Source organism: Streptomyces sp. NPDC005962, assembly GCF_040629205.1.
Classification (GTDB): Bacteria; Actinomycetota; Actinomycetes; order Streptomycetales; family Streptomycetaceae; genus Streptomyces.
Genome location: NZ_JBEXVE010000022.1, coordinates 112794 through 157174, shown reverse-complemented (window position 1 = coordinate 157174; position 44381 = coordinate 112794). Strand labels below are relative to the sequence as shown.

At 72.2% G+C, this 44381-nt stretch carries 35 protein-coding genes and 1 pseudogene (1 of these 36 only partly in view); 12 read left to right on the top strand and 24 right to left on the bottom strand.

Annotation, left to right across the window (positions count from 1 at the left end; translation table 11 throughout):
* The 7 genes and pseudogenes from ABZ370_RS30445 to ABZ370_RS30415 all read right to left on the bottom strand — a co-directional run.
* A pseudogene (locus ABZ370_RS30445) lies at nucleotides 1-151 on the bottom strand (ABC transporter ATP-binding protein); the annotation flags it as partial.
* Nucleotides 144-1079, bottom strand: a complete 936-nt coding sequence (locus ABZ370_RS30440; protein WP_358626944.1) for an ABC transporter permease — start codon at nucleotides 1077-1079, stop codon at nucleotides 144-146. The gene ABZ370_RS30440 and the pseudogene ABZ370_RS30445, both read right to left, overlap by 8 nt.
* A 79-nt stretch (nucleotides 1080-1158) precedes the next feature.
* Nucleotides 1159-2031 carry a glycosyltransferase gene (locus ABZ370_RS30435; protein ID WP_358626958.1) on the bottom strand — a complete coding sequence of 291 codons (873 nt, stop codon included), beginning with the start codon at nucleotides 2029-2031 and terminating at the stop codon, nucleotides 1159-1161.
* An 11-nt stretch (nucleotides 2032-2042) separates the two neighbouring features.
* Entirely contained in the window at nucleotides 2043-2834 is a 792-nt protein-coding gene (locus ABZ370_RS30430; protein WP_358626942.1) for a CDP-alcohol phosphatidyltransferase family protein, read from the bottom strand.
* Nucleotides 2800-3873 carry an iron-containing alcohol dehydrogenase family protein gene (locus ABZ370_RS30425; protein ID WP_358626940.1) on the bottom strand — a complete coding sequence of 358 codons (1074 nt, stop codon included), beginning with the start codon at nucleotides 3871-3873 and terminating at the stop codon, nucleotides 2800-2802. Before ABZ370_RS30425 ends, ABZ370_RS30430 begins: the two co-directional genes overlap by 35 nt.
* On the bottom strand, nucleotides 3861-4598 hold the full coding sequence (locus ABZ370_RS30420) for a phosphocholine cytidylyltransferase family protein (RefSeq protein ID WP_358626938.1): 738 nt from the start codon (nucleotides 4596-4598) through the stop codon (nucleotides 3861-3863). Before ABZ370_RS30420 ends, ABZ370_RS30425 begins: the two co-directional genes overlap by 13 nt.
* Nucleotides 4595-6562: a DUF5941 domain-containing protein gene (locus ABZ370_RS30415; protein WP_358626956.1), complete on the bottom strand. Its 1968-nt coding sequence runs from the start codon at nucleotides 6560-6562 to the stop codon at nucleotides 4595-4597. Before ABZ370_RS30415 ends, ABZ370_RS30420 begins: the two co-directional genes overlap by 4 nt.
* A gap of 271 nt (nucleotides 6563-6833) precedes the next feature.
* Between ABZ370_RS30415 and galE the strand changes: the two genes are divergently transcribed.
* The 3 genes from galE (at nucleotide 6834) to idi (ending at nucleotide 9519) form a co-directional block, all read left to right on the top strand.
* Nucleotides 6834-7820 (top strand): UDP-glucose 4-epimerase GalE, encoded by a 987-nt coding sequence (gene galE, locus ABZ370_RS30410; protein WP_358626936.1) that lies wholly within the window; start codon nucleotides 6834-6836, stop codon nucleotides 7818-7820.
* Between the two features lie 120 nt (nucleotides 7821-7940).
* Nucleotides 7941-8852, top strand: a complete 912-nt coding sequence (locus ABZ370_RS30405; protein WP_358626934.1) for a cation diffusion facilitator family transporter — start codon at nucleotides 7941-7943, stop codon at nucleotides 8850-8852.
* A gap of 55 nt (nucleotides 8853-8907) precedes the next feature.
* The gene (gene idi, locus ABZ370_RS30400; protein ID WP_358626932.1) at nucleotides 8908-9519 is read left to right on the top strand and encodes an isopentenyl-diphosphate Delta-isomerase; all 612 of its coding nucleotides are present in this window, start codon (nucleotides 8908-8910) and stop codon (nucleotides 9517-9519) included.
* Here idi and ABZ370_RS30395 read toward each other — a convergent pair.
* Nucleotides 9452-10096 carry an ATP-binding protein gene (locus ABZ370_RS30395; RefSeq protein WP_358626930.1) on the bottom strand — a complete coding sequence of 215 codons (645 nt, stop codon included), beginning with the start codon at nucleotides 10094-10096 and terminating at the stop codon, nucleotides 9452-9454. The genes idi and ABZ370_RS30395 overlap by 68 nt on opposite strands.
* Before the next feature lie 209 nt (nucleotides 10097-10305).
* Here ABZ370_RS30395 and ABZ370_RS30390 point away from each other — a divergent pair, with 209 nt between their 5' ends.
* From ABZ370_RS30390 to ABZ370_RS30375, 4 genes are all read left to right on the top strand, one after another.
* Nucleotides 10306-11064, top strand: coding sequence for an enoyl-CoA hydratase/isomerase family protein (locus tag ABZ370_RS30390; protein WP_358626928.1), 759 nt, complete (start codon nucleotides 10306-10308; stop codon nucleotides 11062-11064).
* A gap of 80 nt (nucleotides 11065-11144) precedes the next feature.
* Nucleotides 11145-12008 (top strand): hypothetical protein, encoded by an 864-nt coding sequence (locus ABZ370_RS30385; protein ID WP_358626926.1) that lies wholly within the window; start codon nucleotides 11145-11147, stop codon nucleotides 12006-12008.
* A gap of 200 nt (nucleotides 12009-12208) precedes the next feature.
* Entirely contained in the window at nucleotides 12209-12352 is a 144-nt protein-coding gene (locus ABZ370_RS30380) for an LPFR motif small protein (protein ID WP_358626924.1), read from the top strand.
* 128 nt (nucleotides 12353-12480) lie between these two features.
* Nucleotides 12481-14877: a Tex family protein gene (locus ABZ370_RS30375; RefSeq protein ID WP_358626922.1), complete on the top strand. Its 2397-nt coding sequence runs from the start codon at nucleotides 12481-12483 to the stop codon at nucleotides 14875-14877.
* A gap of 148 nt (nucleotides 14878-15025) precedes the next feature.
* Here ABZ370_RS30375 and ABZ370_RS30370 read toward each other — a convergent pair whose 3' ends face one another.
* The 5 genes from ABZ370_RS30370 to ABZ370_RS30350 all read right to left on the bottom strand — a co-directional run bounded on the left by ABZ370_RS30370 (nucleotide 15026) and on the right by ABZ370_RS30350 (nucleotide 23286).
* On the bottom strand, nucleotides 15026-16663 hold the full coding sequence (locus ABZ370_RS30370) for an ABC-F family ATP-binding cassette domain-containing protein (protein ID WP_358626920.1): 1638 nt from the start codon (nucleotides 16661-16663) through the stop codon (nucleotides 15026-15028).
* Between the two features lie 127 nt (nucleotides 16664-16790).
* Nucleotides 16791-17822, bottom strand: coding sequence for an oxidoreductase (locus ABZ370_RS30365; protein ID WP_358626918.1), 1032 nt, complete (start codon nucleotides 17820-17822; stop codon nucleotides 16791-16793).
* Nucleotides 17823-18032: 210 nt separating this feature from the next.
* Entirely contained in the window at nucleotides 18033-19790 is a 1758-nt protein-coding gene (locus ABZ370_RS30360; RefSeq protein WP_358626916.1) for a BCCT family transporter, read from the bottom strand.
* A 115-nt stretch (nucleotides 19791-19905) separates the two neighbouring features.
* Nucleotides 19906-21237, bottom strand: a complete 1332-nt coding sequence (locus tag ABZ370_RS30355; RefSeq protein WP_358626914.1) for a M14 family metallocarboxypeptidase — start codon at nucleotides 21235-21237, stop codon at nucleotides 19906-19908.
* 84 nt (nucleotides 21238-21321) lie between these two features.
* Nucleotides 21322-23286, bottom strand: coding sequence for a Xaa-Pro dipeptidyl-peptidase (locus ABZ370_RS30350; protein WP_358626912.1), 1965 nt, complete (start codon nucleotides 23284-23286; stop codon nucleotides 21322-21324).
* 189 nt (nucleotides 23287-23475) lie between these two features.
* Here ABZ370_RS30350 and ABZ370_RS30345 point away from each other — a divergent pair, with 189 nt between their 5' ends.
* Entirely contained in the window at nucleotides 23476-24963 is a 1488-nt protein-coding gene (locus ABZ370_RS30345; RefSeq protein WP_358626910.1) for a M1 family metallopeptidase, read from the top strand.
* 63 nt (nucleotides 24964-25026) lie between these two features.
* Here ABZ370_RS30345 and ABZ370_RS30340 read toward each other — a convergent pair whose 3' ends face one another.
* Nucleotides 25027-28788, bottom strand: coding sequence for a glycoside hydrolase family 2 TIM barrel-domain containing protein (locus ABZ370_RS30340; protein WP_358626908.1), 3762 nt, complete (start codon nucleotides 28786-28788; stop codon nucleotides 25027-25029).
* 201 nt (nucleotides 28789-28989) lie between these two features.
* Here ABZ370_RS30340 and ABZ370_RS30335 point away from each other — a divergent pair, with 201 nt between their 5' ends.
* Nucleotides 28990-29742: a MerR family transcriptional regulator gene (locus tag ABZ370_RS30335; RefSeq protein ID WP_358626906.1), complete on the top strand. Its 753-nt coding sequence runs from the start codon at nucleotides 28990-28992 to the stop codon at nucleotides 29740-29742.
* A 30-nt stretch (nucleotides 29743-29772) separates the two neighbouring features.
* On the opposite strand, the gene ABZ370_RS30330 is transcribed toward ABZ370_RS30335, so the two are convergent.
* The 6 genes from ABZ370_RS30330 to ABZ370_RS30305 all read right to left on the bottom strand — a co-directional run bounded on the left by ABZ370_RS30330 (nucleotide 29773) and on the right by ABZ370_RS30305 (nucleotide 37947).
* Entirely contained in the window at nucleotides 29773-30654 is an 882-nt protein-coding gene (locus ABZ370_RS30330; RefSeq protein ID WP_358626904.1) for an alpha/beta fold hydrolase, read from the bottom strand.
* 110 nt (nucleotides 30655-30764) lie between these two features.
* On the bottom strand, nucleotides 30765-32951 hold the full coding sequence (locus ABZ370_RS30325; RefSeq protein ID WP_358626902.1) for a 3-hydroxyacyl-CoA dehydrogenase NAD-binding domain-containing protein: 2187 nt from the start codon (nucleotides 32949-32951) through the stop codon (nucleotides 30765-30767).
* An 88-nt stretch (nucleotides 32952-33039) separates the two neighbouring features.
* Complete coding sequence (locus tag ABZ370_RS30320) at nucleotides 33040-34254, bottom strand: acetyl-CoA C-acetyltransferase (RefSeq protein ID WP_358626900.1); 1215 nt, start codon at nucleotides 34252-34254, stop codon at nucleotides 33040-33042.
* Between the two features lie 34 nt (nucleotides 34255-34288).
* On the bottom strand, nucleotides 34289-35461 hold the full coding sequence (locus ABZ370_RS30315) for a CaiB/BaiF CoA-transferase family protein (RefSeq protein WP_358626898.1): 1173 nt from the start codon (nucleotides 35459-35461) through the stop codon (nucleotides 34289-34291).
* A 99-nt stretch (nucleotides 35462-35560) separates the two neighbouring features.
* The gene (locus tag ABZ370_RS30310) at nucleotides 35561-37012 is read right to left on the bottom strand and encodes a sialate:H+ symport family MFS transporter (RefSeq protein WP_358626896.1); all 1452 of its coding nucleotides are present in this window, start codon (nucleotides 37010-37012) and stop codon (nucleotides 35561-35563) included.
* Nucleotides 37009-37947 (bottom strand): dihydrodipicolinate synthase family protein, encoded by a 939-nt coding sequence (locus tag ABZ370_RS30305; protein ID WP_358626894.1) that lies wholly within the window; start codon nucleotides 37945-37947, stop codon nucleotides 37009-37011. The genes ABZ370_RS30310 and ABZ370_RS30305 overlap by 4 nt, the downstream gene beginning before the upstream one ends.
* Before the next feature lie 171 nt (nucleotides 37948-38118).
* Between ABZ370_RS30305 and ABZ370_RS30300 the strand changes: the two genes are divergently transcribed.
* Nucleotides 38119-38619: a DUF1203 domain-containing protein gene (locus tag ABZ370_RS30300; RefSeq protein WP_358626892.1), complete on the top strand. Its 501-nt coding sequence runs from the start codon at nucleotides 38119-38121 to the stop codon at nucleotides 38617-38619.
* Nucleotides 38620-38635: 16 nt separating this feature from the next.
* Here ABZ370_RS30300 and ABZ370_RS30295 read toward each other — a convergent pair whose 3' ends face one another.
* From ABZ370_RS30295 to ABZ370_RS30285, 3 genes are all read right to left on the bottom strand, one after another.
* Complete coding sequence (locus ABZ370_RS30295; RefSeq protein WP_358626891.1) at nucleotides 38636-39355, bottom strand: endonuclease V; 720 nt, start codon at nucleotides 39353-39355, stop codon at nucleotides 38636-38638.
* 11 nt (nucleotides 39356-39366) lie between these two features.
* Nucleotides 39367-40503 carry an oxidoreductase gene (locus ABZ370_RS30290; RefSeq protein WP_358626954.1) on the bottom strand — a complete coding sequence of 379 codons (1137 nt, stop codon included), beginning with the start codon at nucleotides 40501-40503 and terminating at the stop codon, nucleotides 39367-39369.
* A gap of 145 nt (nucleotides 40504-40648) precedes the next feature.
* The gene (locus tag ABZ370_RS30285) at nucleotides 40649-42160 is read right to left on the bottom strand and encodes a sigma factor (RefSeq protein ID WP_358626889.1); all 1512 of its coding nucleotides are present in this window, start codon (nucleotides 42158-42160) and stop codon (nucleotides 40649-40651) included.
* Between the two features lie 241 nt (nucleotides 42161-42401).
* Between ABZ370_RS30285 and ABZ370_RS30280 the strand changes: the two genes are divergently transcribed.
* Nucleotides 42402-42818 carry an SsgA family sporulation/cell division regulator gene (locus tag ABZ370_RS30280; protein WP_358626887.1) on the top strand — a complete coding sequence of 139 codons (417 nt, stop codon included), beginning with the start codon at nucleotides 42402-42404 and terminating at the stop codon, nucleotides 42816-42818.
* A 183-nt stretch (nucleotides 42819-43001) separates the two neighbouring features.
* Here ABZ370_RS30280 and ABZ370_RS30275 read toward each other — a convergent pair whose 3' ends face one another.
* Nucleotides 43002-43637: a hypothetical protein gene (locus ABZ370_RS30275; RefSeq protein WP_358626885.1), complete on the bottom strand. Its 636-nt coding sequence runs from the start codon at nucleotides 43635-43637 to the stop codon at nucleotides 43002-43004.
* 219 nt (nucleotides 43638-43856) lie between these two features.
* Between ABZ370_RS30275 and ABZ370_RS30270 the strand changes: the two genes are divergently transcribed.
* Nucleotides 43857-44381, top strand: the 5' end (the start) of a protein-coding gene (locus ABZ370_RS30270) for a helix-turn-helix transcriptional regulator (protein WP_358626883.1). The gene runs 840 nt beyond the window's last position; only the first 525 of its 1365 coding nucleotides appear in the window; the start codon lies at nucleotides 43857-43859; the stop codon falls past the right edge of the window.

The window sequence follows — 44381 nt, the reverse complement described above, 5'->3', positions numbered from 1 at the left end:
TCAGGGCGGCCGTGGCACTGCCACGGCCCTTCGGTCCACCGTTGACCCGGTACACGATATGGACATCGTCGGCGATGACGGTGGGCACCCGCGCCTCGGCGGGCACGGACGGCACAGCGGGCTCGATGGGTTCAAGTGTCTGTTCAGCCACGGCCGTACTGCTCCTCCGCCTTCCAGAAATACACGAAGCCCGCCACGCCGGCCACGACCGCCCAGCCGAGCGCGAAGGCCCAGACGTGGTCCGGCAGGTTCGACGCGCCGTATCCGTCGATCAGCGCATACCGGATGAGGTCCATGTAGACGGCCGCCGGGTTCCACTGCAGCACGTCCGTGACCCAGCCGGGCACGTTCTTCTCCGCCAGCATGTTCGGAATGCTGAACATGACCCCGGACGCGTACATCCACGTCCGCAGGACGAACGGCATCAGCTGCGCGAGGTCCGGCGTCTTGGCGCCCAGCCGGGCGACGATGAGCGCGAGGCCGGTGTTGAACACGAACTGCAGCGCCAGCGCCGGGATCACCAGCAGCCACGACAGACCGGGGTAGCTGCCGAAGGAGACCATGATGATGACGAGCACGATCATCGAGAACAGCAGCTGCTGGAGCTGCTGGAGCGAGAACGAGATCGGCAGCGAGGCGCGCGGGAAGTGCAGCGCTCTGACCAGGCCCAGGTTCCCGGAGATCGCCCGCACCCCGGCCATGGCGGAGTTCTGGGTGAAGGTGAAGACGAAGACACCCGTCACCAGGAACGGAATGAAGACCTCACGCGACATCCCGCGGCTGGTGCTCAGCAGCAGCCCGAAGATCAGGTAGTACACCAGCGCGTTGAGGAGCGGTGTCGCCACCTGCCACAGCTGCCCCAGCTTGGCCTGGCTGTACTGCGCGGTCAGCTTGGCCTGGGAGAAGGCCAGGATGAAGTGGCGCCGGCCCCACATCTGGCGGATGTACGCCCCGAGGCCCACCCGGGCGCCGCTCACCGAGAGGCCGTACTTCTTCGCCAGCTCGGCCGGGGACAGTCCGTCGTCGGGTGAGGGCGGGGCACTCACGGCGACCGCACTGTCGTGCGTAGTCTCGCTCACAGTTGACACTTTCGTCTTCAGGGTGCGCTGAGCGGGGCCGCGCCCCGGTCGCGCTCGATGCGTATCTGATACGAGCTTGTCAGATGACAGGAGGCCGGCCCAGTCGGGTCAGGCGCCATACCGTACGCCACTTCATGGGCCGCCGTAGACCGCAAGGAGTCTTCCAGCCTTCGCGGAACCCGCCCAACCAGGCACGAAGCGCGGTCCTGGAAGGACGCCTGGCCAGCGTGAGCAGCAGCCAGACACCCAGATAGACGGGTACGAGCAGGGCCGGAAGGTTTCGCCTGGCCAGCCAGACCCGGTTCCGCGCGACCATGCGGTGGTAGACCGCGTGCCGGCTGGGCGCGGTGGTCGGGTGGTACAGCACCATGTCCGACCGGTAGTCGATCATCCATCCCGCATCCAGCGCCCGCCAGGCCAGATCGGTCTCCTCATGGGCGTAGAAGAAGTCGTCCGGCAACCCTCCGACCTGCTCGAAGACCGCGGTGCGGACCGCGTTGGCACCGCCGAGGAAGGTGGTGACCCGCGAGGACCGCATCGGGTCGGCGGCGCGCAGCCGGGGTACGTGGCGGCGCTGGGTGACGCCCGTATCGGGGTCGGCGATACGGAAGGAGATGATGCCCAGCTCCGGGTCGGCGGCGAACGCCTCGCGGCACAGCTCGGCCGTGTCGGTGCCCGGCAGCAGCCCGTCGTCGTCCAGGAACAGCAGGACGTCGACGTCGCGGCCGCCCGGTCCGAACGCCTCGATGCCGACATTGCGCCCCGCCGGGATGCCCACGTTCTCGGGCAGCTCGACGGTCCGTACGTCCTCGGGGAGCGCCGGAAGGGGTGAGCCGTTGCCCACGACGACCACCTCGACGCGGTCGCCGTCCTGCTTGGCGACCGAGTCGAGCAGCGCGCGCAGCTCCTCGGGGCGGTTGCCCATGGTGAGGACAACCGCTCCGACCTTCATCGTGCCGCCCGTCACTTGAGCCTGCTCGACGCGAGGATGGACACCAGGTGAAGCAGGGTTTGCAGGAGAGCGATACCGGCGAGCACGGCGACACCCAGCCGGGTGAAGAAGAGGTCGCCGCGCACCTGGTCCACGACCGCCAGGGCCAGGATGAGCAGCGACGCCTCGATCCCGAGGATCAGCCGGTGGAACTGCAGCGCCGCGGCCGCCTTGCGGGCCAGCGCCATACCGGACGAGCGCGGCTCGGAGGCCGCCTCCTTGACCGGGGGAAGACCGCCCTGGTGCCGGGCGACCCCGACGAGGTCGGTCTCGGCCTTGATCAGGATGGCACCGAGGGCTGCGAGGGTGCCGAGGAACGCCCACAGCCAGTCGATCCGCCCGGAGCCCCACAGATCGGCGGCGCGCAGGCCGAAGCCGACGAGCACCGCGGCGTCGCACAGGTAGGCGCCGACCCGGTCCAGATAGACACCGCCCAGCGAGAACTGCTTCTTCCAGCGCGCTATCTCGCCGTCGACGCAGTCCAGCAGCAGGTAGAGCTGGACCATCAGCACCCCGAGCACGGCGCCCGCGATCCCCGGCACCAGCAGGGCCGGAGCGGCGAGGACGCCGAAGACGGTCATCAGATACGTCAGCTGGTTGGGCGTGACCCGCGTGTTCACCAGGTGCCGGTCGCAGCGCAGCGAGATCTCTCGCATGTACAGGCGCCCGGCCCAGTGCTCACCGCTCCGCCGGTCCTTCACCCCCGCGGGGTGAACGACCGGACGGAGTTCAGCCACTGATGGCTTGACTGACTGCTTTGGCATAGTCGGCGTAAGCGTCCCTGATCGCGTCGGATGAGAGGTCGAGGTGCTCGAGGATCGTGTAGCGCCCGGGGCGGGTCTTCGGCGCGAACTCCACGACCTGGACGAACTCGTCCACGGTGAAGCCGATCTCCTCGGGCAGCACCGGAAGACCGTGCCGGTGCAGCACTTCGGCCATGAACGCCGACTGCTCGTGCTCCCCGCGCAGGTACATCGCGAACGCCCCGCCGAGCCCGCACTGCTCGCCGTGGCTCGCCGCGCGCTTGGGGAACATGAGGTCGAAGGCGTGGTTGATCTCGTGGCAGGCGCCGGACGCCGGGCGGGAGTCGCCCGCGACCGACATCGAGATGCCGGTGAGGACCAGGCCCTCGGCCAGCACCTGGAGGAAGCTGTCGTCGCCGACGCCTCCGGGGTGGCGCAGCACGGCCTCGCCCGCCTGGCGTGCCATGGCGGCGGCGAGTCCGTCGATCTGCTCGCCGGTCTCGCGGTGGGACAGCTCCCAGTCCCGGACCGCGGAGATGTTGGAGAGCGCGTCGCCGATGCCGGAGCGGACGAACCGGACCGGAGCCTCGCGGATCACATCGAGGTCGATGACCACGGCGATCGGGTTCGGCACGCCGTACGAGCCGCGGCCCGCGTCGTTGTCGAGGGTCGCGACCGGTGAGCACAGACCGTCGTGCGAGAGGTTCGTGGCGACGGCGACCAGCGGGAGGCCGATGCGCGCCGCGGCGAACTTCGCACAGTCGATGATCTTGCCGCCGCCGAGCCCCACGACCGCGTCGTAGTGCCCGGACTTCATCCGGTCGGCGAGCTTGATCGCGTCATCGAGGGTGCCGCCGCCCACCTCGTACCAGCTCGCGCCCGGCAGCGCCGGGGCCAGCCGCTCGCGCAGCACGGCCCCGGAGCCGCCGCTGATCGCGACGGCGAGCTTGCCGGAGGAGGAGATCCGCTGGTCGGCCAGGACGTCCGCCAGGTCGTCCAGGGCGCCCGCGCGGATGTCGACGACGAGCGGCGAGGGGATGAGCCTCGTCAGTACTGGCACGCGATGTCACGGCCCTTCGCCAGGTCGTCATGGTTGTCGATCTCGACCCACTTGATGTCACCGATCGGGGCCACGTCGATCTTGAAGCCGCGGTTGACCAGCTCCTGGTAGCCGTCCTCGTAGTAGAGGTCGGGGTCGCGCTCGAAGGTGGTCTTCAGCGCGTCGGCGAGGTCGGCCGCGGCGTCGCCCTCGATGAGGGTGACGCCGATGTACTCACCGGTGGCCTCGGCCGGGTCCATCAGCTTGGTGATCTTCTGGACGCCCTTGGCCGGGTCGGCGACGACCTTCATCTCCTCGTCGGCGAGCTGCTTCACCGTGTCGAGGGCGAGGATGATCTTCTGGCCGTTGCCCTGCGCGGCGAGCAGGGTCTTCTCGACGGAGACCGGGTGCACGGTGTCGCCGTTGGCGAGGATCACGGTGTGCTTGATCGCGTCACGGGCGCACCACAGGGAGTAGGCGTTGTTCCACTCCTCGGCCTTGTCGTTGTCGATCAGGGTGAGCTTGAGGCCGTACTTCTGCTCCAGGGCCTCCTTGCGCTCGTACACGGCCTCCTTGCGGTAGCCGACCACGATCGCGACCTCGGTCAGGCCGATCTCCGCGAAGTTGCCGAGGGTCAGGTCGAGGACGGTGGTCTCACCGTCGACCGGCACCAGGGCCTTGGGGAGGGTGTCGGTGTAGGGGCGAAGACGCCGTCCGGCGCCGGCCGCCAGCACGAGGCCGATCATGCGGGTTCTCCTGTTTCGTCGTGGACAGCGGGTGCTCCGGAGGACACCCAGAAGCGGATGCTCTCGATGAGCACCGTCAGCGCGATGACCACGGCGAGCGCGGTCAGCGCGATGGTGAAACCTTGGTTCGGGCCGCCCTGGCCCCGGCCGAGCGACAGCGCGGCGATGGCCGTGACCACCACGATCCGCCCCTCGTGCCCGCCGATCGCCCGCACCAGCCAGTGCGGGGGCGCCCCGGTGCCGCCGCGGATGCGGTACACCGTGTCGTAGTGATGGTAGGCGACGGCCGCCACCAGCCCGAAAGCAGCGGGCAACGCTCCGTTCACCTGCGACCGCGCCGCGAGGATGAGGACGGTCCCGTACTCCGCGGCCCGGAAGAGGGGCGGCACCAGCCAGTCGAGCGGGCCCTTCAGCTGTGCGGCGACCGCGCAGCCCGCGAGGACGGCGTACAGCGCGGCGGCCGCGACGGCGAGCCATGACCCGGCGGGCGGCGCGGCGGCACCGGCGACCAGGAGCGCGGTGCCGAGGGCGGCCGTGACGGGGGCCAGATACGCCGACGGTTTGTGGGCGGCCGCCTTGGCGACCAGCTCGGCGAGCGGGCCCGAGTCGGCGAGGTCGGCGAGGGCCTGCGCGGCCCGGTCGGTGCGCCGCGCCTTGCGGGTGAGCGAGCGCAGCACCCGGCCCGCGGTGGTGTAGCAGGCGGCCAGCGCACAGCCGACGATCAGGACGTAGAAGGTGACGCGGGGCGTGGTGAGCGCGGTCAGCACGGCGATCATCGCCCAGCGCTCACCGATCGGCAGCACGATCATGCGCCGCACCCAGACCGTCCAGCCGACGCTGTTGAGGCGGTCGGAGAGGGCGGCGGTGGGGCTGCTGTTGCCGGTGGCGTCGTGGTTGGCCTCGTTGAACGAGAAGTCCACGACGTGACGGCAGCTCTGGAGCACCATCGCGCCCAGCGCGAGCGCCCACACGTCATCACCGCCGCCACCACCGGCGTTGGCCGCGCCGAGGGCGAGGCCCGCGTAGTACGCGTACTCCTTGGCCCGGTCGAACGTCGCGTCCAGCCAGGCGCCGAGGGTGGAGTACTGCAGCGAGTAGCGGGCCAGCTGGCCGTCGGTGCAGTCGAGGACGAACGAGGCGATCAGCAGCAGCCCGGCCGCGACGAACCCGGGCCGGGTGCCGGTGGCGGCGCAGCCTGCCGCGATGAGGGCGGTGAGCAGGGAGGCGGTGGTGACCTGATTGGGCGTCAGTCCGCGGCGGGCGCACCAGCGGGCGATGTAGCGGGAGTAGGGGCTGATGCAGAAGGTCGTGAAGAAGCCGTCCCGCCCCTTCACGGCGGAGCGCAGCCGCACCTTCTCCTCGTCCACGGCGGCGGTCTCGGCCAGCGCCGCCGCCCGCCGCTCCGCGTCCGCGGGCACGGTGGCGATCAGCACGCCCAGCTCGGGCCGGTGCGGGGGGACGCCTTCGGCGTCGAGGGCGGCGGCGATGTCGTCCACGAGGGAGGGCGTACGGGCTTCCGCCACATCCGCCGCGTCCGCCGCGCCCGTCACCTCCTCGGCGCTGCCGACCGTCGCCACCGCTCCGGCGTCCGCGCTCGGCCCGGCGTCCCCGCCGGTCGCTGCGGCGCCCGCGGGCACCTGGGCGCGCTCGGCGGCGCCGGGGGCCGCCGCGGCGGCCGTCACCGCGCGGGCCAGGGCCGCCCGTGCCTCGGGCTGCGCCGTCAGCGCGCCGGACACGGCGGCCGCGGGGAAGCGGGGGTCGGTCAGCGCCAGGCGGAGGGCGTGGGTGTGGCCGACGAAACGGGGATCGACGAGGGCCACCCGCTCACGCGGGGAGACGGCGGCCAGCTCCGACGCCACCCCGGCCGCGTCGATCGCCGTGCGCACGTCGAAACCCAGCGACCGCAGGTCGTCCTGGAGAGACGAGCCGGCGACCGGGGTACCGGTGAGGATCGCGGTCGACAGACGAACTCACTCCTTGGCAGCTGACATGGTGGCCGCGCCGCTCTGGCACAGGCCTGGAGCCCTTGCAAACAGCGGGCATCGCGCATCCCGGTCCCGGATGGGGCGGGCGGCATGTCGGCAGAGGCTATCGGATGGATGGAAGCAGCCGTTCACCGCGCATTCACCACACGATCGGGGGAACGACCGCTTCCGCGCGCCGCCGATCATCATGGTGGATGGCGTGTCCCCTCGACAAACGGGCGCCGCCCTGACCTGTGGATAGGGTGCCGTCATGACGTGGCTGATCACAGGTGGTGCCGGATATATCGGGTCGCATGTCGTGCGGGCGATGACCCGGGCAGGCGAGCGGGTGGCCGTACTCGACGACCTCTCCAGCGGAATCCCCGCGCGGCTGCCCGAGGACGTTCCGCTCATGCGCGGCTCCACGCTGGACCGCGAGCTGCTGGACCGTACGTTCGCCGAGCTGGACATCACCGGTGTGGTGCATCTGGCGGCGAAGAAGCAGGTCGGGGAGTCCGTCGAGCAGCCGCTGCGGTACTACCGGGAGAATGTGCACGGCCTCACGGTGCTGCTGGAGGCCGTGGCCGCCGCCGGGATCGACAGCTTCCTCTTCTCCTCCTCCGCCGCCGTCTACGGCATGCCGGATGTGGAACTGGTCACCGAGGACACCCCGTGCGTGCCGATAAACCCGTACGGAGAGACCAAGCTCGCCGGAGAGTGGCTGGTCAGGGCCGCGGGAGCGGCGCATTCGATCTCGACGGCCTGTCTGCGCTACTTCAATGTGGCGGGTGCCACGCGTCCCGAGCTGGCCGACACCGGGGTGTTCAACATCATCCCGATGATGTTCGAGCGGATCACACATGGGGAGGCCCCGAGGATCTTCGGTGACGACTATCCGACCCCGGACGGCACCTGCATCCGCGACTACATCCACGTGGAGGACCTGGCCTCCGCCCATCTCGCCGTGGCCCGGCGGCTGGCCGCGCGGCCGGGCGCGGGCGATCTGACGGTGAACATCGGCACCGGTCAGGGCGTCTCGGTGCGCGAGATGGCCGACCTGATCGCCGAGGTCACCGGCCGCCCCGAGGCCGTCCCCGCCGTCGGGCCCCGCCGCGCGGGCGACCCGGCCCGGGTCGTCGGATCGACCGAGGTGATCACCAAGGAGCTGGGCTGGAGCGCCCGGCACGGGGTGCGCGCGATGGTGGAGTCGGCCTGGGAGGGCTGGTGCCACCACCACCCCGAGGCGCGCCGCGAGTAGGCCGCGGGTAGGCCGCGGGTAGAAGGCTGCGGCCGGTCGGCGGTACGGCCCGCCCGGGGTGCGGTCCCCGCGTAGTTCACTGGGGACGGGGACCGCGCCGGGCAGGAGGGCCGTACCGACATGGGCGCAGGTCATGACCACCGCACCGCGGGCGCCGGGCATCGGTGGCGGCTGCGGATCGCGCTCGTCATCACCGTCACCGTGATGGTCGTGGAGATCGTCGGCGGACTGCTCGCCGATTCGCTCGCGCTGCTGGCGGACGCCGGGCACATGGCGACGGACGCGCTCGGGCTGGCCATGTCGCTGCTGGCGATCCACTTCGCGGGGCGCCCGCCCAGCCCGCGGCGTACCTATGGATACGCGCGCGCCGAGATCCTGGCGGCGCTGGCGAACTGTCTGCTGCTGTTCGGGGTCGGCGGCTACATCCTCTGTGAGGCGGTGCTGCGCTTCCTCCACCCCGCCGCCACCCAGGGCCGCCTGGTGATCGTCTTCGGGGCGGTCGGGCTGGCCGCGAACCTGGTGTCGCTGGCCCTGCTGCGGGGCGGGCAGCGGGAGAGCCTGAACGTGCGGGGCGCGTTCCTGGAGGTGCTGGCGGACGCCCTGGGGTCGGTCGCGGTGCTGGTGTCGGCCGGGATCATCCTGGTCACGGGGTGGCAGGCGGCCGATCCGATCGCCTCGCTCGGGATCGCGCTCATGATCGTGCCGCGTACGTACACCCTGCTGCGGGAGACGCTGAACGTCCTCCTGGAGGCGGCACCGCGGGATGTCGACATGGACGCGGTACGCGCCCATATCCTCGCACTGCCCGGTGTGGAGGGATTGCACGATCTTCACGTATGGACGATCACCTCCGGGATGCCGGTGCTCTCCGCGCATGTGGTGGTCGGGCGGCCGGTGCTCGACGCGGTGGGCCATGAGCGGCTGCTGCACGATCTCCAGGGGTGTCTGGGGGAGCATTTCGACGTCCCACACTGCACGTTTCAGCTGGAACCGGGTGGACATGCTGATCACGAAGCCCGGCTGTGCCAGTGACACGTGCATGGGTGCGGCAGACTTGGGGGCCAAAGTCGCAACTATGAGGACGGTCATGCCGATCACACCCGCCAGCGGCCCTTCCGCCGAGACCGCCGCGTCCCCCGCGCCGGACGGCTCGACGGAGTCGATCATGCTCGAACTGGTCGATGAGGACGGCACCACGATCGGCACCGCTGAGAAGCTGGCGGCGCATCTGGCGCCCGGGCAACTGCACCGGGCGTTCTCCGTCTTCCTCTTCGACGAGCAGGGGCGGCTGCTGCTCCAGCGCCGCGCCCTGGGCAAGTACCACTCCCCCGGCGTGTGGTCGAACACCTGCTGCGGCCACCCGTACCCCGGTGAGCCGCCCTTCGTGGCCGCGGCCCGCCGGACCGGCGAGGAACTGGGCGTCGCGCCCGCGCTGCTCGGTGAGGCGGGCACAGTCCGCTACAACCACCCGGACCCGGCCTCGGGTCTGGTCGAGCAGGAGTACAACCACCTGTTCGTCGGGCTGCTGAAGGAGACGCCGCGGCCCGATCCGCAGGAGATCGGCGAGACCGCCTTCGTCACCCCGGACCAGCTGGCGAAGCTGCACGCGGAGGGCCCGTTCTCGGCCTGGTTCATGACCGTGCTGGACGCGGCCCGCCCGGCGATCCGGGAGCTGACCGGGGCGGCCGCAGGCTGGTGAGCGGGGCCCCGGGGGCGGGGCCGGGCGCGGGACCGGGGCCCGGGGCTGCGGCCAGTGGCAGAGCCGCCCAGACCGCCTTGCCGCCGCTCGCCGTGTGATCGACGTCGTACTTCCCGCCGGACTCCTCCGCGATCGCCCGCACCAGCAGCAGTCCGCGGCCACCGGTCCGCCCCTGATCCGCCTCCAGCTCCAGGGGCCGGGGCCGGTACGGATGGTTGTCCTCGACGGCGACCCGCACCCAGCCCCGGCCGATCGACACCTCGACGGCGATCTGCGGGGTGAGCAGCGCCGCGTGCCGCACCGCGTTGGTGACCAGCTCGGAGACGATCAGCAGTAGATTCGGCACCAGATCGCCCTGCCCGGACACCCCCTGATGGGCCAGCAGATCGCGCACCGCGTGCCGGGCCTGCGGTACGGACGTCTCAAGGGCCGGAGCGGTGAACCGCCACACCCCCTCGCCGACGCCCGGTCCAGCACCCGCCCCCTGCCCAGCACCGACCCCCTGCCCAGCACCGGCCGCCGGTCCGCGCGGCGGGGCGTGCCCCGATTCGGAGGGGACTCTCCCGACGATCTCCATGCCCGACACCCACCCATCGCCACGGCTCGACCTCTCACGTCGAGTGTTGGGAAAGGTCTGGTACGGACCGGCGGAGTGGCCACAACTTCACACTTATCGACCGCTTTTGTTCGTTGGCGTATGCCAGGGTCACTCGCTCGACTGTTCCTGCCCGTCTGAATTCCGACCCTGGTACCTATGACTTGACCTCAGGCCATACGATCCGCCGCATGGAGCCCTGCCTGCGGCACGACGTCACGGACGGCATAGCGACCGTCGTCATCCGCAATCCCGCCAAGCGCAACGCGATGACCCCCGCCATGTGGCGCGCGCTGCCCCCGCTGCTCGACCGGCTCGCCGCCGACCCCGCCGTACGGGCGCTCGTGCTCACCGGCCACGGGGACACCTTCTGCGCGGGCGCCGACATCGGCTCGCTGAGCGCGACGTACGAGGAGACGACGGGCCTCGCGCTGCCCGCCGAGGAGGCCCTCGCGGCCTTCCCCAAACCGACGTTGGCCTCGGTGCGCGGCTACTGCGTGGGCGGCGGCTGCCAGTTGGCGGCCGCCTGCGATCTGCGGTTCGCGGACGAGGACGCGCTCTTCGGGATCACCCCGGCCAAGCTCGGCATCGTCTACTCGCCCGGCTCCACCCGGCGGCTGGTGGAGCTGATCGGACCGGCCTCCGCCAAGTATCTGCTGTTCTCGGGCGAGCTGATCGACACCGCGCGGGCGCTGCGCACCGGGCTGGTCGACGAGGTGCTGCCGGACGGCGGGCTGGACAAGCGGGTCGCGGAGTTCACGCGGGTGCTGGTGTCCCGGTCGCAGCTCACCCAGGCGGCGGCCAAGGAGTTCGCCGCCGGGCCCGCCGGGGCGGACCGCGTCGCGTACTGGCAGGAGCAGGCGCGGGCGGGTGAGGAGGCCGGGGAGGGCATCGCCGCCTTCCTGGAGCGCCGGGCGCCGCGCTTCGGATGGACCCCGCCGGTCTCCTGAGCCGACGGCGCCGGCCACCGCGCCCGCGCCTTCCCGGGTCCGGCTGTCAGCTTTACCTACCAGCCGGTAGCGTGCGGCCCATGACCACACTTCCCGAGCGCGCCGCACGGCGCTGCCACTCCGTCGTCAATCCGCTGCACTCCTCCGTCTACTTCGCCCCGGACTTCGCCAACGAGCTGGCCGGACTGGGTCTGGAGGAGCGCGGCGCCGTCTACTTCGTGGGCCGCGCCGCGGCGTTCGGCCGGGTGGGCGCGGGGACCGTCACCGCGACGTTCTACAACTTCAAGCACGACCTGGTGGCCCGCCACATCCCGCGCGCCTGGGACGTGGTCTCCCCCGAGGACGCCCTGGCGGCCCGGCTGCGGGCGGCCGACTCCGTACTGCGGCGGCTGCTCGGCGACGACGCGGTGGCCTCGAAGGAGATGGCCGAGGCGGCCGAGCTGGCGCTGCGCGCCACCGAGGCGTGTTCCCGCTCCGCGCGCCCCCTGTACGCCGCGCACGCCGACCTCCCCGTGCCCGAGGCCCCGCACCTGGCGCTGTGGCACGCCGCCACGCTGCTGCGCGAGCACCGCGGCGACGCCCATCTGCTGACCCTCGTCGCCGCCGGGCTCGACGGGGTGGAGGCCATGGTCAGCCACGCGGCGACCGGCAAGGGCATGTCCCCGAAGTGGCTCCTGGCCACCCGTGGCTGGACGGCCGAGGAGCTGGCCGCCGGACGGGACCGGCTGCGGACCCGCGGGCTGCTGGACGAGGCGGGCGAGCTGACGCGGGCGGGCACCGAGCAGCGCGAGTCCCTGGAGGACGAGACGGACCGCCTGGACGCCGCCCCGTACGAGCACCTGGGCGCGGCGGGGGTGGCCCGGCTGACCGAACTGGCCGGGGCGTTCACCGCCCAGGCCATGGCGGCGGGCGCCTTCCCGGCGGACCTCCTGGGCAAGGGCTGACGCTCGGCCCGGGGCCGGGAGCGGGGCCGGGGCGGGTTTGCTCGGAGCGAGGCGGGATACCCGATTGATGAGTGATCGGCCGCCCTTTCTCCGGGCGCCCAACCGCGCGCCGCGCACGCCGGCGAGTGCCCGTGCTCCGCGTATGTGCGGCGCCCGGCGGCGGCTGCCGAACCGCTCCCGACCCGAATGGGAGGTCTGAAATGTTGCGCGCTGTCGCTGATGTGCTCCGCGCCATCGGTTCCGCGATCGCCACGGTGGTCACGCTTCCGTTCCGTGCCGTGGCCCGGCTGTTCGGCGGGGCCGCCGACACGGCGGGCGGCGCACGCCGCCGCAGGCACACCTGAGCCCCGTACGCCCCTTCCGGGCCGCCCGGCGGGCCGTCCGACACCGCCGAACACGTCGTCCGTGACCGCTTCGTCAGTGCCACCTGCCACAATGCAGATGCAGTGCAGACCGAAAGCGGAGCGTGATCGTGACGACGTCCATCGAAGGCAGGATCGCCGAAGAACTCGGCGTACGGGAACGGCAGGTCAGGGCCGCCGTCGAGCTGCTCGACGGCGGCTCTACCGTGCCGTTCATCGCGCGCTACCGCAAGGAAGCGACGGAAATGCTCGACGACGCGCAGCTGCGCTCCCTGGAGGAGCGGCTGCGCTATCTGCGCGAGCTGGAGGAGCGGCGCACCGCGATCCTCGAATCGGTGAGGTCGCAGGGGAAGCTGGACGAGGCGCTGGAGGCGCAGATCCTCGCCGCCGACTCCAAGGCCCGGCTGGAGGACATCTACCTCCCCTACAAGCCGAAGCGCCGTACGAAGGCCCAGATCGCCCGCGAGGCCGGTCTCGAACCGCTCGCCGAAGGGCTGCTCGGCGACCCGGCTGTGGAGCCGGCGGCGGCGGCCGCCGCGTTCGTGGACGCCGAGAAGGGCGTCGCGGACCCGGCCGCCGCGCTGGAGGGCGCGCGGGCGATCCTCACCGAGCGGTTCGGGGAGGACGCCGACCTCATCGGTGAGCTGCGCGAGCGCATGTGGTCGCGCGGCCGGGCCGCCACGAAGGTGCGGGACGGCAAGGAGGAGGCGGGCGCCAAGTTCGCCGACTACTTCGACTTCGCCGAGCCCTTCACCGAGCTGCCCTCGCACCGGGTGCTGGCGATGTTCCGCGGTGAGAAGGAAGAGGTCCTGGACCTCACCCTGGAGCCGGAGGAGCCGTCCGCGGACCCCGGCCCCACCTCGTACGAGCGGTCCATCGCGCACCGCTTCGACATCGCCGACCGCGGCCGCCCGGGCGACAAGTGGCTGGCCGACACCGTGCGGTGGGCCTGGCGCACCCGGGTCCTGGTCCACCTCGGCATCGATCTGCGGCTGCGGCTGCGGCAGGCCGCCGAGGACGAGGCGGTGCGGGTCTTCGCCGCCAACCTGCGCGATCTGCTGCTCGCCGCCCCGGCGGGCACGCGCGCCACGATGGGTCTCGACCCCGGCTTCCGTACCGGCGTGAAGGTGGCCGTCGTCGACGCGACCGGCAAGGTGGCCGCGACCGACACGATCTATCCGCACGTTCCGCGCAACCAGTGGGACGTGTCGCTGGACCGGCTCGCCAAGCTGGCCCGCGAGCACGACGTCGACCTGATCGCCATCGGCAACGGCACGGCGTCCCGGGAGACCGACAAGCTCGCGGGCGACCTGTGCGGCAAGCACCCGGAGCTGAAGCTGACCAAGGTGATGGTCTCCGAGGCGGGCGCCTCGGTGTACTCCGCCTCCGCCTTCGCCTCCCAGGAGCTGCCCGACCTCGACGTCTCGCTGCGCGGTGCGGTGTCGATCGCGCGGCGGCTCCAGGACCCGCTGGCCGAGCTGGTCAAGATCGACCCGAAGTCGATCGGGGTCGGTCAGTACCAGCACGATCTGTCCGAGGTGAAGCTGTCGCGCTCGCTCGACGCGGTCGTCGAGGACTGTGTGAACGGTGTCGGGGTGGACGTCAACACCGCCTCCGCGCCGCTCCTCAGCCGGGTCTCGGGCATCGGAGCCGGGCTCGCGGAGAACATCGTCGCCCACCGCGACACCAACGGGCCCTTCCGCAGCCGCAAGACCCTCAAGGACGTGGCCCGGCTCGGCCCCAAGGCGTACGAGCAGTGCGCGGGCTTCCTCCGCATCCTCGGCGGCGACGACCCGCTGGACGGCTCCAGCGTGCACCCCGAGGCGTACCCGGTGGTGCGCCGGATGGTCGCCTCCGCGGGCGGTGACGTGGCCACGCTCATGGGCAACACGGCCACGCTGCGCGGCCTGCGGCCGGACGACTTCGTGGACGACGCCTTCGGTCTGCCGACCGTCACCGACATCCTGAAGGAGCTGGAGAAGCCGGGCCGTGACCCGCGTCCCGCCTTCAAGACCGCCACCTTCAAGGACGGCGTCGAGAAGATCGGCGACCTGGCCTCCGGGATGATCCTGGAGGGGGTCGTCACGAACGTGGCCGCGTTCGGGGCGTTCGTGGATGTCGGGGTGCACCAGGACGGGCTGGTGCACGTCTCCGCGATGTCCAAGACGTTCGTCAAGGACCCGCGGGATGTGGTGAAGCCGGGCGACATCGTGCGGGTGAAGGTCCTCGACGTGGACATTCCGCGCAAGCGGATCTCGCTGACGCTGCGGCTGGACGACGAGGCCGCTGCCGGTGGCGGCGGCCGCGCCGAGCAGGGTGGCGGCGCCCGCCGTTCCGCCCCCAAGCAGCGGCAGGGCGGCGGAGGCCGTGGTGGCGGCGGCGCCGGTGGCGGCGGCTCACGGGGCGGCCAGCGTGGGGGCGGCGGGCGTGAGGCCGCGCCCGCCAACGGCGCGATGGCGGACGCGCTGCGGCGGGCCGGGCTGGTGGACCCCAACAAGAAGCGGTAGCCCTCACCGGGCGGGGTGGGTTTTCCCCCACCCCGCCCCTTCCCGAAACCGGGGCTCCGCCCCTGGACCCCGGTCCTCAATCGCCGGACGGGCTGGGGGGTGGGCCACCGCCTGGGCTGAGGGGGCTTCGGGTAGGGGCAGCGCGGGGTCAGGACTCGGTTACTCGGCCCTCGGCTACCTCGAAGCGGCGGGTGGTGTGCACTGCCTCCAGCATGCGGCGGTCGTGGGTCACCAGGAGCAGCGTGCCCTCGTAGGAGGCGAGGGCCGACTCCAGTTGCTCGATCGCGGGCAGGTCCAGGTGGTTGGTGGGCTCGTCCAGCACCAGCAGGTTGACGCCCCGGGCCTGGAGCAGGGCCAGCGCCGCGCGGGTCCGCTCCCCCGGGGACAGAGTGGAGGCCGGGCGCAGCACATGGGCGGCCTTGAGGCCGAACTTGGCCAGCAGCGTCCGTACGTCCGCGGGCACCAGCTCCGGCGCGGCCGCGCCGAAGGCGTCCAGCAGGGCCTCGCTGCCGAAGAACAACGCGCGGGCCTGGTCGACCTCGCCCACCACCACCCCGGGACCGAGGGACGCATAGCCCTCGTCCAGAGGGAGGCGGCCCAGGAGGGCCGCCAGCAAGGTGGACTTGCCGGAGCCGTTCGCACCGGTCACCGCGATCCGGTCGGCCCAGTCGATCTGCAGGTCGACCGGGCCGAAGTGGAAGTCGCCGCGCCGCACCTCGGCCCCGCGCAGGGTCGCCACGACCGCGCCGGAGCGCGGTGCCGCGGCGATCTCCATCCGCAGTTCCCACTCCTTGCGCGGCTCCTCGACCACGTCCATCCGCTCGATCAGCCGATCGGTCTGGCGCGCCTTGGCGGCCTGCTTCTCGGTGGACTCGACGCGGGCGTTCCGGGCGATCTTGTCGCCGTCGGGGGCCTTGCGGCGGGCGTTCTTGACGCCCTTCTCCATCCAGGCCCGCTGGGTACGGGCCCGGGACTCCAGGCCGGACCTGGTGTCCGCGTACTCCTCGTAGCGTTCGCGGGCGTGCCGTCGGGCGGTCTCCCGCTCCTCCAGGTAGGCGGTGTAGCCGCCGCCGAAGAGGTTCACCTGCTGCTGGGCCAGGTCGAGTTCGAGGACCTTGTCGACGGTACGGGCCAGGAACTCGCGGTCGTGGCTGACGAGCACCGTACCGGCGCGCAGCCCGCCGACGAACGTTTCGAGGCGCTGGAGCCCGTCGAGGTCGAGGTCGTTCGTCGGCTCGTCGAGCAGGAAGACGTCATACCGGCTGAGCAGCAGCGAGGCCAGCCCGGCGCGGGCCGCCTGGCCGCCGGAGAGGGCCGTCATGGGGCGGTCGAGCGAGATGTCGAGCCCGAGCGAGGCGGCGACCTCGTCGGCGCGTTCGTCGAGGTCGGCGGCGCCGAGCGAGAGCCAGCGCTCCAGGGCGACGGCGTACGCGTCGTCCGCGCCGGGGGTGCCGTCCGCGAGCGCCTGGGTGGTCGCGTCGAGGTCGGCCTGGGCGACGGCCACCCCGGTACGGCGGGCCAGGAACGCCCGTACGGTCTCCCCCGCCCGCCGCTCGGGCTCCTGCGGGAGGTGGCCCACCGTGGCATGCGGCGGGCTGATGCGGATGGCGCCCTGCTCGGGGTCGGTGAGCCCGGCGAGCAGCCGCAGCAGGGTCGACTTCCCCGCTCCGTTGACCCCGACGAGGCCGATGACCTCGCCCGGGGCGACGACGAGGTCGAGCCCGGAGAAGAGGGGGCGGTCACCGTGTCCGGCGGCCAGGTCCTTGGCGACGAGAGTGGCAGTCATCAGGCAGTAGATCCTAACCGCCGCCCGGGGCAGCGGTCCCGGCACTTCCCCCACCCCGCCCTGCCCCGGAGGCACCGGCGCCCGCACCCACCACCCACCGAAACCGCACCCCCACGGCGGCGCAGCCCTACGGCGTTATCGGGGCCGTCAGGACCGCTTCCGTGGTGCGGGCCTCCAGGTAGGTTTCGCCGCGGACCGCTTTCGGGGGGAGGGCCAGGCGGTGGAGGCCCGGGGGCAGGGGGGCGTCGAAGAGGGCTTGGGTGTGGGGGCGGGAGAGGCGGTCCAGGCGGTGGGCGGCGAGGCGGACCCGGCACTCGGCGGCGACCTCGACGAGCGCTTCGCCGTTCCGCGCGGCGAGGCGGACGAGGCGGCGGTGGTCCTGTGGGGTGCGGTCCAGCGCCTGGGCGACCTGGGCGACCAGCAGGGGGACGATGGGGGCGAGGCCGGTGAGGAAGACGGCGTCGGAGCGGGCCTTCGCGAAGGCGTCCCGTACGGCGTCGCGCTCGTCCTGACGGATCGTCCCGCCGAAGAACACCACACCGTAGCGGCGGAGTTCAGCGACGTGGGCACCCACCGCGTCGAGGGTGATCTCGGCGCCGACGCCGGTGCGCCGCAGCGCGGCGGCGAGCTTGGCGAGGAGGGCCGCGCGGCGGCCGACGAGGAGGACGCGGCGGTGGGCGGCCAGATCGTGGGCGTCGGCGGTGAGCAGCAGCCGTCCCAGTTCGGCGCGGTACTGGTCGCCGTGGAAGCGGTAGGGGCCGATGCCGTGGTAGCCGTCGGCTCCGGGGCCGGGGGGACGGTCGGTCTGCCAGCGGAAGTCCCGCCAGATGATGGCGGGCCCGTCCCGTTCGATGACGGCGGTGACCGCGCCGCAGGCCAGCCCTTCGCATTCGGGGCAGCCGTAGATGACGTACCGTCCGCCGTCGAGCGGCGGACCGGTCTCCAGCAGGAGTCCGCGGACCTGCTCGGCGAAGACGGTGGGGCCGAGGTCGGAGGCGAGCGGGGAGACTGCGTCGAGGTCGGCGAGGCGCGGCAGGAGCGGTCTGCCGTCCACCACGAAGTCCAGGAAATCGCGGTGTATTTGGTACGCGCCGTGGGACAGGACGCCGCCGGCGCGCATGGCCGGGGCCAGCCCGAAGGTCGCGTACTCGGAGGTCATGCCCCAAGTATTCCCAGATCGGGGCAGCATCATCGCGACGCGCCTATAACGGGAGGAAACCGGAGCGCGCAGGGGTGACGGGCCATGACGGCCCGGAGTGCGGGGCAGAGCCCGCCTCTCGCCGGAGCCCGGGCCATGGTGGCGGGGGTCCGGCGAGAAGGCTTCGTCGCACCGGGTGCGGTGTCGACGGGCCCCGTCCGGCGGCTGGCGTCAGCGGGTCTCGCTCGCGGAGACCCGGTCGCCGGCCGTATCGGCGGCCTGGGGTTCGGCCTCGCCCGTCCCGGCGGCGCCGTCGATGTTCTCGGCGGGAGCGGCCGGGCCGATCCGGAGCTCGAAGTCGCCGTCGTACTTCTCGTGTCCGGCGATGACGGCCATCTCGACCGCCTCCTCGCCCTTCTCGCCCCGCACGATCAGCGGGTCGCGGCGCAGGTCCTTCAGCAGGGCCCAACACAGGCCGACCATCACCAGGGTGAAGGGTGCGGCCACCAGGATCGTCAGGTTCTGCAACCCGGTGAGCGCGTCGTCACCGCCGCCGCCGACCAGCAGCATGACGGCCGCGACCGCGCCCGTGGTCACGCCCCAGAAGATGACGACGAACCGGCTCGGCTCGAAGGAGCCCTTCTGCGACAGGGTGCCCATCACGATCGAGGCGGCGTCCGCGCCGGAGACGAAGAAGATACCGACGAGGATCATCACGATGACGCTCATGATGCTCGCCACCGGGTACTGCTCCAGCACGCCGAACAGCTGGCCCTCCGGAGTCGCGTCCTTGCTCAGTTTGCCCGCGGCCTGGAGCTTCATCGACGAGCCGCCGAAGATCGCGAACCAGATCAGGCTGACCGTGCTCGGCACCAGGATCACACCGCCGACGAACTGCCGGATGGTGCGGCCGCGGCTGATCCGCGCGATGAACATGCCGACGAACGGCGTCCAGGAGATCCACCAGGCCCAGTAGAAGACCGTCCAGTCGCTCAACCAGGTCGCGACCGTCTGGCCACCGGTCGCCTCGGTGCGGCCGACCAGCTGCGGCAGGTCACCGATGTAGCTGCCGATGGAGGTCGGGAGCAGATCGAGGATGATGATCGTGGGACCCGCCACGAAGACGAACACGGCCAGGAACAGCGCCAGCACCATGTTGATGTTGGACAGCCACTGGATGCCCTTGGCGACGCCCGAGACGGCGGAGGCGATGAACGCGACCGTCAGCACCGCGATCACGGTGACCAGCAGCCCGGTTCCGACGTCGCTCTTCCAGCCGAGCACCTCGACACCGCTGCCGATCTGCAGCGCGCCGAGCCCCAGGGACGCGGCGGAGCCGAAGAGGGTCGCGAAGATCGCGAGGATGTCGATGACGCGGCCGGCCGCGCCGTTGGCGTGCCTGCTGCCGATCAGCGGGGTGAACACGGCGCTGATGGTCTGTCGGCGGCCGCGCCGGAAGGTGCTGTACGCGATGGCCAGGCCCACGACCGCGTAGATCGCCCACGGATGGAGCGTCCAGTGGAACAAGGTCGTGGACATGGCGATCTGCATCTTCTCGGCCGAAGTCCCGGGGTCCGTCCCGGGCGGCGGGGTGATGAAGTGCGCCAGCGGCTCACTCACCCCGTAGAACATCAGGCCGATGCCCATGCCCGCGCTGAACATCATCGCGACCCATGAGACGGTCTTGAACTCGGGTTCCTCGCCTTCCTCCCCGAGCGTGATCTTGCCGTAGCGGCTCATCGCCAGCCACAGCGCGAAGATCACAAAGCCGGTGGCGGCGAGGATGAACGCCCAGCCACCGTTGTGGATCAGTCCGGACAGCATGCTGTCCGAGACACTCTCCAGAGTGTCGGTGAACAGGGCTCCCCAGATCACGAACGCGAGGGTGAGCCCGGCGGATACGCCGAACACCACGCGGTCGGTCTGGGGAGCCGGAGTCGGGTCGGGACTGCCGGGAAGGTCTGCCGTGACCGGAGGGTCATTTCTCACGTCCCCCGTGTCCTTCTGTGTCTCCGTCACGCATGAACCTTTCACTTGGGTTTAATGAGACGAAGTTGCGGCTACCCAATAGACGGATACGTATGTCAGCGCAACGCCCCCCGTGTCAGCACGTGTTCACGGGCTGACCTGCGGTGAGGTGGTAGGCGGCGCGGTCGTCCAGCAGCAGCGGGACGAGGGCCCGCAGCGGCTGTCGCAGCGGTACGAGGACATCGTGTCCGGCGCCCCGGAGTGCCTTCGTGCGTATCCCGTGAAGGCCCAGCTCATCCCGTACGTCGGCGTACTGCGCGGCGTCCAGCCGGTAGCCGCAGGGCGGGTCCTGAAGGACGGCGCCGTCCTCGGCCGGGTCGTTGTCGGCGCCGCCGAGGTACACCGGCCCCCGGTCCGCGTAGCCGGACAGCCGGGCCGCCGTCGTCGCGGCCTCTATCCGGGCACGCCGGTCGCGCACGAAGTCGAAAGCACCGCCCAGGGCGGCGAGTTGGGAGCCGACCCGGCGCTTGTTGTTGACGGCGGGGTCGGCCTTCTCGGCGTCGGTGAGCGGATCGACGCGGGTCTCGACGAGCTGCCCGACGCTGTTCTTGACCCCGGCGGTGTTCCGCAGGATGCGCTCCTGGCCGTCGCCCGCGATCTGCTTGACCGGCTCGCCGGTCTCCGGGTCGGTCCAGATGCCGTAGACGCCGGTGGAGTAGCCCCCGGCCTCGGCGTGCGGGCGCGCGTACCTCTCCGAGAGGGTGCGCGACTCGCGGTGTACGGGGGCGGCGGTGTTGAGGTTGCGCGGCCACAGGGCCAGCAGGTCCTTCATGTAGTACGGGACGGTGGCGCCGTACTCGTGGAGGTCGTACACGGTGTCCGGCCGCCAGTCGCGGATGACGCGGGTCATGGCGCGGGCCTCGGCGGTGGTGAGCGCGATGTGGTCGCGGTTGATGTCGGTGCCCTGGGAGTTGCCGCGGGTGTCGGCGGCCCGGCCGTCGGGGTTGGCGGTGGGCACGACGAGGACGTTCGTACGCTCCAGGAAGCGGCGGGTCTTCGCGTCCTTGGCGTAGGCGAGGTCGCGGACGGTGGTCAGGCAGGCCTCGCGGCCTGACGGTTCGTCACCGTGCTGGGAGCAGATGAGCAGCAGGGAGTTGCCGCGGGCGGCCCGGGCGGCGTCGGCGGGCGCCGCGGGGGCGCCGATCCGCACCAGGTTGAGGGGGCGTCCCCGCAAGGTGGTGCCGATGGTGTCGACGGCGACGCGCGCACTGGCCCGGTCGACGGCCGCGAGGAAGTCCGCCTCCTCCTCCTGAGTCGTCCAGCGCGCGCCCTGGCTGGTCTCGAAGCCGGTGCGCGGCGGCGCTCCGGGCTCGGCCCGTGCGGGCTCGGCCAGCAGCGATCCGGTGAGCAGCGCGCCGAGCGCGCCGCAGGCGGCGGCGGTGCGGATGAGGGGCGCGGGTGAGAACACGGTGCGGACCTCCGGTGGGGTTACGGGAACGGTGCGGGTGAGGCGCCCGGGTGCGGGCGCCTCACCAGGTGCGTCAGGGACGGATCAACGCAGCGGCAGGGGCGACTCGACGCTCGGGGTGCGGACGCCGCGCAGCCGCTCCGGGGCCGCCCCGGGCGCGGCGCCGTCGGCCCGCAAGGAGCCGGTCAGCGGGAGGCGGGCCGCGGTGCTCTTAAGGTCGAGGGTCAACCGGGGTGTGGTGGTGGGCGGTTCGAGGAGTCCGGCGTCCGTACCGGCGATGATCAGGCCCAGCCGGTGGCCCGCCGGGACGACATGGTCGCTGGCGGCCAGGTCGAGGGTGAGGGTGTACGGCTTGCCGGGGGTCAGCGGGCGGCCCTTGCGGGGGTCGGCGTAGTGGCCGAGGTCGGCCCAGCCGCGGCTGAAGACGGTGTAGTCGACCGCCTTGGTGTCGGCCGCGGTCACCTTGAAGCAGGCGCTGTCGCCCGCCGTGCTGCTCCCCCAGCAGGTGCGGTTCTCCAGGGTGACGATGCCTTCGCCGTTCGCGCCGTAGTCGCGGATGGTGTCGGGGCCGAGGTCGACCAGGGCCGCGGTCAGATGGGCGCTGGTGGTGGAGGGGGTGGCGGTGACCGTGACGGTGCCGGAGCCGGACAGCCGCAGGTCCTTCGTCAGCGGCGGCGTGGTGAAGCCCGCCTTGGCCGGGGTCGGCCGGTCGATGTCGGCGGCCCAGTCGGTCTCGCTCAGCCGGGGGTCGTCGGTGAAGGCCGCGGTGGCGCCGGGCGCGGCGCGCTCGGTGCCGAGGACGCCCACCCCGGGGGTCGTACCGGGGGCAGGGCGCAGGGTGGTCTGGCGGGTGCCGGACGGGGGCCAGACGCGGTCGGTGGACCACTGGTCGGGGGCGCGTTCGACGTCGGCCATGGGCGTGCGCTCGATGCCGTTGTCGAGGCCGAGGAGGTAGTGGTCGAACCAGCGGTGCAGCGTGCTGACCCAAGGGCCGCGCCGGAAGTCGAACGGGTCGACGTGTCCGGTCTGCGACAGCCAGATCTTGCGCTCCACGCCCGCGTCGGCGAGCGCGTTCCACCACTGTCCGAGGTGCTTGGTGCGGACGTTGAGGTCCTGCATGCCGTGGACGGCGAAGACGCTGGCGCGCACCTTGCGGGCGTCGGGCACGTAGTCGCGGGCGCTCCACAGGCCGGTCCAGTCGCCGGTGCGCGGGGCGCCGTCGACGAGACGTTTCTGTACGGCGGCGCAGCGCCCGTGCGCGGCGTCGCTGCCGACGGTGTCGGCCAGCCCGTCGGGGCCGGAGTCGAAGAGGGCCGCGCCCTTGGCGAAGTAGTAGTCGTACCAGGAGGAGATGGCGCCGATGGGCACGATGGTCTTGAGGCCCTTGACGCCGGTGGCGGCGACGCCGTTGGCGATGGTGCCGTCGTAGCTCTTGCCGATCATGCCGGTGCGGCCGTTGCTCCAGGACGCCTTGACGGGCTTGCCGCCCGCCGCCGCGCTGTATCCGGTGGCGCGGCCGTTCAGCCAGTCGACGACGGCCTTGGCGGACTGGATGTCGGAGCGGCCGCCGATGTCGGCACAGCCGTCGGAGCGGTTGGTTCCGACGAGGTCGACGAGGACGGTGGCATAGCCGCGCGGGACGAAGTAGTTGTCGTAGAAGAGCGGGAACAGGACCGGTTTGCCGTCGGCGTCATAGGTCTTGGTCTGACTCTCGTTGCCGCGTCCGCAGCAGGAGTAGTACGGACTTGCGTCCATGATCACGGGGATCTTCCGGCCCTGCCGGGCGGGCTCGCGCGGCCGGACGATGTCGACGGCGACCCGGTCGGTCCTGCCGTCCGCGTCGCCGTCGAGCTTGGTGTCCACCCAGACGGATTCGCGTATGGCGTCGTCGTACGAGTAGACGGGTCTGCTCTCCCGGACCGGGGCCGCGTGGGCCGGTGAGGTGCCGAGGGGAGACAGCGGGAGGAGGGTGGCGGCCACCAGTGCGGTGACCGCCGGAACGAGGTGCCTTACCCAGTGGATGCGGGGTTTCCGCCTACGTAGCAGCACGGGCCGGACGTTAGCGCGAGTGAACTCCTGTGCAGAAGAGGGCGAACGGTGTGGCGCGGTGCGGGGCCCGTGTGGCGGCTGGATGTCGATTGCATGTCAGATAACGGATGGACGGGATGTACGCATGGGGAGTACATAGAGTCGCGAGTGATCGTTCGTGATCGTTCTCCCCTACGAGTTGGAGGACTCGTGCGTCACCACAGACTCATCGTCCCGAGCGCGGCCGCGGCCTGCCTGCTGCTGGCGATCCCGGCGTCGGCGGCCGAACCGGCGCCCGGCGCGCCCGGCATCGGGGACTCCTACTACCCCTCGTACGGCAACGGCGGATACGACGTCTCCCACTACGACCTGCGGCTGAAGTACCAGCCGAAGACGGACCGCCTGGACGGCACGGCGACGATCATCGCCGACGCCAAGCAGGATCTGTCCCGCTTCAACCTCGACTTCGCGCTCGATGTGCGCGAGGTGCTGGTGGGCGGGAAGAAGGCGGCGTTCACGAAGACCGGCGACCACGAGCTGGAGATCACCCCCGCCGCGGCGCTCGACTCCGGCCGCCCCTTCACCGTCGTGGTGCGCTACAGCGGTACCCCGTCGAAGGTGGAGGCGGGCGGCTTCACCAGCTGGCAGCGGACGCCGGACGGCGGGGTCGCGGCCAATGAGCCGGAGTCGGCGTGGTGGTGGTTCCCGAGCAACGACCATCCGCTGGACAAGGCCACCTACGATGTCTCGGTCGCGGTGCCGGACGGTACGCAGGCCATCAGCAACGGCGTCCTGGCGTCGAGCGGTTCGCAGCTGGGCTGGACCCGCTACAACTGGCGCTCGGCCAAGCCCCAGGCCACGTATCTGGCCACGCTCGCGGTCGGCAAGTTCGACATCACGACGGACACCACCGCGAGCGGGCTGCCCGTCGTCAACGCCTACAGCAAGGACCTGGGCGAGAACGCGGGCGCGGCCCGGGCGAGCGTCGAGCGGACGGGCGAGATCGCCGACTGGGAGTCCACGGTCTTCGGCCCGTACCCCTTCGAGGCGGTGGGCGGCTACGTGCCGAACGTGTCCGCCGGATTCGCCCTGGAGACCCAGACCCGGCCCTTCTACGGCCCGAAGAAGTTCGCCAAGGGCGCGAACGTGTCGGTGGTCGTGCACGAGCTGGCGCACCAGTGGTTCGGCGACAGCGTCTCGCTGAAGGACTGGCGCGACATCTGGATCAACGAGGGCTTCGCGAGCTACGCGCAGTGGCTGTGGTCGGAGAAGGAGGGCGAGGGCACGGCACAGGAGCTGGCGGACTACACGTACGGCTCCTACGCGGCCGACGACCCGTTCTGGAAGGTCGAGCCGGGCGACCCGGGTGCGGACAACCAGTTCCATGAGGCGGTCTACGACCGGGGCGCGCTGGCCCTCCAGGCCCTTCGGAACCGCATTGGCGACAAGGCGTTCTTCGCGATCCTGAAGGGGTGGACGACGGAGCACCGCTACGGCAACGCCTCGGTGAAGGACTTCGTGGCCTACGCCGAGAAGGTCTCGGGGAAGCCCCTCTCCGCGTTCTTCGACACCTGGCTGTTCACCCCGTCCAAGCCCGGGGCGGCACAGGCGCGGGCGGCGGAGCTGGCCGCGGCCAAGGCGTCGCCGGTGCGGCCGAAGTCCTGGCAGCGGATTCAGGCGGCGCACAGCGAGCGGTGATCTAGTCCCAAGCCGCCCGTTCCCGGCCCCGATGTGCGAGGGGCCGGGAACGGGCGGTCTGTTTTATGGGGTGCTGCTGACCGGACGCAGGGTGAGGGTGTAGTCGTACGCCTTGTCGGCCTTGACCCGGTACTGGTCGCGCACCGGGTTCGGGGTGTCGCCGACGCCGGTGACGTCGTGGTCGGCGTGCAGGGTGTTCCAGCCCACGTTGCGCTTGAGGAGATGCGGGTACGCGGCGCGGTCGAGGTCGTCGTACGCGGTGGCGCCCGCCTGGAGGTCACCGGAGACCAGCAGCCCGGGGCCGCCGCTCCCGTCGGTGAGGGACGCCCAGCGCACGTCGTCGTGGTTGCCGTGGTCCTGCGGCTTCAGATACTCCTCGTACTGGTCCTCGACCGTGGACGACCACACCCCCATGGGCGCGCCGTCCTTGCGGTCGTTGTAGTTCTCGACCGGGCCGCGGCCGTACCACCGGAACGTGTCGTACCGCTCCGGCACCTTCAGCTTCATGCCCACCCGCGGCAGGTACGACAGCTTGCGGAACTCGCCGCGCGCCTCCACCTTGTGCTGGACGCGCATCTTGCCCGAGCCATCGACGCGGTAGGTCATGGTCTGGTCGAAGGACGCGTTGGTCGCCTCGGGCGGCGCGACCGTGGTCGTGAAGCCGACGCTGACCGTGCCGTCGTCGCCCGGGGTCACGTCCGTGCCCGTGACGGTGGCGCGCAGCCGGTCGAGGCCGAGGGAGCGCCACTGCTTGCCCTCCGCCGTGCCCCAGTCGGAGCGCTCGTTGCTGATCGGGGCGCGCCAGGCGTCGAGTTCGGGGCCGGACGTGAGCAGCTCGCGGCCGCCCGCGCGCATCGAGGTGAGGGTGCCCTTCTTCTTGTCGAAGGTGTAGCGGAAGTCCGGTCCGGTGACCTCGACCGTGTCGTCCTTGTCGGCGACGGTGGCCTTGCCGTCGCTCGTACGCGCCTGCTCCGGCTCGGGGACCTTCGTCCCGCCGACCTCGAACTGGCCGAAGGAGACCACGTGTCCGGCCTTCGCCCAGTTGGCATCGTGGGCGGTCACCGCCTGGACAGTGAGGTAGCGCTCGTAGCCGCCGGGGTTCGGTGGCGGAGCGGGCAGCTGGACGTCTTCGCTCGCGTCGGGCCCGACGTCGAGCGCGCGGGTTCCGCTCGCGACGGTCTTGGCGCCCTCGGTCACCTTCCAGCGCAAGCGCAGGTCGGAGGTGCCGGTGAAGACGCGCTCGTTGGTGACCTTGACCCGGCCGGTACGGGCGTCGGCGTCGGTGATCCGGATCGGCGCCTGCACCCAGGCGAGCTGGGCGGTCTCCGGTTCCGGCTTGCGGTCGGCGGTGACCAGACCGTCCACCCCGGATTCGTAGAGGCCGTACGACAGATAGTCGCCCTTGCGCTGGAAGTCGTCGAAGTCCAGGGCGATCAGGGCGTCCCGCTTGGGGTCGGCACCGGCGGCGAGCCGGGCCGCGCCGAGCGCGGTGCCGTAGACGCGGACCTGGTCGATGGTGCCCTTGGCGGTGCGTCCGGGGTAGCCGTCCTCCATGGTGTCGGCGTTGCGGCCGACGCCGAGGTCGTAGCCGGTGTAGTCGATCCGGCCGCTCCACGCGGTCTCGGCGAGCTGCTTGCCGTCCACGTAGAGGCGCAGCGCGCCGCCGTCGTAGACGCCGGTGACGCGGTGCCAGCCGCCGGTCCAGCCCTCGGGGACGTCCGCGGTCACCGTGCGGGGCTTGGCCTCGCTGGTGATCGTGAACTCCAGGGTGTCGGCGTCCTTCATGCGCAGCACGTACTGGTCGCCCTTGCTGACCATGGTGAAGTCGCCGGTGAACGGCTCGGCCGGCTTGACCTGGGCGTCGAGGGTGACCGCCGTGCCGGTCAGGTCCAGCTTGGGGTCGCGGTAGGTCTCGACGAAGTCGTCCAGGCCGGACAGGTACAGGGCCTTGCCGCTGTGGCCGTCGACGACCTCCGGCTTGCCGGAGAGGCTGGCGGCGATGCGGTTGCCGGAGGAGTCGGGGGTGGTGATCAGAGGGCGCTTGATGTTCTGCTCGGCCCAGTCCCAGATGAAGCCGCCCTGCGCCCTGGGATATTTCCGCATGACCTCCCAGAACTCCCGGAAATTCCCGAGGCTGTTGCCCATCGCGTGGGCGTATTCGCCCATCACGATCGGCTTGGTGAAGGTCTTGGCCTTGGACTCGAGGGACGCGGGCGTGGGGTAGCGGGGGCCCGCGACGTCGGCGAAGGGGGCGTCGCCGTCGGGCCGGTTGGGCTGGTGGTACAGCGGCCGGGTCGGTTCGTTCTTCTTCGTCCACTCGGCCATCGTGTAGTGCGCCTTGCCGAGCCCGGCCTCGTTGCCGGTGTCCCACATGATGACGCTGGGGTGGTTCTTGTCGCGCTCGACCATGCCCTGGTGGCGCTCCAGGAACGCCTTCTGCCACTCGGGCTTCTCGGCCAGGCAGTTGTCCGGGCAGTCCTCGAAGCTGTGGGTCTCGACCTCCATCTCGTCGTCGATGAGGATGCCCTCACGGTCGGCGAGTTCGTAGAGGTACGGGTCCGAGGGGTAGTGGGAGGTGCGGATCGCGTTGACGTTCAGCCGCTTCATCAGCCGGACGTCCTGCTCCATGCGCTCCCGGGTGGCGTACCGGCCGGTGGTGGGGTCGGTCTCGGCGCGGTTGACGCCCCGGATGAGGACGCGCTTGCCGTTGAGCTTGAGCTGCTGGTCCTTGACCTCGACCTCGCGGAAGCCGACGCTCTGCCGGACGGTCTGGGTGGCTCTGCCGTCGGCGTCGCGCAGCTTCAGCACCAGCTGGTACAGGTTCGGCGTCTCGTCCGACCACTTGGCGGGGTTCTTCACCTCGGCCGTCAGCTCGGCCTTGCCGTCCGTCTCGTCGGCGGTCAGCCGCCGCACCTCGCGGCCGTGCGGGTCGTAGAGCACGCCCGTGACCCGCTGCCCGCCCTTCTCGCCGCCCTCGGCGCGCGCGATGTCGACCTGGGCGCGCAGTGTGGCGTCCCGGTAGTCGGCATCGAGGTCGGTGGTGACGTACGCGTCCTCCATCCGGGTCTTCGGGGTGGAGTACAGCGACACGGAGCGGAAGATGCCCGCGAAGCGCCACTGGTCGTAGTCCTCCAGGTACGAGCCCGCGCTCCAGCGGTGCACCTGGACGGCGACGCGGTTGTGGCCGGGCCGCAGATAGTCGGTCACGTCGAACTCGGCCGGGACGTAGCCGCCCTGGTCGTAGCCCACGTAGCGGCCATTGACCCAGACGAACGCGGCGGAGGTCATGCCGTCGAAGCGGAGCACCTGGCGCCGTCCGTCCCAGTTCCTCGGGACCTGGACGTCCTTGAGGTACGCCCCGGTGGGGTTGACGTCGCGCGGGACCTCCGGGGGCTTCTCCGGCACCATCTCGCCGTCGATGTTCCGGAAGATCGGGTGGTCGAGGTCGTCGGTCTGCCAGGTGTGCGGGACCTTCACGCGCTGGAATCCCTGGGAAGAGGACGCGTCGTAGTCCTCCTTCCAGAAGCCCTTGGGCGCGTCCTCGGGCTTGTCGGCGAGGGCGAACCGCCAGCTGCCGTCGAGGCTGCGCTGCCACTTCTCCGCGTCCGGCCCGGTGGGCTTCAGCCGGGTGTGCGGGGGCTCCTGGCCCTCCCCGGTCTTCTCCGGATCTTCGAGGTAACTGTGCACGTCGGCGGGGTACTTGCCCGCGTCCGGTGCTCTTCCGGCGGCGCTGTCCGCCGTGGTGAGGGCGGCTCCGAGGGCGGTGGCCATGGCGGCCGCCACCGCTATCAGTCGTGTGCCGTACCTGCCGCGTACCGTACCCAATCCGACCTCACCTCACATATTCGCAAGAAAACCAACACGCCTGAACAGCGAGGCACGTTATTGGCCGGGTAAAGAGAGCGTCAACGGTGCGGACCGATCTCTGTGCGATCGGATAAGGGCGGAAGGTTTCACAGCGATGATGAGACAGCAATACTGATGCACCCGATCGGGCAGCACACCGGAGAGCGAGGCGACGCGCCGATGACCACCCCTGACAGCGAGGGGCCGACCAGCGAGGAACCGACCCTCACCGTCGACGAACTGGCGGCCCGGGCCGGTGTGACCGTCCGTACGATCCGCTTCTACGGCACCCGCGGCCTCCTCCCGCCGCCCGCCATCGGCCCGCGCCGGGTGGGGCACTACGGGCCCGGGCATCTGTCGCGGCTCGCGCTGATCGAGGAGTTGCAGCACCACGGCATGACGCTCTCCGCCATCGAGCGCTATCTGCGGCAGCTCCCGGCGGACCTGAGCGCCGACGACCTCGCCATCCACCGCGCCCTCGTCGCCTCCTGGGCCCCCGAGGCGCCCGAGGAGGCGACCCGCGAGCAACTGGCCCGGCGCGCCGGGCGCGAGCTGTCGGACGAGGACGTCGACCGGCTGGCCGCCCTCCACGCGCTGGAGCGCACGGACAGACCGGACGTCTTCCGGGTCGACCCCGGCGTGCTGCACCTGGGGCTGCGGCTGCTGGACGTCCCGATCGACCTGGAGACGATACTCGCGGCCCATACGGTCGTCCTGGAGCACAGCCGCTCCGTGGCCCGCGAGCTGGGCAGGCTCTTCCGCGACGAGGTGTGGGGCCCGGAGCGGGAGCCGGAGTCCGGCGGCGGGGCGGAGCGGGTGGCGGCGAAGAAGTCGCTGTCGGCGGATATGCAGCCGCTGGTGGTGCAGGCGCTGGTGATCGCGTTCCAGCGGTCGATGAAGCAGGAGCTGCGGGCCTGGTACGGGACCGACTGACGCCTTGTGGGGTGTTTCCCGGGTGTTCGCTCAGGCCTGTACGAGGGCTGCGGCCAGCTCGGCGGGGCGAGTGGCGAACGGCGAATGGCTGCCCGGCAGCGTCCGTACGGTGAAGGGCTGGTCCGGCATCGCCGCGTCGGCCTCCGCGATCATCAGGTCCTGTACCGCGGGGGTGAGGGCCCAGTCCTCGGCACACCGCAGGTAGGTCCGCGGGATACGGCCCCACCGCTGAGCGGTGAGGGCGACCGGGGTGGTCGGTATCGCGAACGGCATATCGGGGCTCAGGGCGTGGCGCCAGCGGGCGAAGGCCCCGGCGGGGACGTCGTGGTAGTAGGCCCGCCGCAGCTCCTCCGCGTACGCGGGGTCGGCGGACACCGGATTGATGCGGAACGCGCCGAGGGCCTCCGGGTCGCCCACCATCAGCCTCTGGCCTCGGGTGGTCGCGGCCTGCTCCGGGGCGGCCATGTAGTCGGCGAAGCGGGGGCGTCCTGCGGGCACGACGGACGTCAGATAGACCAGCTCGTCGACGAGTTCGGGAGCCTGCTCCGCGGCCAGTGAGGCGGAGACGCCACCGGCGCTGTGCGAGACGAGGACGACCCTGCGGTGGCCGCGCACCGCGCGCAGCGCCGAGACGACGGACCCGGCGCACTCCTCCAGGGTCAGCCCGGCCAGCGCGGACTTCTCGGTCGCGAACCCCGGCTGACCGGGCTCGTGGTAGCCCGACGGCAGCGGCGCGTCGAAGCCGTGCCCGGGCAGGTCGACGGCGAGGCTCAGGGCGCCGTGCCCGGCCAGGGCGCGCTGGGTGGGCGCCCACTGCCAGGAGGAGTGCCAGGCTCCGTGGACCAGTACGTAGACGGTGTTGCTGATGTTGCCTGTGTTGCTCACATTGCTCACGTTGCTCGCGTTGCTCATGGGGACAGTCCACCCCGCTCAGGGCCTGTCATCCACCCCGATATCTCGCCAACGAGGCGCCGATATCCGCCAGATATCGGCGCCCCGGCCCGGCAACGCCCGTGCGGCCGTCAATCCGTGAAGCGTTCGCCGCGCTCCGCCTTCTCCAGCAGCAGGGGCGAGGGGGCGAACCGCTCCCCGTACGCCGCCTGGAGTTCCCGGGCGCGGGCCACGAAGCCCGCCACGCCGCCCTCGTAGCCGTTGATGTACTGGAGCACGCCGCCCGTCCAGCCGGGGAAGCCGATGCCCAGGATCGAGCCGATGTTGGCGTCGGCGACGGACGTCAGCACGCCCTCCTCCAGCAGCCGCACCGTGTCGAGGGCCTCGCAGAAGAGCATGCGCTCCCGCATGTCCTCGAAGGGGATGCTCTGGTCACTGGTGGTGCCGAAGTGTTCGCGCAGCCCCGGCCACAGCCGCAGGCGCTTGCCGGTGGCCGCGTCGTACTCGTAGAAGCCCGCTCCCCCGCTGCGGCCCGGGCGCTCGAACTCCTCGACCATGCGGTCGATGACGGCGTCGGCCGGGTGCGGCCGCCACTCGCCGCCCGCCTCCAGCGTCGCGCGCCGCGTCTCCTCACGAATCCTGCGCGGGAGGGTCAGGGTGAGTTCGTCCATCAGGGAGAGCACCTTGGCGGGGTAGCCCGCCTGGGCGGCGGCCTGTTCGACCGAGGCCGGGTCGATGCCCTCGCCGACCATCGCCACGCCCTCGTTGAGGAAGTGGCCGATGACGCGCGAGGTGAAGAAGCCGCGGGAGTCGCTCACGACGATCGGGGTCTTGTTGATCTGCCGCACCAGGTCGAACGCGCGGGCCAGCGCCTCTTCGCCGGTGCGCTCGCCCTTGATGATCTCGACCAGCGGCATCTTGTCGACGGGCGAGAAGAAGTGCAGCCCGATGAAGTCACCGGCGCGCTCCACCCCCTCCGCCAGCACCGTGATCGGCAGGGTGGAGGTGTTGGAGCAGAGCAGGGCGTCCGGCGCGACGATGGGCTCGATCTCCTGGAAGACCTTGTGCTTGAGCGCCGGGTCCTCGAAGACCGCCTCGATGACGGCGTCACAGCCCGCGAGGTCGCGCGGGTCGGCGGTCGGGGTGATGCGGGCCAGCAGCGCGTCGCGCCGGGCCTCGCTCGTACGGCCCTTGGCGACCGCCTTGGCCAGCAGCCCTTCCGCGTACGCCTTGCCCTTGGCCGCCGCCTCGTCGGAGACGTCCTTCAGCACGACGTCGATACCGGCCTTGGCGCAGGCGTACGCGATGCCCGCGCCCATCATCCCGGCGCCCAGCACCGCGACCTTGCGGACCGTGCGCGGCTCGATCCCCTGCGGGCGGTTGGCACCGGAGTTGACCGCCTGGAGATCGAAGAAGAACGCCTGGATCATGTTCTTGGCGGTCTGGCCGGTGACCAGCTCGGTGAAGTACCGGGCCTCGATGGTCTGTGCCGTCTCGAAGTCGACCTGTGCGCCCTCGACCGCGGCGGCGAGGATGTTGCGCGGCGCCGGGTAGGGGGCGCCGCTCAGCTGTTTGCGCAGATTGGCCGGGAAGGCGGGCAGGTTGACGGCGAACTTCGGGTCCGCCGGGGTGCCGCCGGGGATGCGGTAGCCCTTCTCGTCCCAGGGCTGCCGCGACTCAGGGTGGGCGTCGATGAAGGCGCGCGCCCGGGCCAGCATCTCCTCCGGCGTCTCCACGACCTCGTGCACAAGACCGGCCTCCAGCGCCCGGCGCGGCGCGTACCGCGTGCCCTGGAGCAGCACCTTGAGCAGCGCGTCGGCGACGCCGAGCAGCCGCACCGACCGGACGACGCCGCCACTGCCCGGCAGCAGGCCGAGGGTGACCTCGGGAAAGCCGATCCGGGAGGCGGGGGTGTCGAGCGCGACCCGGTGATGGCAGGCGAGCGCGATCTCGAACCCCCCGCCCAGCGCCGCCCCGTTGATCGCCGCGACGACGGGCTTGCCGAGCGTTTCGATCCGGCGCAGCCCGCGCTTGATGCGCAGGTTCGTCTCGAAGGCTTGCTGAGCCTGGTCGGGCCCGAGCGTGACCATGTCCTTGAGGTCGCCGCCCGCGAAGAAGGTCTTCTTGGCGGAGGTGACGATGACGCCGCGGATCGCCTCCTGTTCCGCCTCCAGCCGGTCGGCGATCGCGCCGAGCGATTCGATGAAGGCGGCGTTCATGGTGTTGGCGGACTGCCCCGGGTCGTCGAGGACAAGGGTGACGACGCCGTCGTCGCCCTGCTCCCAGCGGATGGTCGAGGCGGTGGCGGGGTTGCTCATGTCACGGTCTCCAGGGGGAGGAAAGGCGGTGGGCGGTGCCCAGGGGTGGGTTCCCCGGTGCGGGACGTCGCGGGTCGGGGCGGAAGGGTCAGAGCCGCTCGACCACCGTGGCGATGCCCATGCCGCCCCCCACGCACAGCGTCGCCAGCCCGTAGCGCTCGTCGCGGCGCTCCAGTTCGTCCACCAGGGTGCCGAGGATCATCGCTCCGGTGGCGCCCAGCGGGTGGCCCAGGGCGATCGCGCCGCCGTTGACGTTGATCTTGTCCAGGCCCAGGCCCATGTCGTCGGCGAAGCGCAGTACGACCGCCGCGAACGCCTCGTTGATCTCGACCAGGTCGATGTCGTCGATGGTCAGCCCGGCCTTGGCCAGGGCCTTGCGGGAGGCGGGGGCCGGGCCGGTGAGCATGATGGTCGGGTCGGCGCCGGAGACGGCGGCGGAGACGATGCGGGCGCGGGGGGTGAGCCCGTAGCGTTCGCCGGTCTCGCGGTTGCCGATGGCGACGAGGGCCGCGCCGTCCACGATGCCGGAGGAGTTGCCCGCGTGGTGGACGTGGTCGATGGCCTCCACCCAGTGGTACTTCTGCAGCGCCACCGCGTCGAAGCCGCCCGCCTCGCCGATCGCCGCGAACGACGGCTTGAGCCCGGCCAGGGACTCGGGCGTGGTGCCGGGGCGGAGGTGCTCGTCGCGGTCGAGGACGGTCAGCCCGGCGCGGTCGCGGACCGGGACCACGGAGCGGTCGAAGCGGCCCTCCTTCCAGGCCTGTGCCGCCCGGTCCTGCGACAGCGCGGCGAAGGTGTCCACGTCGTGGCGGGTGAAGCCGCCGAGGGTGGCGATGAGGTCGGCGCCGATGCCCTGGGGGACGAAGCCGGTCTCGTAGTTGGTCATCGGGTCGGCGAACCACGCGCCGCCGTCGGAACCCATCTTCACGCGCGACATCGACTCGACGCCGCCCGCCAGCACCAGGTCCTCCCACCCCGAACGGACCTTGGCGGCGGCCAGGTTGACGGCCTCCAGGCCCGAGGCGCAGAAGCGGTTCTCCTGGACGCCCGCCACGGTGACCGGGAGCCCGGCCGCGATGGCCGCGACCTTGGCGATGTCGGAGCCCTGGTCGCCGAGCGGGCTGACGACGCCGAGCACCACATCGTCGATCGCCGCCGGGTCCAGCCCGGGAAACCGCCGCCGGATCTCGTGGATGAGGCCCACGACGAGGTCGACGGGCTTGGTGCCGTGCAGGGCGCCGTCGGCCTTGCCGCGCCCGCGCGGGGTGCGGATGGCGTCGTACACGTACGCTTCGGTGCTCACGTCTGCTGCCTTTCGGAGGTGGGCGGTTGGCGCGTCACGAGGGGGATTCGTCGCCGGGCGTCGTCGTCGGCAGGACGTCGGGGACGCCCCAGTCGCGGGCCACCTCGGCGGCGTCCGCGCCGGGCCGGGCGGGGCCGCCGCGCACCCGGCCGGGGGTCGCGGAGAAGCGCGGCGCGGGCGCGGGCTGGGTGATGCCCGCCTCGTCGACGAAGGTGCCGCGGGCGGCGAGTTGCGGATGGCGGGGGGCCTCGCGCAGCGACAGGACGGGCGCGACACAGGCGTCCGACCCGGCGAAGACGGCCGTCCACTCCTCGCGGGTGCGCTCCTTGAAGCGGGCGGCGATGACGGCCCGCAGCTGGTCCCAGCTGTCGATGTCACCGCGGGCGGGCGCCTCGTCGGCGATCCCGAGCAGGTCGGTGAACTCGGCGTAGAACGCGGGCTCCAGCGCGCCCACCGCCATATGGCCGCCGTCGGCGGTCTCGTACGTGCCGTAGAAGGGGCAGCCGCCGTCGAGGAGGTTGCTGGCGCGCCGGTCCTGCCAGCCGCCGGCGGCCATCATGCCGTGCAGGACGGCGGTCAGATGCGCGGTGCCGTCCACGATCGCCGCGTCCACCACCTGGCCGGTGCCGCCGGAGCGGGCGTGCTGGAGGGCGGCGAGGACGCCGACGACGAGGTAGAGCGAGCCGCCCGCGTAGTCCCCGAGCAGGTTCGCGGGCGCCACCGGCGGGCCGTCGGCGGCGCCGGTCATGCCCAGCGCACCGGTGACGGCGATGTAGCCGATGTCGTGCCCGGCCGTGCCGGAGAGCGGGCCCTCCTGCCCCCAGCCGGTCATCCGGCCGTAGACGAGCCGGGGGTTGAGGTCCAGGCACGCGTCCGGGCCGAGGCCCAGCCGCTCGGCGACGCCGGGGCGGTAGCCCTCGATGAGGATGTCGGCCCGCTCGACGAGGCCGAGCGCGGCGTCCCGGCCGCGCTCCGACTTCAGGTCGAGCAGGACGGAGCGCTTGTTGCGGTTGGCGAGGTCGTACGCCGGGTCGACCTTCAGGCCCCCGGGGCGGCCGGGGCGGTCGACGCGTACGACATCGGCGCCCAGATCGCCGAGGAGCATGGCCGCGAACGGCCCCGGCCCGATCCCGGCCAGCTCCACCACCCGCACCCCGGCCAGTGGCCCATGCCCCGTCGCTCCGCCCACCTGCGCTGCCGCCGTCATCCGGGACCGTCCTCAAGCCTCTGTGACACCATTGCTGTAACACCGCCGATGCTAGGAACGCACCCCCCATTCCACAAGCCCCCACCCGGAGCGGGTCGTTCAGCCCGGTGTATCCGCCCGGTCGGCCGTACCCGGACGCTCCCGCAGCAGGTGGTCGCCGGGGAGCGCGGGGTCCACCAGACGGCCCAGCCGTCGCGGCACATCCGCCCCCACCAGCACGATCACCACCAGCGTCAGACCGGACGTCAGCACCGCCAGGGCCTGCCCGAGCGGCATGCCCTCCGCCAGGCGCGCGCCCAGCACCGGGGCCACAGCGCCGCCGAGGGCTCCGGTGTTGTAGACGAAGCCGAGCGACGCGGCGCGGCTCTCCGTGGGGAAGTGTCCGGCGATGTACTTCGGCAGGATGCCGGAGATCCCCTGGCTCAGGGCGAGCAGGCAGAACAGCAGCACCCCCAGCCCCACCAGCGTGTCCCGCACCGCGAACACCGGGAAGACGAAGCACAGCGAGGCGAGCAGGGTGTACGCGTAGGCGCGCCGGGTCCCGAGCCGGTCACCGGCGAAACCGGCCAGCCAGCAGCCGGACATCGTGCCGAAGCCCGCGTAGAACATCGCGTCGGCGACCTGGGAGGGCGCGTACCCCAGCTCGGTCTTGAGATAGGTGGGCAGCAGCGCCTGGATGGGCCAGCTGTAGAGGAAGGCGCAGAAGACGGTCGACATCAGCGCCACGTACAGCAGCCAGCCGCGCCGTCCCCCGAGCTGCGCGGCGAAGGCGAACAGGGCGCCCGCCGCCAGCAGCGACAGCGGCCACCGCCAGCCCGCCCCCAGCGGGGTGAAGACGCAGAACAGCGCGGCGCTCGCGGCCACCGCCAAGGCGGCGTTGAGGTACCCGCGGCCGCCGGTGAACAGGGGCCGGAACGGGTTCGGCCGGGCGGCCCCGGACGCGGCCACCTGCTCGTGCCAGTCCCCCGCCTCCGGGAGCGCGCGCCGCACCCACAGCGCGACGAAGACGGGCAGGACGCCGAGGTAGAACATCCAGCGCCAGCCCCAGGCGGGTACGACCCACTTGTAAAGCTCGGCGGCGAGGATCGTGCCGCCCGCGTAACCGGAGATCAGAAAGCCGGAGGCGCGGTTCCGTAACTGCGCGGGCCAGCTCTCCAGGGCGTAGGTCGCGCTCGCGCTGTACTCACCGGCCATGCCCATGCCAATCAATAGCCGGGCGGTGAACAGGCTGAAGTAGTTCCAGGCGAAGCCGCACGCGAACGTGCCCAGCGAGTAGAGCACAATGCTGGCGATCATCGCGGGTTTGCGCCCGTACCGGTCCCCCATCGCCCCGAGCAGCGCCCCGCCGAGCCAGCGGGTGATGAAGGCCCCCGAGACCAGGCTCGCCGCCGCTGCCGCGCTCAGGTCGAACTCGTCGGCTATCTCGGTCAGCACGAGGGTGATGAGCACGAAGTCGAAACCGTCGAGCAGATAGCCGATCCAGGCGGCGAACAGCGACTTCCACTGGCGCCGGGAGACCTGGCGGCACCAGGGCGGTGTGACAGCCGTCACGACAACAGCCCTCCCTCCAGCAGCAGTTGACGCACCGTCTCCACCGCGTCGTCCCCCAGCGGCACCTGCGGCGCGGCCGTCGCCGGGCAGGCGATGACGCCCAGCAGACGCAGCGCCACCTTGAAGGCGCCGAGCGCCGAGGAACTGCCGCCCATCACGGCCGGGTCACCGGCGTCGGTGAGCGCGAACAGCGCCGCCAGCCGGTCCTGTTCGGCCGAGGCCCGGTCCCAGCGCCCCGCGCGGGCGTGCTCGTAGAGCCGTACGAAGCCCTTCGGATCGACGTTGCCCAGCCCGGGGACGACGCCATGGGCACCGGCCAGCAGGGCTCCGTCCACGGCGAGTTCGGAGCCGGTGAGCACGGTGAAGGAGTCCAGGAGGCCACGGCGGCGGGCCTCCACGAGCAGCCGCCGCAGCCCACCGTCGTCGCCGCTGCTGTCCTTGAGCCCGGCGAGTGTGCCGTCGGCGGCCAGCGGCAGCACGATCCGGGGCGTCAGCTTGGAGTGGACGGAGGCCGGGATGTCGTACGCGAACAGCGGCAGGCCCGCGCCCTCGCGCACCCGCCGGAAGTGGTCGGCGATCTCCACGGGATGGGTCCGGGTGTAGAAGGGCGCGGTGGCCACGATCGCGTCCGCGCCGAGCGAGGCGGCGGTACGGGCGTGGTCCATGACCCGCTCGGTCGCCATGTCGATCGCCCCGGCGAGCACCGGCACCCGCCCGGCCGCCGCCCCGACCACCGTCTCCAGAACGGTACGGCGCCTGCCGTCGCCCAGGTACGCGGCCTCACCGCTCGACCCGAGCGCGAACAGACCGCTCACCCCCGCGTCGATCAGCCGCTCGACGAGGGCGGCGAGGGAGACCGTGTCGACCTCCCCGGCGGGGGTGAGGGGGGTGCACAGGGGCGGGACGACACCGGTGAGCGGAGCCGGAAGACTCATCTGGACCCTGCTTTCTGGACTGCGCACGATCAGGGCAATATGGACGTCGGACGTCCTATGTTTTGGGGGCGAATCTGACTGAGCACCAGCTCGCTGTCAAGTACGCGTGCCTCCAGCGCCCCGTCCGAATACCGCCAGCGATCGCTGCGCCCGCGGACCACGATGAGACCCATGAGCGACAACACGACCTATGAGATCCGGGCCATCGCACCCGAGGTGGCGAAGCGACTGCGCGTCCAGGACGACGCGGGCAACCCCCCGCGCCTGGTGGTGGACGACGAGGAGGGCAACAGCCCGCTGCGCTGCTGCCTCGGCCGGAGCCTGCCGGGCGAGACCATCGTCCTCGTCTCCTACGCCCCGCTGCGCCGCTGGGCCGAGGAGACGGGCGCCGAGCCCGGCCCGTACGACGAGCAGGGGCCGGTCTTCCTCCACGCCGAGGAGTGTGATGGCTGGACCGGCCCCGGCTTCCCGTCCGGCATGTGGGGCGACCACCGGCTGCTGCGCGCCTACTCCGCCCGGGGCAACATCCTCGGCGGCCGGCTGATGGTCGGCGGCGGGCAGGAGTCCTGCGAGGAGACCCTCGCCGAGCTGTACGCGGACCCGGAGGTGGCCGCGGTGCACGTACGCGCCGTCGAGTTCGGCTGCTTCCTCGCGGAGACGCGGCGCGCCTGACCAGCCTCGCGCCTGACTAGACGGCGTCCGCCAGGGCGCGGCGGCACAGGGCGTCGGCGCGGCGGGTGGTTTCGGGCTGGCGGTAGGCGCGGGCCAGGTGGAGGGTGTACGCGCAGGTCTCGTCGAGGGTCACCCGGTGGCCGACGGACACGAACACCGGCTTCACCCCGTCCCGGGTGCGCAGCGCGCGGCCGACCCCCTCGTCCCCGTCGAGCAGCGGCGTCCAGTCGCCGCGGCGCGGGCCGGGCGGGTCGTGGCGGAAGGTGAAGGGATTCTTGGCGACGCCGATCGTCGGCAGCCCGGTGAGCACCCCCAGATGGCTGGCCAGCCCGAAGCGGCGGGGGTGGGCGAGGCCGTAGCCGTCGCAGACCACGACGTCGGGGCGGTGGCCGCGCCGGTCGAGGGCGGCGAGGGCGTCCAGGACGGCCGGGATCTCGCGGAACGCCAGCAGGCCGGGCACATACGGGAAGGTGATCCGGCCGACCGCCGTCGCCTCGCCGACGACGTCGAGGGTGCGGGCGTCCAGCGCGACGGCGGCCGCCGCGACGACGCCCCGCTCGTCGTCGTACGCCACGTCCACCCCGACGAGCGCCCCGGCTCCCGCGCCAGGGGCGGGCACGGTGCCGCTCTCCGCGCGGACCGATCCCCGCAGTCGCTCCTGTACGGCGGTCGCCTCGGCCTCGGTCGTGGGCCAGTCACGGGGGAGTTCATAGCGGGGATCGATGGCGCTCGTCATGACCGGTCACGCTACCGCCCCGCACCTCCCCGGCCCTCCCGGCCCTCCCGGCCGTCCCGGCCGTCCCGGGTGGGCTCGAGGCGGGCGATGCGGCCCTTCTCGCCCGACGCCCAGCAGCCGCCGTCCGGGGCGCAGTCCACCGTGTCGTACGAACCGGAGTCGACGGCGCGCCAGCTGCGGCCGCCGTCCGCCGTCACGTCGGTGCCCGTCGGGCCGACCGCGAGGGCGGTGTGGCGGGCGTACGGAAGCCAGGCCACGCCGGAACGGTAGGCGGGCGGAGGCCGGTCGGCCGGGGTCCAGGCGGCGCCGCCGTCCGCGGTGACCGCGGCCGCGCGCGGGGACGGCTGGTCGGGGCGGTAGTCGCCGCCGACGGCGAGGCCGTGGCGGGCGTCGCGGAAGGCGAGGGCGAAGACGCCCCGGGCCGGGTCACCGGCGGGGACCGGCGCGTCGGCGACGGTCCAGGTGCGGCCGCGGTCGGCGGTGTGGAAGACCCGGGCGGTGGCGGCGCCGCCGGTGGCGAACCACGCGTTCCGGCGCCCGGCGCTCACCAGGCACTGCCCGCTCGCGGCGAACGCGGCCTCGCCCGGCTGCGCGGCGGGCATCCCGCCGGAGGGCTGGACGCGCCAGCTGCGACCGCCGTCGCCGGTGGCGAGGACGCGGTACTTGCCGTCGACGGGGTCGCCGAGCGCGAGCCCGTGGCGGGCGTCGAAGAAGGTGAGGCAGTCGTAGAAGGCGCGCGGGTCGGGGTTGCGGAAGGTCTCGCTCCAGGTGGCGCCCCCGTCGTCCGTACGGAACACCCGCGACGCCTCGCCCTCGCCGATGGCCAGCACCACCGCACGCCGCGCCCCGAACGCCTCGATGTCGCGGAACTCCAGCCCCTCCGCACCGGGCGGGGACACGTTCCGCCAGCTGCGGCCCCCGTCGCGGGTGCGCAGCACCGTGCCCTTCGTCCCCGCGACCCAGGCGGCCCGGCGGTCCACGGCGGCGAGCCCCCGGAAGCGGGCGTCGGTGCCGCTGTCCTTCAGCCGCCATCCGGCGCGTAGGCCTTCCGCCCCACCGGCGTGCGCGGGCGCGGCGAGGGCGGCGGCGAGCGCCGCCCCGCAGAGCCCGGCGGCCGCCACGCGTCTCATCATGCCCATGATCCCCATGCCCGTCATGGGGCTGGAAGCTAGCCCATGGGCGGTACGCCGTCCACAGCGCCCTGGTGCGTGAGGAAAAGCACTCGGCGGCACCCGCGGGGGTCCGCGGGCGCCGCCGAAGGGCTGTCGGCCGTGCCGGGTAACTTGCCGCCGGTCACTTGTTCACGCAGAGCCGGACCAGCAGGGACACGCAGTTCTGCGAGTCGTCGCTGGGTGCCGAGGTCGGGGCGTTGGACTGGCCCGGCTTCCCCTGCGGGTCCGCCGTGCCGGAGCCGTCACCGGAGCCGCCGCCGTCCGTCGGGTCCTGCGAGGGCGACGAGGGCTCGGAGGTGGGCTTGGATGTCGGAGTCGACCCGGTTTCCGATGGGTTGGGCGACTTGGTGGGCTTCGACGGAGTCGTCGGCTTCCCCGAGGGCTCCGACGCCGGGGACGAGGGAGCGGACGACGGTGTCGTGGACCGCGACGGGGACACCGCGCTCGACGGGACGTCCGAGGGCCCGGTACCCGTGGACGGACGGCTGCGGGACGCCTCGCGCTTGCCGTCCGCGTGCGACGCGTCCGGCGTCCGCGACGCGGCGTTGGTCGCGTCCGTACCGGAGGAACCGGAGGAATCAGAAGAACCGGAAGAATCAGAAGAGCCGGACGAGTCGGGGGATTTCTGGCTAGGCGCCGACGCCACCGCCGCGGGCTGCCCCGCCTCCGCCGCGCCGCCGTTGGTGAGGGCCAGCCCCGTCATGATCGCCGCGCCCGCGACGAACAGCACCCCGGCCCCGGCCACCGCGACCGCGACCGGTCCCGCCTCGCGCACCTGCCCGTGCATCAGGTGGCGCACCGACCGGCGGCCGGAGACGAGCGGGCCGTTCGCCGGAGCCGCGTGCGCGGCGCCGATCGGCACGGTCGCGGGACCGCCCACCCCAGCGGCCCCGGCGCCCGCCACCGCCGCACCCGCCCCGGCCGGGCCGACCGCGAGGGCCAGCGGCCGCAGGTACGGCGCGGTACCCCGGTCGTACAGCGCCAGCAGCGCCGGGCCGGTCAGCGCGGCCAGTCGGCCATCGGCCGCCACCAGCCGCTCCATCCGGGCCCGGCAGTCCAGGCAGCCGTCGATGTGCACCGCGATCCGCTCGGCCTCGTGCGGGTCGTCGGTGCCCCGCACATGGCCGGGCAGCCCGTCCCAGTGGCCGCCGCAGGCGGCGCTCGCCGGGGTGCCGGGCTGTGCGCGCAGGAACTCGTGGCGCAGGCTCTCCCGGGCCCGCTCCACGAGCGTGGCCGCGGCCTCGGCGGTCGTCCGCGTACGACGGGCCGCCTCCTCCGGCGGCAGGTCGTCCGCCTCGGCGAGCCAGAGCGCCTTGACCCAGCGCTGCGGCAGCTCGCCGAGGACACGTATCAGCGGTTCGAGGAGCGAGGCCTGCTGGGGCGGGCCCCAGTTCACGGAGGCCACGGCGAGCCCGCGGACGGCGGCCGTCAGTTCGCCCGGTAGGGCGTCGGCGTCGATGGACTCCCCCGAGCGCAGCCGCCGCCAGAGGCGGAAGTGCGCCTCGGCGACGAGATCCCCCGCCGTCCAGGGGTTGCCGGTGAGGGTGCGGGCGTACCCGACAAGTCGTGGATATTCGGATTCGTAAAGCCGGGTGTACGCGGCCGCGTCCAGCGCCGCGGGACGTTCGGTCATGGTGGAACAACCCCTGGGGTGGGTGCCTCGGGAGAGCGGAGTGCGGCGGAAGTTTTGTAACAGCTCCGCACGGCACCCGAGACCGAGCATGGATTTGGCAAGCCTAAATGGCGTATGTCCCCCCGAAAAACCAGTCGTGACGCACGTCACGCCCACTACGGGTGCACTGGCCAGTTCGCCCGTACGTCTTATGGAGGTAGAGACGGCGAGGACCCGCACCGATCGCAAGGGAGCAGGCGTTGTGACCACTGTCATCGACCAAGCAGTCCAGGCCCACCTCATCGCGTCGACCCCGGAAGCACGCGCCATCCCGGCATGCCTGCGCTACGAACGCGACGACCCGTTCGCCGTCCGCGTCTCCTTCCCGCCCACCGCGTCCCTCGACGGTTCCGCCGTGGAGTGGACATTTGGGCGCGAACTGCTCGCGGCCGGGCTGCGCGGACCCGCGGGCAGCGGGGATGTGCAGATGTGGCCGTGCGGAACGCAGCGCACCGTGCTGGAGTTCCACGCGCCCGAGGGCATGGCGATGGTGCAGTTCGACACCGAGGACCTGCGGCGGTTCCTGGGCCGCTCGTACGCGGTGGTGCCCGAGGGAGCGGAGGGCGGTGAGCTGGACCTGGACGACGGGCTGGCGTCGCTGCTGAGAGACACGGCCTGAGCAGCCTTTCCAGCCTCCAGCCCCCAGCCCCGGGCCCCAGCCCCGGATCACTTCCCGCCTCGGCCCCGGACCAGTGGGTGGTCGTGATCGTGACGGCGCGCGCCTCCAGCTCCGCGATCCGCGACGGCGACACGCACCCCCCTGCGTGTGCGCGTCGCCGCCTCTCGGTGGTGACTGTGGCGGCTACGGGTGGTACAGCTTCACGACCGCCGTGCTGGTCGTCCGCCGGAACGCGTCGACGGGGGCGTGCTCATAACTCCCCATCTCGCCCCACTCGACGACGGTGACGGTCCGCCCGTCGCGCCCCACCCCGTAGAGGTGGATGCCCGGCTCCGAGTCCGGGTACGAGGTGTGGACGCCGTAGACATGGGCGCCGTCCTCGGCCGGGAGCGTGCCGTAGTCCCGCCAGGACGCCGTGCCCTCGGGGTAGTCGCGCTCCCAGTCGGCGGCGCAGTTCCGTACCTTCTTCTCGGCGGCCGCGGCAAGCCTGCGGGCGGCGTCCACGGTGGCCGCCTTGACCACGACCTGGCTCGCGCTCGTGTCGTACTCGGTCCAGAAGGTCCGATGGGTGGCCCCGGCCGAGGGCAGCGCCCCCTCGACGCAGAAGGGGACGGGATCGGGCAGCCCCGGGGTGACGTCGCTCGCATACCAGTCCGAGGAGGGGTGCGGGGGCAGCTCCCTCGGGACGAGGTGGCCGGGCGTGCCGGGCGTGCCGGGGGCCGCCGTCGCGGTGGCGGTGGCGGTCGCAGTGGCGGACCCCGCCAGGAAGGCGGCCGCGGTCAGCGCGCCGAGGGCGGAGTTGCGGAGTGACATACGCATGGAAAGGATTCCTCGCTTCGCAAATGGTGGGAGAACCGCCAGACTCGCGGCGGCAGCCCAAGACTGCGCGGCGCCGCGCCGCGACCGCTACGGCAGGCGTGGCATCCGGGACGCGGGAATGCCTGCACGTACGCTGACTTGGGGGAATGACGACACCCTGGAACGCGCCCGCGGAACGTTCCGGCGGGCGTCGAGGCGGGGTCGAGGCGGGAGAGGGACATGGGGGACATGGGGGACGGGCCGGTGGGCAGAGCCGATGATGCCGATGACGAGGTCGAGAGGTTCGCGGGGACCCTGCGCGCGTTGAAGGAGCGCTCGGGCCGCAGCTACGGGGCCCTGGCCACCCGTCTGCATGTCAGTACGTCCACGGTGCACCGCTACTGCAACGGCGACGCGGTCCCCACGGACTACGCCCCGGTGGAACGCTTCGCCCGTCTGTGCGGGGCGACCCCGGACGAGCTGATAGCCCTCCACCGCCACTGGCTCCTCGCCGACGCCCGCCGATCGGCGGGGCGCCCGCCCGCGCCGCCTTCGGCCGACGCCGCGTCGGCCGCGCCCACCGCCGATGGGGGCGGGGTGGGGCGGGGGCGGTTACGGAGTGTTCCGGTCGACGCTCCGTCAGGCGGGGCGGCTCGCGGCGCCCGGCGTACTCGGCCGTGGGCCCTGGTGGCGGGCGCGGCCGCCGTCGTCGTCCTCGCCGTCACGGCCGTCGAGGTCCGCTCGTCGTCCGGCGGCGCGGACGGA

What these genes read in the sequence shown, in the direction of transcription:
- ABZ370_RS30305 (WP_358626894.1), bottom strand. Translation starts at nt 37,947, where the DNA reads ATGAGTCTTCCGGCTCCGCTCACCGGTGTCGTCCCGCCCCTGTGCACC.
- ABZ370_RS30295 (WP_358626891.1), bottom strand. Translation starts at nt 39,355, where the DNA reads ATGACGAGCGCCATCGATCCCCGCTATGAACTCCCCCGTGACTGGCCC.
- ABZ370_RS30300 (WP_358626892.1), top strand. Translation starts at nt 38,119, where the DNA reads ATGAGCGACAACACGACCTATGAGATCCGGGCCATCGCACCCGAGGTG.
- ABZ370_RS30330 (WP_358626904.1), bottom strand. Translation starts at nt 30,654, where the DNA reads ATGAGCAACGCGAGCAACGTGAGCAATGTGAGCAACACAGGCAACATC.
- ABZ370_RS30435 (WP_358626958.1), bottom strand. Translation starts at nt 2,031, where the DNA reads ATGAAGGTCGGAGCGGTTGTCCTCACCATGGGCAACCGCCCCGAGGAG.
- ABZ370_RS30385 (WP_358626926.1), top strand. Translation starts at nt 11,145, where the DNA reads ATGACCACACTTCCCGAGCGCGCCGCACGGCGCTGCCACTCCGTCGTC.
- ABZ370_RS30335 (WP_358626906.1), top strand. Translation starts at nt 28,990, where the DNA reads ATGACCACCCCTGACAGCGAGGGGCCGACCAGCGAGGAACCGACCCTC.
- ABZ370_RS30390 (WP_358626928.1), top strand. Translation starts at nt 10,306, where the DNA reads ATGGAGCCCTGCCTGCGGCACGACGTCACGGACGGCATAGCGACCGTC.
- idi (WP_358626932.1), top strand. Translation starts at nt 8,908, where the DNA reads ATGCCGATCACACCCGCCAGCGGCCCTTCCGCCGAGACCGCCGCGTCC.
- ABZ370_RS30405 (WP_358626934.1), top strand. Translation starts at nt 7,941, where the DNA reads ATGGGCGCAGGTCATGACCACCGCACCGCGGGCGCCGGGCATCGGTGG.
- ABZ370_RS30275 (WP_358626885.1), bottom strand. Translation starts at nt 43,637, where the DNA reads ATGCGTATGTCACTCCGCAACTCCGCCCTCGGCGCGCTGACCGCGGCC.
- ABZ370_RS30290 (WP_358626954.1), bottom strand. Translation starts at nt 40,503, where the DNA reads ATGGGGATCATGGGCATGATGAGACGCGTGGCGGCCGCCGGGCTCTGC.
- ABZ370_RS30325 (WP_358626902.1), bottom strand. Translation starts at nt 32,951, where the DNA reads ATGAGCAACCCCGCCACCGCCTCGACCATCCGCTGGGAGCAGGGCGAC.
- ABZ370_RS30420 (WP_358626938.1), bottom strand. Translation starts at nt 4,598, where the DNA reads ATGATCGGCCTCGTGCTGGCGGCCGGCGCCGGACGGCGTCTTCGCCCC.
- ABZ370_RS30365 (WP_358626918.1), bottom strand. Translation starts at nt 17,822, where the DNA reads ATGACCTCCGAGTACGCGACCTTCGGGCTGGCCCCGGCCATGCGCGCC.
- ABZ370_RS30370 (WP_358626920.1), bottom strand. Translation starts at nt 16,663, where the DNA reads ATGACTGCCACTCTCGTCGCCAAGGACCTGGCCGCCGGACACGGTGAC.
- ABZ370_RS30395 (WP_358626930.1), bottom strand. Translation starts at nt 10,096, where the DNA reads ATGGAGATCGTCGGGAGAGTCCCCTCCGAATCGGGGCACGCCCCGCCG.
- ABZ370_RS30285 (WP_358626889.1), bottom strand. Translation starts at nt 42,160, where the DNA reads ATGACCGAACGTCCCGCGGCGCTGGACGCGGCCGCGTACACCCGGCTT.
- ABZ370_RS30430 (WP_358626942.1), bottom strand. Translation starts at nt 2,834, where the DNA reads ATGCCAAAGCAGTCAGTCAAGCCATCAGTGGCTGAACTCCGTCCGGTC.
- ABZ370_RS30315 (WP_358626898.1), bottom strand. Translation starts at nt 35,461, where the DNA reads ATGACGGCGGCAGCGCAGGTGGGCGGAGCGACGGGGCATGGGCCACTG.
- galE (WP_358626936.1), top strand. Translation starts at nt 6,834, where the DNA reads ATGACGTGGCTGATCACAGGTGGTGCCGGATATATCGGGTCGCATGTC.
- ABZ370_RS30380 (WP_358626924.1), top strand. Translation starts at nt 12,209, where the DNA reads ATGTTGCGCGCTGTCGCTGATGTGCTCCGCGCCATCGGTTCCGCGATC.